The organism is Streptomyces sp. NPDC001843 (assembly GCF_042891955.1).
Taxonomy (GTDB): Bacteria; Actinomycetota; Actinomycetes; order Streptomycetales; family Streptomycetaceae; genus Streptomyces.
In genome coordinates this window covers 447,125-501,082 of the sequence record NZ_JBIATQ010000004.1, presented here as the reverse complement: position 1 = coordinate 501,082, position 53,958 = coordinate 447,125, and the positions used below count along the sequence as shown (strand labels likewise).

Below are 53,958 nucleotides of genomic sequence, written 5' to 3'. Positions count from 1 at the left end.
GATTGGGGATGCCGGGTCACCACCGACACGAAAAACAACCCTCTTACCGGTCTCCCCAACCAGCACATCGTGGGCTTAACTTATGTGCCATGACCTCCCCCCGCTCCACTTATGGTGGCGGCTACTACTCCGCCTCCTTCCCGGACACTCCGATCTACGACTCGCTCGTCGCCGAGCGGGGTACCCCGCAGATCGCGCCGATCCGGGTCCCCGCCGCGTACGACTCGGGCAGCCACCTGCCCGCGCTGCCGTCGGCACTCCCCGCGCTCCCCTCGGGCCAGTCCCAGCAGGTCCCCGCCTACGGGTATCCGCAGGCGCAGCAGCCCGCTCCGCTGCAGCAGGCACCCACGGCGTACATCCCGCAGCAGGCCACCGCGCCGCGCGGCTACCCCGGCGCGCAGCCGCAGCAGCCCCGGCCCATGGCCCAGGGCACCGGATACGAGGCGATGCGCCCGGCAGCCCCGCGGCCGGCCGCTCCGTACCAGGAGCCGTACAACAACCAGCAGTACCGCGGTTACTGACGGCGAACCCCGGTTGTCGGTGCCGCCTGGCACCATGGCGTCATGGGGAATGCCGCACTGAAGTCGATCCACGTCCATCCGGTCAAGGCGTTCCGGGGCTTCTCGCCCCGGGAGGCGCTGGTGGAGCCCTGGGGGCTGGCCGGAGACCGGCGCTGGACACTGGTCGACGACGGGGGAAAGGTCGTCACACAGCGCGAACAGCCGCGCCTCGCGCTTGCCGCCGCCGAACTCGCTCCCGGTGGCGGCGTTCGTCTGTCCGCACCCGGCAGGACTCCCCTCACGGTGCCCTTGCCACGGCCGGCGGACACGGTCACGGTGAACATCTTCGGCACCAAGGTGGAGGCCGTCCCGGCCGAGGAGGCCGCGGACGCCTGGTGCTCCGGGCTCCTCGGGACCTCCGTCCGCCTCGTCCACATGGACGCCCCGGCAACCCGCCGCCCGGTGGATCCGGACTACGCCCTCCCGGGTGAAACGGTGAGTTTCGCGGACGGCTATCCGCTGCTGGTCGCCACCACCGCCTCCCTGGACGCCCTCAACTCCCTGATTGCGCGGGGCGGGCATGCCCACGAGGGTCCGCTGCCCATGAACCGCTTCCGGCCGAACGTGGTGGTGGCCGGCACGGAAGCCTGGGCCGAGGACGGCTGGTCGCGCATCGCCATCGGCGAGGTGGTCTTCCGGGTCGTCAAACCCAGCGGGCGGTGCGTCGTGACCACGACCGACCAGGAGACCGCCGAGCGCGGCCGGGAACCCCTGCGCACCCTGGCACGTCACCGCCGGTTCGGCAGCGCGCTGGTCTTCGGTCAGAACCTGGTGCCCCGGTCCCCCGGCACCATCCGGGTCGGCGACCCGGTGCGGATCCTGGAGTGACGGACCCGGGTCCCGCGAGCTCGTGCATCCGGACGGGAACCTGAGGGCCGGGCCGGGTCGTTGGGGGACATGAGAAGTTCATGAACGGTCCCGGTCGCCGTCCGAGGTGATGTTGATCTCTCTTCGACCGGGTCCGCGGGTGCACGGCTCCGCGGGGGTTCATCACGGAGCGGGAAGGGGGTGCGTGACGGTGCGAGTCATCGGCGGACTCTGGCGCTGGCGGAAGAATCCGCTGCGTCGCACGACCGATCTGGTCGAGGCCTGGGTGGCCCTCGTCGCCCTGCTGCTGATCGTGGTGGCCGCGCCCGTGGTCGGCTCGCTCGTCGGCGCCGTGGCACAGGACTCACTGCAGCGGTCCGTCCGCGCCCAGCACGAGTCCCGTCACCTGGTGACGGCCACGGTGACGCGAAAGCTGGACCGTGCACCGCTGGACCCCGAACCCGACACCACGGCGCACGACATACGCACCCGGGTCGTGGCCGCCTGGACGGCCCCGGACGGCACCCGGCTGCACGACACGGTCCTGGCGCCCCTGAAGTCCCCGCACGCCGGCGAGCACTTCCGGCTCTGGACGGACAGCCGCGGGCACCTGGTGACGCGCCCCCTGGACTCGGCGACGGCGACCACGCACGCCGTGCTCGCCGGGCTGGGCGCGGCGATGCTGACCGCGGGAGTGGTCGAGAGCGGAAGACGGCTGGTCCTCTGGCGCATGGTCCGCCGCCGGTACGCGGGCTGGGACCAGGCCTGGGACCGGGCGGGTCCGGACTGGGGCAAGGCAGGCACCGGCAGCTGACGGCCTTCCGGCTGTGGTCAACCCACTGCCCGCCCGCACGCTACGGTGGACCGGCTGACGCATTCGGCATCGACCCGCGCGAGCGAGCTACAGGGGCAGCGCCCCGCAGGCGAACGAGCCATCAGTACGACGAGGTGGGGGCACAGCAACGCCATGGCACAGGGCACGGTCCAGGTGACGCACACCGGCACATCGAGGTGGCGGCGCCGCACGGGTGAGTACGCTTCGCTCGCCGCCGCCCTGGAGGCCGCGGCCGACGGCGACGTCCTCACCGTCGCCCCCGGCACCTACCGGGAGAACCTCGTCGTCCAGCGGTCGGTCACGCTGCGCGGCCCGGAGGGCTCGCCCGGCTCGGTGCGCATCGCGCCGCCGGACGGTGTGCCGTTGACCCTGCGCGCCTCGGCGGTGGTGCGGGACCTGCACGTCGAGGGGCAGGACGCGGCCTCCCCCGCGCTGCTCGTCGAGGAGGGCACCCCGGAGCTGATGGACGTACGGGTCGTCACACGGTCCGCCTCGGGGATCGAGGTGCGCGGTGGTGCCCGGCCGACCGTGCGCCGCTGCACTGTCGACAACCCGGCCGGCGTCGGCATCGCCGTACTGGACGGCGGGAGCGGGGTGTTCGAGGAGTGCGAGGTGGTCGCGGCCGGTCAGTCGGGCGTGGCGGTCCGCGGCGGCGGACACCCCCGGCTGGAGCGCTGCCGGGTGCACCACGCCTCGGGCCCGGGTCTGACCGTGACGGGCGACAACTCTTCGCTGGAGGCGGTCGGCTGCGAGGTGTACGAGGTCCGGGGCTCGGGCGTGCAGGTCACCGCACGGGCCACCGCGCATCTGAGCGACTGCGATGTGCACCGCACCACGGCGGACGGCGTCACGCTCGACACGGACGCCGTCGTGACCCTGGCTGACTGCCGTGTCCACGACATCCCGGAGAATGCGGTCGACCTGCGCTCCCGCTCGGTGCTGACGCTGACCCGGACGACGGTGCGTCAGTTCGGGCGCAACGGCCTGTCCGTGTGGGACCCGGGCACCCGCGTGGACGCCAACCAGTGCGAGATCTTCGACAGCACGGGCGACTATCCGGCGGTGTGGGTGAGCGACGGTGCCACCGTGGTGCTCGACTCCTGCCGGGTGCACGACGTTCCGGACGCGCTGTTCGTGCTGGACCGCGGCTCGCGTGCGGACGTGGTGGACAGCGACCTGTCCCAGGTGCGCAACACGGCCGTGTCGGTGAGCGACGGGGCGACCGCGCAGCTCGACGACTGCCGGATCCGGGAAGCGGCGACCGGTGCCTGGTTCCGCGATCACGGCAGCGGCGGCACGCTCAACAACTGCACCCTGGACGGCACCCAGACGGGCGTGATCGTCACCAAGGGCGCCGACCCCGTCATCGAGCGCTGCGCGGTCGACTCGCCCGCGGAGGCCGGCTTCTACGTGTCGGCCGGAGGCCGGGGCAGCTTCCTCGGCTGCCGGGTCACCGGCAGCGGCGGGTACGGCTTCCATGTCATCGACGGCTGCCGTACGACGCTGAGGAAGTGCCGCACCGAGCGGTGTGCGCGCGGCGGCTACGAGTTCGCGGACGGCGGGCCGGACGCCGCGCCCGGCAGCGGTCCGGTCGTGGAGGACTGCACCAGCGACGAGAGCACGGGGCTCAGACCGCCCCCGGCGGGGGAGTCGGCCGTGCAGACGGCGAGCCAGTCCCCCGGCCTGCTGGGCCTGCTGCCCGAGCAGCGGGCCGGCGACGCGCCGGTGCCGTCGGCCGCTCCCGTCGCGCCGGAGCAGCCGGCCCGCACCTCCAAGGCCGTGCTGGGTGAACTGGACGCGCTGGTCGGTCTGGACAGCGTCAAGCGCGAGGTCCGCGCACTGACCGACATGATCGAGGTGGGCCGGCGACGGCAGGAGGCCGGTCTGAAGGCGGCGTCCGTCAAGCGCCACCTGGTCTTCACCGGGTCCCCCGGCACCGGCAAGACCACGGTCGCCCGGCTCTACGGCGAGATCCTCGCCTCCCTCGGGGTGCTGGAGAAGGGCCATCTCGTCGAGGTGTCCCGGGTCGACCTGGTCGGCGAGCACATCGGCTCGACCGCGATCCGCACCCAGGAGGCCTTCCAACGGGCGCGCGGCGGTGTGCTGTTCATCGACGAGGCGTATGCCCTGTCACCTCAGGACGCCGGCCGGGACTTCGGCAAGGAGGCCATCGACACCCTGGTGAAGCTGATGGAGGACCACCGGGACGCGGTGGTGGTGATCGTCGCCGGTTACACCGCGGAGATGGAGCGCTTCCTTTCCGTCAACCCCGGTGTGGCCTCCCGCTTCTCACGGACGATCACCTTCGGCGACTACGGCCCGGACGAATTGCTGCGGATCGTGGAGCAGCAGGCCGACGAGCACGAGTACCGGCTGGGGCCGGGCGCGGCGGAGGCCCTGCTGAAGTACTTCACGGCCATTCCCAAGGGCCCCGCGTTCGGCAACGGCCGTACGGCGCGGCAGACCTTCGAGGCCATGGTGGAGCGGCACGCGAGCCGGGTGGCCCAGCTCGCCGAGCCGACCACCGACGATCTGACCCTGCTCTACGCCGAGGACCTGCCCGAATTGCCCTGAGGTTCGCCGTGCGTGGGCCGCGGGCCCGGTACCCCGAGGCTCAGCCGGGCCAGCAGGAGCGCCCGTTCCTCGGCGAACGCCGGGTCGGCCTGGTAGTCGGAGTGGCCGAGCAGGGGCGCGGGCAGTGGGTGCTCGGCGGTGCGGCCGTATGCCAGGGGGTCTTCGAGCGGGGCGCGGTCCACGGCCGGGCCGCAGTCGCCGGGCAGGCGGATCGGGCCGCCTATGGGGTCGGTGAGCCGGTAGAGGTTGCGCCAGCAGGCGACCTCCCGGTGCAGGGCGGCGAGGGCGTCCGGGCCGAAGTGGGCGGGGAACCAACGGCCGTACAGGCGCTCCAGCGGGGAGCCGTAGGTGAGCAGGGCGATCCGCGCCCGCGCGGCGGGGGGCAGTTGCCAGGCCGCGGCGGCCGCGAGCACGCTGCCCTGGGAGTGCCCGGACAGCACCAGACGTCCACCGGTGCGCCGGGTCCAGGTGGCCATCCGCCAGGTCAGGTCCGGGACGGCGCGCTCGGCGTAGCAGGGCGGGGCGAACGGATGGGCGGCCCGCGGCCAGAAGGTGCCGACGTCCCACAGGATGCCGATGGTGCGGCGGGCCGAGACGTCCTTGTAGGCACGCCGCCCCCAGGTGACGAACACCAGGAGGCCGAGGCCGGCCAGCCAGGAGCCCAGTGCCTGCGAGGTCTCGGCGGCGGCCCGGACCACGTCGGGAGCCCGCTGCGCGGCCTCACCGGGGGGCCGGTGGGTCGCCTGGGCTCCGGCCAGGGCCCCGGCGCCCAGTAACAGGGTGGCGGCGGAGAGGACGCCGACGGCCAGGGGCGCCCGGTCGGTGAGGGTGGCCGTCGCCAGAATCCGTGCGATACGCCGGGTGCGCGCCGGATCCTCGGGCTCTCCCCGGTGCTCGCTCTCGATCCGGCTCCGTTCGGCACGGGCGAACCGAACGGAGCGCAGGGCCGGCCGGACGGCCGACGCCGACAGCACCAGGAGCAGGGCCGGGACCGCGGACATCTGCCACGCCAGCAGCGCGGGCGGGCCGTCGACGGCGGCGCCGGTGTCGTCCAGCCAGTCGGCCACGCGCCCGGCGACACCGCCCGAGATGACGCCGCCCAGGGCGCAGGCGAGCAACGCGACCGCCGGTCCGCCGAGGCCGCGCAGCGCCGCGCGTGGATCGGGTGCCGTGCGGTGCAGCAGGTGCGCCACCCCGCCGAGTGCGACGACGAGCAGGCCCTGGGTCAGGGCGAGTCCCGCGAACACGGTGTCCCCGGGCAGCCGCCCGGCGGAGTCCCAGCCCGGCCTGGACCAGCCGGTGTACAGCAGGGTGAGGCCGAGCAGGAGCAGGGCCCCGAGCGGCAGGCGCCGTACGAGGTGCTCGTCCAACTCCTGGTCGAGGCGGTTCTCGCTGCGGCCCCGGCCGCAGACCACGGCGATCGATGCCACCGCCCAGGCGAGCAGCGCCACCGCCAGCGACCGTCCCAGCGTCTCCAGCGCGGCGGGCCCGCCGGGCCGGTGGTCGAAGCGGGCCGCCGGGAGCAGCACCGCCGCGGCGACCGTCAGCAGGCCCGCGGCGGTGTGCGCGGCGCACAGCCGTGCCACCAACCGGCGCCCGTACCAGAAGCCGGGCCGGTCCAGCGAGGTGGGGCCGGTCTCCTCGTCGGGCTCGGGCGAGCGGTCGAGTGGCCTCTGCGACTCGTACGCGCTCCAGGTGCGGTGCGAGAGGTACCAGAGCAGGGCGGTGAGGGCGGTGGGGACCAGGGCGGCAAGGGCGAGCCGTCGTCCGGGCCGGCTCCACCAGCCGTCGCCGGAGAGGGCCGGCGAGAGGAAGCCCAGCCAGGCGTGCCGCCGGGCGCAGGGGCCGGTGCCCGCGCACTGCCAGGCCGCCAGATCGAGGGCGACCTCGCAGGCCGCCGCCACCAGCAGCACGGTCAGGGTGAGCCCGACGAGCCGCACCAGCAGCCCGTGGAGGCGCACCGCGCGGGTCCGGCCGGGCGCGGCGGGACGCATCCAGTGGGCGAGGTTGACGATCATGAAGGGGAGCAGCAACAGCCACAGGGCCCGGGTGCCGTTCCCTGAGGTGAGGTTGCACCAGACGTACGCCTCCGGCACGGGGCCCTGCCGGGGGCCGCCGGGTCTCTCCGCGGCACCGGGGTCCTCGGCGTCGACGTCCTCGGCACGCCGGAAGACGGCCGCCGTGTCGTCGCCGGTGATCCGTACCGTGCGCGGGTCGCCGAGCATCTTCGCGGGTGTGGCGCCTCCGACTCCGTGGACCAGGAGTTCCAGGGCGGCAGCGCGTTCCTGTGCACGTTCCACTGTTCGTACTTCCCCCGTGACGCGCCGATGGCTTGTGTCCGTGCATGTAGCAGGATCACCGTTTGCACTGTGGTGTACACCACTTCTGCCGGAATCTCCCTCGATCCGTGGGGACGGCGGCGATGAGCATGATGTCCGAATGACATGTGCGCGTCGGTGCGGGGAGTGGCGCCACCGGGGTCCTCCCGTGACAAGATGGGACGCCCGCGCATCGGGGACGGACGGAACGTCCTGGTCGGAGCAGGTGCGAAGGCGTGACGGACGGCTGACGCGAAAGGACCGGAGCGTACGTGAGCGAGAATCAGAACCTCCTCGCGGAGCAGCGGCGCGCCCTGATCCTCGACGAGGTCCGGCGCCGTGGCGGCGTGCGGGTCAACGAACTGACCCGCAAGCTCGGCGTGTCGGACATGACGGTGCGCCGCGATCTGGACGCCCTGGCCCGCCAGGGGGTGCTGGAGAAGGTGCACGGCGGTGCGGTACCGGTGGTGGAGGCCAGCACCCATGAGCCCGGCTTCGAGGCGAAGTCGGGTCTGGAGCTGACCGCCAAGGAGGACATCGCACGGGCCGCCGCCCAGCTGGTCACCCCCGGCACGGCGATCGCGCTGTCGGGTGGCACGACCACCTATGCACTGGCCCACCACCTGGTCGAGGTGCCCGACCTGACCGTGGTGACGAACTCGGTACGGGTCGCGGACGTCTTCCACGCGGCGCAGCGCTCCTCGGGGCAGCGGCAGGGCGCGGCCACGGTGGTACTGACGGGCGGGGTGCGCACCCCGTCCGACTCGCTGGTGGGACCGGTCGCCGACCAGGCGATCGCGGCTCTCCACTTCGATCTCCTGTTCCTGGGCGTGCACGGCATATCGGTGGAGGCCGGGCTGTCGACGCCGAACCTTGCGGAGGCGGAGACCAACCGGCGGCTGGTCCAGTCCGCGCGGCGCGTGGTGGTGGTCGCCGACCACACCAAGTGGGGGACGGTGGGCCTGAGCTCCTTCGCCGCGCTGGAGCAGGTCGACACGCTGGTGACCGACGCCGGCCTGCCCGCCGGGGCGCGCGCGGAGATCGCCGAGCATCTGCGGCGGCTGGTGGTGGCGGGTGAGCCAGGTGAGGCTGCGGAGGACTTCTGACCGACGGGAGCACCGGAGGTACAGACAGCTGACTGCCCGTCAGCTAGGGTGACCTGCCAACAGATCGTGCACTTCGGGCACTTCCCGAGGGGGTCCGTCGTTCATGGCTCACCGTCTGCGCCCGGTGGGGACCGGCTTTCCCGAGACCGCCCCCGTGCGTCTGGTCTTCGCACGGGAGATCTCCACCTCCCCCGACCTGGTCTTCCGTGCGCTCGCCGAGGACCTGCCGGGCTGGGCGGAGTGGTTCTCCGCGGTGACGTCCGCCCGGCCGACCGAGGGCGGACGGGAGGTCCGGCTGCGGGGCGGCGCCCGCTTCGCGGAGACGGTGCTCGCGGCCCGGGCGCCGGAGCTGTACACCTACCGCGTCGACGTGACGAACGTCCCGGGCGCCCGGGCCTGGGTCGAGGAGTGGCGTCTCACCCCGGCCGGCGCCGGAACCCGGGTACGGATGACCTTCGCCCTCGACGGAACCGCCCCGTTCCGCCTCCTGTGGACCCTCGCCCGCCCAGGAGTGGGCCACGCCTTCCACGACGCGATCACCAAACTGGACCGGCGGCTGACCACCGCCGGGTGACTCAGCCCGTCCACACCCCCGTCAGCAGCAGCGACTCGATCGCCGAGGTGTACGGCGTGATGTCCAGGCCCTGCTCCGCGAGCCAGACGTCGGAGTAGTACTTGTCCAGGTAGCGGTCGCCCGGGTCGCACAGCAGGGTGACCACGCTGCCCGTGCGGCCCTCGGTCACCATCTCGGAGACGATCTTCAGGGCGCTCCACAGGCCGGTGCCCGTGGAACCGCCCGCCTTGCGGCCGATGACCCGCTCCAGGGCCCGCACGGCGGCGACGCCGGCGGCGTCCGGGACCTTCATCATCCGGTCGATGGCACCGGGCACGAAGCTCGGCTCCATGCGCGGCCGGCCGATGCCCTCGATGCGCGAGCCGCAGTCGCAGGTGACGTCCGGATCGCCGGTGGTCCACCCGTCGAAGAAACACGAGTTCTCTGGATCGGCGACACAAATGCGGGTGTCATATTGCATGTAGTGGACGTAGCGTGCGAGCGTCGCGGAGGTGCCGCCCGTGCCCGCGGTGGCGACGATCCAGGCCGGCTGCGGGTACCGCTCCAACTCCAGCTGCCGGAAGATGGATTCGGCGATGTTGTTGTTGCCGCGCCAGTCCGTGGCCCGTTCGGCGTAGGTGAACTGGTCCATGTAGTGACCGCCGGTCTCCACGGCGAGGCGGGCGGACTCCTCGTACATCTTCCGCGGGTCGTCCACGAAGTGACACCGTCCGCCGTGGAACTCGATGAGGCGGCACTTCTCGGCGCTCGTCGTGCGCGGCATCACCGCGATGAACGGCACGCCGATCAGCTTGGCGAAGTACGCCTCCGAGACGGCCGTCGAGCCGCTGGACGCCTCGATCACCGGGCGGTCCGGCCGGATCCAGCCATTGCACAGGCCGTAGAGGAACAGGGAGCGGGCCAGCCGGTGCTTGAGGCTGCCGGTCGGGTGGGTCGACTCGTCCTTCAGGTAGAGGTCGATGCCCCACTGCTCAGGCAGCGGGAAACGCAGCAGGTGCGTGTCGGCCGAACGGTTGGCGTCGGCCTGGACCTTGCGGACGGCTTCTTTCAGCCAGCCGCGATAGGCGGTGTCGCTGCGGTCGACGTCAAGGGTGGCGCCGGTTCGGGTCTGTGGGGTGGTGCTCACGGCGGGGCTCCTTACGCTTCGCGCCGACGGCGCCCAGCGCGGCCGACACGAGGATCATAGGCACCTTTCACACTGCTTCCCACCTGCATAAACGCATCTTTGAGCCACCCCAAGACACCCTGGGGCACGCGCGTACGAACCACCGGCGGACCACAGGGGGCGCATTCGCGCGAATGCTCCGGGCGCCGGTCGCACGCGCCCCCTCGCGCACTGGTGCTCGGCGCCGCACACGGGCAGACTGCACCGACGGGACGGGCCCTCTGCTCCGGTACCCGGTTGTCCCGGTGACACGGCCGAGGTCCCGTACGAGGCGCACAGTGGACGACACGGAAGCACACAGCATCAAGGGCCGGAGCGACCCGAAGGGGATCGGGTCCGGCGAGCGACGCGCAAGGGGGCGGCGAAGGATGGCGGAGCCGGAGTTCACGGCCACGGGTGTGCGGATCGGGAAGCGGATGCGATCACTGACCCGCGCCGGACAGGTCCGGATCAGCGACGGCAGGCTGGAGTTGCTCACCAGTTACGGCAGTGAGATCGACAGCGCGCCGGTCCAGGCGGTGCGCGCCTCCAAGCCCTGGTTCGCCCCGGACGACCGGGCCCTGGCCGACCTCGACGGCAAGCGGTACCTGCTCACCCTCGGCGAGCACGACCCCGCTCCGGGCGAGCCGGGGCCGCCCGCGGCACGCCGGTTCATCGAGGCCGTGCGCCGGGCCGCCCGCCACGGCGGCTGAACGGCCGCGTGAGTTGCGTTACCGCACCCCCTGCGTCACGCTGGTGGCACGTCACTCTGGGTTTACCGGCGATAACGCTGCGAACCAGCCCGCCGGCCACGACAGCAGGCGGACGTTTGGACGCAAGCACCCTGCTGGATCTGTTCTCCGTGTTCCTCCGGGTTCGACCGGACCTCACATCGGGGAGTCGCAGCCGTGATCAGTCATCCAAAGCACTGCACGGTGGAGCTCCAAGCCCTGCCGTCGCGGATCGGCCAGGTCCGCAGAATCGTATCTGCGCAGTTGCGCTACTGGCATCTGGACCAGTTGATAGACCGGGCCTCGCTCGGCGTGACGGAGCTGCTGAGCAACGTCCACCGGCACGCCCAGCCCGACAAGTCCTGCACGGTGGAGATGGAACTGGTCCTCGGCCGGCTCATGGTGTCGGTGCGCGACCACGATCCGCGCCTTCCCGTGGCCGGGGACATGCCCGTGGTGGGGGACATGGAGGACCTCGGACCGCTGGCCACGTGCGGGCGCGGGCTGGCCATGGTGGCGGCGGTGAGCGAGAGCTGGGGGGCGCGGCCGGACGGAGACAAGGGCAAGGTCGTGTGGTTCACGCTGCCCGCCCCCTCGATCACCGACCGGCAGCCGGCCCGCCCACCGCGGCGCGCTGCCGCGGAGGCGCCCGTGCGCCGTTTCGATCAGGTCGAAGTGGAGCCCGCGGCCTGCGCGCCCGCCCCGGTCCACGCCCCCGCCCGGCCCGTCGCCACGGGCTGACCGGGCGGCTGCTGTCAGGCCGGTCAGCGCTCGGCACAGCCGCCGGCCGGCGGGGCGGCCCGCGGCGCTCAGGCCGCACCGCCCTTGCCGATACGGCCGAACTGCTCCTCCAGGACGGACAGCCGGCGCCAGTACTCGTCCTCGTCGATCTCACCGGAGGCGAAGCGGCGGCCGAGGACGGCGATCGGCGAGTCGCCCGCCGGGCGTGTGCCGCCCATCGCCCGCCAGTGCCCGGCGCGCTCGCGCCACACGGTGCGGCGCAGGAAGGTCACGGCGCCGATGACGACGACCGCCCAGATCAGCGGGAAGAACAGGATCCACGGGCCGGGCCCGCCGTTCCAGTTCGCCAGGGTCTGCATCTCGGTTCCTCTCCAGGGTCGGGGGCGTGTGGTGCGGTGATGCTTCAAGACTGATCCCGGGGAGGGCCCGAGGCGTCGTACGACCGACGGCAGTGGGCGTACCCCGCGGGGAGTACACGGCGATCGCGCGTCTGCTCGGCGGAAGGACTGGCTACTGTAACTACTAGTATGTACAGTCACGGCATGAGCACCTCTGAGCGGCTGATCGAGTCCACCCGCGAGCTTCTGTGGGAGCGCGGGTACGTGGGGACGAGCCCCAAGGCGATCCTGGAGCGTGCCGGCGCCGGCCAGGGCAGCATGTACCACCACTTCAAGGGCAAGCCGGACCTGGCGCTGGCCGCGATCCGGCGGACGGCCGAGGAACTGCGGGCCACCGCCGAGCGGGTGCTCGACGGCCCCGGCACGCCGTACCAGCGCATCGAGGCGTATCTGCTGCGGGAGCGTGACGTGCTGCGCGGCTGTCCGGTCGGCCGGCTGACCATGGACCCGGACGTGATCGCCAGCGACGAGTTGCGCGCACCTGTCGAGGAGACGCTCGGCCGGATCCGCGAGCGGATCGCCGGGATCGTCGAAGAGGGCAAGCGGCAGGGACAGTTCGCGTCATCGCTGGACGGCGCGGAGATCGCCGCCGCCGTCATCGCGACCGTGCAGGGCGGTTACGTCCTCGCCCGCGCCTCCGGCTCCCCCGCCGCGTTCGACACCGCGGTCCGCGGGCTGCTCACCCTGCTGGCACCGCAGCACGTGGGTCCCGACGACCACCCCGCCTGAGGACGACCACCCCGTCTGAGAAAGGTTCGCATGTACGCGCTGCAGTACGAGCTGACATTCCCCGCCGACTACGACATGCACGTCATCCGCGGCCGGGTGGCCCGCATCGGGCACCTGCTCGACGACTGGGACGGCCTCGGCTTGAAGGCCTACCTGATGCGGGAACGCGGTGTGCACGGCTCGCCGGTCAACCAGTACGCGCCGTTCTACCTCTGGGACACCGTGCGGGGCATGAACCGCTTCCTGTGGGGCGGCGCCTTCCAGGGGCTCGTCGACGACTTCGGGCGGCCGGTGGCACGGCGGTGGTCGGGACTGGCGTACGAGGAGGGCGACGCCGCGGCTTCCCGGGCCGCCGTCGCCGTCCGCCGGCGCGAGCCGGTGCCGGACAGGGCCGAACTGTCCGGGCTGATGGAGGACGCGGTGCGCGAGACCGGACGGCTGGCCGCCGAGGACGGTGCCGTGCTGGCGGCCAGTGCCGTGGACACCCAGCACTGGGAGCTGGTGCACTTCTCCCTCTGGGAGCACGCTGCGCCCAAGGCGCGCGGGGACGTCTTCCAGGTGCTGCACCTGTCGGCACCGGGCAGGGCCCGACTGCCGCGCGGGCGGCAGTGGTGAGCGCCGCCGTCCGCACCGTCCTCGGGGACCTGCCTCCCGGGGAGCTGGGCGTGTGCGACGCGCACGACCACCTCTTCTTCGGCAGTCCCCAACTGGTCGGCCAGGAACTGAACGACGCCGCCGCGGCGCGCGCCGAACTCGAGGCGTTCCGGGCGGCGGGCGGGGCGAGCGTGGTGCAGTGGACGCCGTACGGCCTCGGGCGCCGGGCCGCTGACCTGCCGGCGCTGTCCCGGGCCGCCGGGGTGCATGTGGTCTGCGCGACGGGACTGCACCAAGCGGTGCACTACGCACCGGAGTTGCTCGACGAGCTGCGCGGCCGGCTCGCCGCCGTGTTCGTCGCCGAGCTGACCGAGGGGATCGGCACGTCCGGGGTCCGCGCCGGGCTGATCAAGGTGGCCGGCGGCTTCCACGCCCTCGACGCGCACGCCCGCTGGACGATGGCCGCCGCGGCGGAGGCGCACCACGCCACGGACGCGCCGATCGCCGTGCACCTGGAACTGGGCACCGGTGCGCTCGACGTACTGGACCTGCTGTGCGGCGAGTTGGAGGTGCCGCCGCACCGAGTGATTCTCGGGCACCTCAACCGCTCCCCCGACCCCGTGGTGCAGCGGCAGGCAGCCCGGAGCGGCTGCTGGCTCGCCTTCGACGGCCCGTCCCGCGCCCATCACGCCACCGACTGGCGGATGCCGGACGCCGTACTCGCCCTGGTGGAGGCCGGGTTCGGACACCGGCTGCTGCTCGGCGGGGACACCGTGGTCGCCGGGGCCCGTTCGGTGGACGGCGGGCCCGGGATGCCTTATCTGCTGCGCCGGGTACGGCCGCGACTGGAGGCGGTGCTGGGCGCGGAGCCGGTGCGGCGGATCCTCGCCGACAACCCGGGGCGGGCCTTCGCCGTCGACTGGCGGTGAGCCGCCCGCCCGCCGGGTCAGGCACCGTCCTTTGCGAAGTCGCGGACGACGGGCTCCAGGTAGTCCACGTGCGGGCCGCCCAGAGCCGCCAGTGCGTCCGGTGAGCCGACCAGCGCGATCCGGTCGAACTCGGGCTCGCGGCCCTGGGCCGTCTCCGCGTCGGCCAGTGCCGCGTAGCGTTCGTACAGCGACCACGCGGGACACGGCGGGGCCAGGAACAGGACGCCGACGGATCCGTTGCCGCCGCGGGTGGCGAGCCCCAGGGCCAGCGATTCCGGCCCGGTGTCCGCCCCGGTCTCCTCGGCCAGTTCACGGGCCGCGTGCCGGCGCAGGGCGGCCAGGTCCAGGTCCTCGCCCGGCCCCGGTGGTTCGACGGAGCCACCCGGCAGCTGCCAGCGGCCGGGCGCGGCGGTCCAGGGTGCCGCCCGGCCCACCAGCAGACGCCCGTCGTCGGTCGGCTGCAGGACGGAGACGAACAGGGACGGCAGCCAGGCGGTGGCGCCCGGGACCCGGCGCAGGGCTCTCAGCCGGTAGCTCGCGCGGGTCCAGGACAGGACGAGTCCGTGCCGTTCCTCCCAGGTCAGCCCCGTGAGGGCGGCCACGGGGCCGTCGAACAGGGCCGGGTTGGCCCGTACCGCCTCGTCCCACACGCGGTCCATCGCCGAACGTTCCTCGGGAGGCAGCTCGGGCGGGGGTGTCTCGATCAGCCGGACGCGGCGTGCCCGCAGGAGTTCGACGGCGCGCGCACCGGTCACCGCAGTGCCCCGAGGGGGTCGTCCAGCACCGGCTGCCACGCCAACTCGGCGGCTCCGACCAGGCTGTTGTGGTCGAGGGTGCAGGGCAGGACGGGGACGCCGCCGCTCTGGCCCCACAGACTGCGGTCGGCGACGACCGCGCGGAGCCGGTCGGGGTCCGCGTCGAGCAGGGTGCGGTGCAGGCCGCCGAGGATGATGCGGTCGGGGTTGAGGATGTTCACCAGGCCCGCCAGGCCGAGGCCGAGCCGGTCGATCAGCGCCTCGGCGGCGGTGCGCACCTCCGGGTCGGCGTAGTGGTGGCGGATCAGGTCGATGGCCTGCTGGAGCAGGGAGACCTCGGGTCCGGGATCGCGTCCCGCCTCGCTGAGCAGCGCCAGCGGGTCCGCCTCGACGTCGAGGCAGCCGCGGCTGCCGCAGTGGCAGGGGCGGCCCTCGGGGTTGACGGTGAGGTGCCCCACTTCGAGGGCGAGGCCGGAACTCCCGGTGTGCAGACGGCCGTCCAGCACCAGTGCGCCGCCCACGCCCCGGTGCCCGGTGGCCACGCACAGCAGGTCCCGGGCGCCCCGGCCCGCGCCGTGCCGGTGCTCGGCGAGCGCGGCGAGGTTGACGTCGTTGCCCGCGAAGGCGGGGCCGGTGATCCCGGCCGCGCGGACGCGCTCGGCGAAGATCCGGCGCACCGGCGCCCCCGCCGGCCAGGCCAGGTGCAGGGGGTTGAGGGCCAGTCCGTCCGGTTCGGCCACCGCCGAGGGCACGGCGAGGCCGGCACCGACGCAGCGGCGCCCGGTGCCGCGCAGCAGCTCGGCGCCCGCCTCGACCACGGAGCCGAGGACCTTCGCCGGGTCGGCGTCGACGGTCTCGCAGCCCGGCGAGGTCGCCACGATCCGGCCGCCGAGCCCGACCAGTGCCGCGCGGAAGCCGTCGGCGTGCACCTGTGCGGCCAGCACGACGGGCCCCTCCTCGGCGACCTCCAGCCGGTGCGAGGGGCGTCCCTGGGAACCGGCCGCCGCGCCGGGCCGGGCGTCGACCCTGATCAGGCCGAGCGCCTCCAGTTCGGCGGCGACCGCGCCGGCCGTCGCCCGGGTGACACCCAACTCGGCGGTGAGCACGGCCCGGGTCGGCGCCCGTCCGGTGTGCACGAGCTCCAACGCGGGCCCGAGCGCAGCGCGCCCCCGGTCCAGCCGCGTCCTCGAGGTGGTCCCATCCCCCGCCGCCCGGGGGTCCGCCTTCCCGCTCATGAGGGCGAGTCTCCCATGATCCGCATGCCGGCCGGTCCGTGTCGCGGGCAAACGACAGGGACTAGAAACCACTGGCCCTGAGAGTGATGTTCAGCCGCCCGGACAACCCCAGCTCGGGCGGCGCCGTGCCGGCGTGTACCCGGGGGACGCCGTGGTGGGCGAGCCGGGACGGCCCGCCGAAGACGAACAGGTCGCCGCTGCGCAGTTCGACGTCCGTGTACGGCCTGGCCCGGGTCTCGGTGTTGCCGAAGCGGAACACGCAGGTGTCGCCCAGGCTGAGGGAGACCACCGGCGCGTCGGACTTCTCGTCGCTGTCGCGGTGCATGCCCATGCGGGCGTCGCCGTCATAGAAGTTGATCAGCGCGATGTCGTACTCCCCCGTGGCCGCCTCCGCGTCGAGCGCGTCGGACACCGCGCGGCGGCCCAGCTCGCCCAGCCAGGGCGGGAAGGGCTTCACGGGGGCACCGTCGCCGTCGACGACCGTGCGGGCGTAGCCGTACGGGTACCAGTGCCATCCCAGACACACCTGCCGGGCGGTCATCGTGCCGCCGCCGGGCGTACGGACGGTGCGCAGGCCGGCCGGGGGGCGTGCCCACCCACGGCAGGCGGCCAGCAGCTCGCGCTGCGCGTCGGTGTGCAGCCAGTCCGGGACGTGCACGGCGCCCGACGCGACCCGGGTGCGCCCCCTGGGGAACAGCTCCGCCTCCATACCCCCATCCTGCCCGACGTGCCGCGGGCCGCCGCTCGGCCGTGCCTGACGGGCCGGATAGCCTGGACGCACGATGAACGACCGTATGACGACTCCATGGGGCGAGCTCGAGCTGTCCCGCTTCCCCGAGGATCCACACGAGAAGCTGCGTGCCTGGGACGCCTCCGACGCGTATCTGCTCCGGCACCTGGCCGAGGCGGAAATCCCCCTGTCCGGCACGGTCGTGGTCGTCGGGGATCGCTGGGGCGCCCTGGTCACGGCGCTGGCGGCGCACCGGCCGACACAGATCACCGACTCCTACCTCAGCCAGGAGGCGACCCGGGCGAACCTCGCGCGCGCCGGTGTGGAGCCCGGTGCCGTACGCCTGCTGACCACCCAGGACCCGCCACCGGGACGCGTCGACGTGCTGCTGGTCCGGGTGCCGAAGAGCCTGGCGCTCCTCGAGGACCAGTTGCTGCGGCTGGTGCCCGTCGTGCACCAGGGCACGGTCGTCGTCGGCACCGGCATGGTGAAGGAGATCCACACCTCGACACTGCGGTTGTTCGAGCGGATCCTCGGCCCGACCCGGACCTCACTGGCCCGGCAGAAGGCGCGGCTGATCCTCTGCTCCCCGGATCCCGCGGCGGAACGTCCCGCCAACCCGTGGCCGTACAGCTACGCCCTGCCCGACGGCATCGGCGCGGCCTCGGGGCGCACCGTCGTCAACCACGCGGGCGTGTTCTGCGCGGACCGGCTGGACGTCGGCACCCGGTTCTTCCTGCAGCACCTGCCGGGCGCGAACGGGGAGGGGCCGCGCCGGGTGGTGGACCTGGGGTGCGGCAACGGCGTCGTCGGTACGGCGGTCGCGCTGGCGGACCCGACCGCCGAGGTGCTGTTCGTGGACGAGTCGTTCCAGGCGGTGGCCTCGGCCGAGGCCACCTACAAGGCCAACGGGGTTCCGGGGCACGCCGAGTTCCGCGTCGGCGACGGGCTCGCCGGGGTGGCGCCCGGCAGCGTGGACCTCGTCCTCAACAACCCGCCGTTCCACTCACACCAGGCGACGACCGACGCGACGGCCTGGCGCATGTTCACCGGCGCCCGGCGCGCGCTGCGCCCCGGCGGCGAGCTGTGGGTGATCGGCAACCGGCATCTGGGCTACCACGTGAAGCTGCGACGCCTGTTCGGCAACAGTGAAACGGTCGCCGGCAACCCCAAGTTCGTGGTGCTCAGGGCCGTGAAACGGGGCTGATGCCGGAGGCTCTCGTGGGCGGGGAGAGGACACCGATGATGCGGGTGACCTCTCGGGCCATCGCCTCGCGGGCCGCGCCGAGGTACTCGCGTGCGTCGACGGCCTCCGGACGGGCGGCGAGGAACTCCCTGATCGCCCCGGTCATCGCGACGCTCAGGGCGGTCCCGACGTTGACCTTGGCGATGCCGCCCGCGACCGCCGCGCCCAGGCCCTCGTCCGGTACTCCGGAGGAGCCGTGCAGCACGAGCGGGACCGGCACGGCGCCGGCCAGCCGCTGGAGGAGAGCGTGGTCGAGGGCCGCGGTGCGGGTGGTCATGGCGTGCACGCTGCCGATGGCGACGGCCAGCGCGTCCACGCCGGAATCGGCGACGAAGGCCCGGGCCTCCTCGGGATCGGTACGGGCGCCGGGCGCGTGGGCGTCCAGCGGCGGACGGGCGGCCTTCTCCCGCCCACCCCGCGCATCCCTCTCCCGCCCGCCCCGCGCATCCCTCTCCCGCCCGCCCCGCCCAGCTTTGCCACCGATCTGACCCAACTCCGCCTCGATCCAAAGGCCTTGGGCGTGCGCCCAGGCGACGGCGGCGCGGGTGGCGGCCAGGTTCTCGGCGTACGGCAGGCGCGCGGCGTCGTACATCACGGAGCTGAAACCGGCGCCCGGTGCCTGCCGCAGCAGGTCGTCGCTCTGTACGTGGTCGAGGTGCAGGGCGACCGGGACCCGGGCCCGCTCGGCGGCGACGACGGCGGCCCGGGCCAGCGGGTGCAGCCGTCCGTGGCGGAACCGGACCGCGTTCTCGCTGACCTGGAGGACCACGGGAGCGTCCGCCGCCTCGGCGCCGGCGATGACGGCCTCGACGTGTTCCAGGGTGATGATGTTGAACGCGGCGACGGCGGAGTGCGCGGCGGCGGCTCGGGTCACCAGCTCGCCGGTGGCTGCGAGAGGCACGGCCTGTCCCTTCCTTTCCGGGGTCCTGTCAGGGTGCGAGGATCACCGAGCGGGTGAGGTGGCGCGGCCGGTCGGGATCGAGGCCGCGCGCCGCGGCGACGGCGACGGCCAGGCGCTGGGCCCGGACCAGTTCGGCGAGCGGGTCGAGACGTCCCTCGATCCACAGCCCGCCGGTGGCGCTGACCTGTCGGTCCAGCCCGTCGGGCGCCGTCCCGAGCATCCAGGTGACCGTGCCCCGGCCGGTGATGCTGATGGGACCGTGCCGGTACTCCATCGCCGGATAGGCCTCGGCCCAGGACAGTGACGCCTCGCGCATCTTCAGTCCGGCCTCGTTCGCCAGTCCGACCGTCCAGCCGCGGCCCAGGAAGGTGAACTGCCTGCACGCGACGAGCTCCGGGGACAAGGGAGTCGACAGGGCGGTACGGGCGTCGGTGACGGCCGTGTCGGTGTGCAGGCCGAGGTGGGCGCGGAGCAGGGTGAGCGCGCTGGTCGCGAACCGGGTCTGGACGACGGACCGTTCGTCCGCGAAGTCCAGTACGGCGACGTCGTCGGCGGCCGACATCACGGGAGTGTCCGGATCGGCGGTGATCGCGGTCGTGCGGACACTCCCCCGCAGCCGCTCGAGCAGTTGGAGCACTTCGGTGGTGGTACCGGACCGGGTGAGGGCGATGACACGGTCGTAGCGGCGTCCGTGCGGGAATTCGGACACGGCGAAGGCGTCCGTCTCGCCCGCGTCCACCCCCTCGCGCAGGGCGGCCGCGGCCTGCGCCATGAAGTACGAGGTGCCGCAGCCGACGATCGCGACCCGCTCCCCCGGCGCCGGAAGCACCGCGCCGTACCGTCCCGCTTCCTCGGCTGCCCGTGTCCAGCACTCGGGCTGGCTGCTCAGCTCGTCCTCGACATGGGTCATGCGCGCCCCTCCCGAAGATTTTTGCTTTTTCCTGCAAGATAGAAGCATCTTTCGAGCAGAATCAAGCATGGTGACCGAATCGGACCGCCTCAGGGTCGCGGAGTCACCGAGGAACGGAGACCGCCGATGTCGCGCGACGCCCGCTGGCGGACACTGCTGGAACTGCTCGTCGAACGCGGTCGCCTGGAGGTCGAGGAGGCGGCGGTCGAGCTGGCCGTGTCGCCCGCCACGATCCGCCGGGACCTCGACCGGCTCGCGGAGCAGCAGATGCTGGTGCGCACACGGGGCGGTGCGGTGGTGCACGGGGTGTCGTACGAACTGCCGTTGCGCTACAAGACGGCCCGCCGCGCATCCGAGAAGCAGCGCATCGCCAAAGCGGTGGCGGACCTCGTCGCGCCGGGTGAGGCGGTGGGACTGACCGGTGGTACGACCACCACGGAGGTGGCCCGCGCCCTCGCCGTGCGCGGCGACCTGACCTCCGCCTCCCCGGCGCTGACCGTCGTGACCAACGCGCTCAACATCGCGGGCGAGCTCGCCGTACGGCCCCAGTTCAAGATCGTGGTGACCGGCGGGGTGGCCCGCCCGCAGTCGTACGAACTCGTCGGCCCGCTCGCCGACGGCGTGCTGGGCCAGATCACCCTGGACCTGGCGGTCCTGGGGGTGGTGGCCTTCGACGTCACGCACGGTGCGGCGGCGCACGACGAGGCGGAGGCCGCGATCAACCGGCTGCTGTGCGAACGCGCGCAGCGGGTGGTCGTCGCCGCCGACTCCAGCAAGCTGGGCCGGCGGGCGTTCGCCCGTATCTGCGCGGCGGAGGCGGTGGACACGCTGGTCACGGACACGGCGGTGGAGCCGGGCACGGTGCGCCGGTTCGAGGAGGCGGGGGTACGGGTCGTCGCCGTGTGACCCGGGATCCCGCGGGCGGCCCCGCCCGGGCCGTCAGATCCCGCTGTGGTCCGCGCTGACGAACCCGGCGCCCCGCTGGTCGTTGCAGCCGACCGCCGGCCGGTAAGTGCCCGGGTCCGGCCAGGTCTGCTGGGCCTGCAGGGCGACGCTCACCAGCGTCAGCAAAAGGTCGACGTCGCTCGCGGCGTCGAGGCGGATGGTCACCCACTGCGAACCCGGGACGATACGGATCGCCCCCGAGCCCTTGAGGTTCTTGGAGAAGTGCCGGATGGCGCGGGCCGTCAGGCGCAGGTCGACATCCCTGTCGGAGTGGAAGTGGGCGATCTCGCCCCCGGCCGAACTCACCGCCTGTCCCAGGCCGCAGCTCGGCGCCGCCTGTCTCAGGTCCGGCCAGGTCGCCAGTTGCGCGAGTGCGCGCGAGGCCAACGTCATGGGCCCATCATGACGCGCTTACTCTCCCGCAACCAGCTCGTGAGCAAGCATTAACCGGACTGTATCGGCCACTTGTCCGAGCTCAGGTCTTCCGTCCAGCGCAAAGAAGTGACGACTGATAGGACAAATCGCCCCCGTTCCGCGCACGCGGCTCGGCACCGCCCGAGGGGAATCGGTGCCCCCGGACGGTGCCGACGCGTACGCGGCGCGGCCGGGGAGCCGTGAGTCCCCGGCCTGCCGGGCCGGGTCAGGGCTTCACGGGCTTGCCGTGTCCCCATCCCCAGGCGAGGCGGTCGGCGCCGGACTGGTTGGTGGTCTCCAGCCAGGGCCGGGAGGCAGGGCCGACCAGCTTCTGCATCGAGTAGGTGTCGTCGGTGCGCAGACCCGGCCAGTAGACGGAGCCCATGCCGAGCTTGCGGAACGTGTCGGTGTCGGCCTGGATGAAGTTGATGAAGTTGTTGTCCGGAGCCGGGTGGTCGTAGTCGAGGCCCGTGGTCATCGGGGCACCGAACTCGTCGGCCACGGTCCGGCCCGCGCAGTCGCCGAGGCGCTCCTTGAGGTCGGACACCCACTGGTCGTAGGTGGCGTAGTCCTTCCAGAACCCGTAGTGGTGCAGTGACAGGTAGGTCCCCTTCAGGCGCGGGTCGGCGCAGACGGAGGTGACGTGGTCGTTGTAGCCGGCGCCGCTGACGAAGACCCGGTTGCGCGGGACGGCGGGGTAGGTGGCCAGCCACTTCGCGGCTATGTCGGCCCACTGGGCGTCGGTGTAGCCGTGCGGCTCGTTCATCGGCTCGAAGTAGACCCGCGAGTTGCCCTTGTAGGCCTTGACCACCGTGTCCCACATCGGCCAGTAGGTGGCGGTGTCGTCGATGAAGCCGTCCTTGTTGGCGCCCGTGCCCTCCCAGTAGGAGACGATGACCTTGAACCCCTTGGCCGTCGCCGCGTCGATGACCCCGCGGTAGGACTTCCAGTACGCGCCGTTGACGGTGTACGGGTTGATGGGCAGCCGGACGGTGTTGGCGTCGAGGTTGGCGCGGAACGCCGAGATGATCCGGCTCGCCTTGGCGTACGTCTGGGCGTAGGTGTCGGAGGTCGACAGGCCGGACAGCTGCAGGTAGTCGTCGGCGTAGTTGTCGCGCGGGTCCGCCCAGTTGACGCCCCGGAACTGGCTGGTGCCGGTCGGCGCGGCGGAGGCGGGGCTGCCGGTCAGGGTCGCACCGCTGACCGCGGCGATCGCCAGCGCCACGCAGGCGGCACGCAGTCGGGGGGTGAGGCGGTTGCTGGTGGGGGTCTTGCTCATCGACGTGCCCTTTCCGGAGATGGCGGCTCAGCGCCTCGCATGTTTACGTAAACATGACCTGCCGGGGTGCGGGATGTTTACGTAAACTCGACGGCGCCGGAATCGTGGCATCCGCCTCACCGGCCGTCAAGATTTCTCACGCGTAACATCCGGTGCATTGCGCAACAGACCCCGGGGGCGGGGGGACGGGTCGAGGAGGCACGAGTGGTCGAGCGGGGCGGCTCCGGTGTTCCGGGCGGGCGTCGGAAGCAGCGAGTGTCCATGGCCGACGTCGCCAAGCTCGCGGGGGTCTCCTCCCAGACGGTCTCCCGGGTGTCGAACGGCCATCCCGGCGTGATCGGCTCGACCCGGGAGCAGGTGCTCGCGGCGATGCGGGAACTGGGCTACCGGCCCAACAGCGCGGCCCGCGCCCTCAGGTACGGGCAGTTCAACACCATCGGTGTGATCCTCTTCAGCCTGTCCTCGACGGGCAACAGCCGCACGGTGGAGGCGATCGCCACGCAGGCGGCGGCCGAGGGGTACGCGATCACGCTGATCCCCATCGACGTCCCCACCCAGGACAACGTGCTCGGGGCCTTCACCCGGATGGGAGAACTGGCCGTCGACGCCGTCATCGTCATCATGGAGATCCATCTCCTCGACACCGGCACGGTGCAACTGCCGCCGGGCGTGCACGTCGTCGTCGTGGACTCCGATGCCGGCGACCGTTACGGCGTGGTCGACACCGACCAGGCCGACGGCGCCCGGAAGGCCGTCCGGCACCTGCTCGACCTGGGCCACCGGACCGTGTGGCACCTCACGGGGCCCCAGACGTCCTTCGCCGCCCAGCGCCGCACCCAGGCCTGGCGCGCGGCACTGGAGGAGGCCGGACGCCCCGTGCCGCCGCCGCTGCACGGCGACTGGTCGGCCGAGTCGGGCTACGCGGCCGGCCTCGCACTCGCCCAGCAACCGGAGTGCACCGCCGTGTTCGCCTCCAACGACCAGATGGCCCTCGGCCTGCTCCGCGCCTTCCACGAACGCGGCCGCTCCGTGCCCGGGGACATCAGCGTCGTCGGCTTCGACGACATCCCCGACGCCGCGTTCTTCGTGCCTCCCCTCACCACCGTGCACCAGGACTTCGCCGAGGTGGGCCGCCGCTGTGTCCGCAAGGCGCTGGAGCAGATACGCACCGGTGGGGGTTCGCGGCCCGGGACGGACCTGGTGCCGACGACTCTGGTGGTCCGGCGGAGCACGGGGACGGCGCCGACGGGGTGACGGGAGGGGCCGTCACAGGACGTCGGCGAGGCGGTCCACCTGGTCCGGGTCGAGGCCGTAGCAGTAGAGCACGACCTCGTCGGCGCCGAGGTCGGCGAAGGCGGCGACGGCGTCGCGGATCTCGGCCGGTGTGGTGAGCATGCCGGCCACCATCCGGTCGGACATGCCGGTGAACGTGTAGTACGCGTGCATGTTGGCCCGGGCTTCGCGGACCACGTCCTCGGAGCCCAGCGCGACGTTGACCTGCGCGACGATACGCGGTTCGCCGTCGCGGCCGTACTCCTGCCAGAATCTGCGGGCGGTGTCGAACAGGCCGCCTGCCCAGGAGGGTGCCGCGGCGGCGAGGAAGCCGTCACCCCATCGCGCGACGCGTTCGATCGCGGCGGGCTTGAAGCCACCGAAGAGCACCTCGGGACCGCCGGGCCGGGCGGGCGCGGGGCCGATCGGGCCGATGCCGTCGCCGTACGGTTCGCCGGACCACAGGCGGCGCATCACCGCCATCTGCTCGTCGAGGCGTCGGCCCCGGGTGCGTATGTCGGTGCCCGTGACCTGGTGGTCGTCGTCGCGGCCGCCGACGCCCAGGCCGAGGACCAGACGGCCACCGGCCATCCGGTCGAGGGTCGCGGCCTGCTTGGCGAGGAGGGCGGTGTCACGCAGCGGTGCGAGCAGCACCTCGGTCTGGACCCGGATGCGGGAGGTGGCACCCGCGAGGACGGCGAGCGCGACCAGGGGTTCGGGGTTGTCGTAGACCATCCGGTCCAGCAGACCGAGCGTGCTGAAGGGCCCGGCGTCGGCGCGCTGGGCCCAGGTGATCAGGGTGGCGGGGTCGCCGATGGGCAGGCCGATACCAACGTTCATGGGGAAACCTCCGAAAGGAAGGGTCGACGAAGACTGCTGCCGCCCCTCCGGCACCTCAGCGAGGTGGGACGCTCCGCCCTGCGGCGTGCTTCTGGGAAACGTCTCTTCGAAGTGACCTCACCCTAAGGTGAGTTGATTCGGCGCGACAAGCCGATTTCGGCAGACCCGCGAGGGCAGCCGGGCGCGCGCCGCGGCCCTCCATGGAACACCTTGCCCGGCTGCGGCAGACCCCCCGTCACCGTGGTGTGCGCCGCGCTGCTCTCCCTCAGCGTCGCGCCGCAAGGAGATCTTCTGGCTGCCGGTCATCCAGAGCCCGTACGGGCCCGTCCTCCACTCCCACGTGGTGCCGAGGTCGGGGCACCCGTCACGCGGCCATTGGGAGCCTCCCGCGAAGCGGCACGCGCCGGGCGCGCCGACGGCACCTCCGGCGACAAAGGCCGCGGCTCACAAGGTGCACCGTGCCCACCGCCGCCCGGGCGGGCAGTAACCGTGGTCCCTGCCCGCCCGACGCGTCCATGGTTCACGACTTCCGGATCAGAGGTGCATCGGTGTGGGCGGCGATGTCCTCGGCGGTGACATCCGGCGCGCATTCCACGAGAGCGAGGCCCTCGGGTGTGACGTCGAGGACGCCGAGGTCGGTGATGATGCGGTGGACGCACTGTTCGCCGGTGAGCGGCAGGGTGCATTCGGTGAGGATCTTCGGACTGCCGTCCTTGGCGGTGTGTTCCATCAGGACGATGACGCGGCGGGCGCCGTGGACGAGGTCCATCGCGCCGCCCATGCCCTTGACCATCTTGCCCGGGATCATCCAGTTGGCCAGGTCGCCTGCGTCGGAGACCTGCATCGCGCCGAGCACGGCAGTGTCGATGTGGCCGCCCCGGATCATGCCGAAGGACAGGGCCGAGTCGAAGAAGGAGGCCCCGGGCAGCACCGTGACGGTCTCCTTGCCCGCGTTGATCAGGTCGGGGTCGACCTCGGCCTCGGTCGGGTACGGGCCTGTGCCCAGGATGCCGTTCTCGGAGTGCAGGACCACATGGACGTCCGGGGGCAGGTGGCCGGGGATGAGGGTGGGCAGGCCGATGCCGAGGTTGGCGTAGGAGCCGTCTGTGAGTTCGGCGGCGGCGCGGGCGGCCATCTGGTCCCGGGTCCAGCCCAGCTGCGTTTTGAGGGTGGTGCTCATGCGCGTACGGCCCCTCGTGTCGAAGACGCGGAAAGGGAAAGGTGCTCGATCTGCTTGTCGGCGGCCTCGGTCGGGGTGAGGACCACGATCCGCTGGACGAAGATGCCCGGCAGGTGGATTTCGTCCGGGCTCAGCGCGCCCGGCTCGACGAGCTCCTCCACCTCGGCGACGGTGATGCGGCCCGCCATCGCGGCCAGCGGGTTGAAGTTGGCGGCGGACTTACGGAAGACCAGGTTCCCGTGGCGGTCGCCGCGCCAGGCCCGTACGAGGGCGAAGTCGGTGGTGATGCCGTGCTCCAGAACGTGACGGCGGCCCGCGAAGTCGCGGGTCTCCTTGGGCGGGGAGGCCACCGCGACCGTGCCGTCGGGCCGGTAACGCCAGGGCAGCCCTCCCCTGGCCACCTGGGTGCCCACCCCTGCCGGGGTGTAGAAGGCGGGGATGCCCGCTCCCCCGGCGCGCAGCCGTTCGGCCAGCGTGCCCTGCGGCACCAGCTCCACCTCCAGCTCGCCCGACAGGTACTGACGGGCGAACTCCTTGTTCTCGCCAACGTAGCTGCCCGTGACACGGGCGATCCGGCCGTCGGCCAGCAGGACTCCCAGTCCGCGCCCGTCCACACCGCAGTTGTTCGACACGACCTGCAGGCCGGTGGTGCCCTGGGCGTGGAGTGCCTGGATGAGCACGGCGGGGATGCCGCTGAGGCCGAAGCCGCCGACGGCCAGCGACGCGCCGTCCGGGATGTCGACGACCGCCTCGGCGGCGCTCGCGCGGACCTTGTCCATGGGAGAGAGGGCCTTTCTGTCGTGGCTGTCCTGCGTGGTCGCCGGTTCAGGCGTCCGCGCGCAGGGCGTCAGAGATCGACTTGGCGCCGCCGTGCGCGGTGAGTCCGCCGTCGACCGGTATCTCGGCCCCCGTGATGAAGGACGCCTCGTCGGAGAGAAGGAAGACGACGAGCGGGGTGATCTCGTCGACGGTCCCGGTGCGGCCGAGCGGTGTCTCGCGGACGTTCGCCTCTCGGAAGCCGGGCGCCGCGGAGGCGGTCATGTCCGTTTCGATGAAGCCGGGGTGGACGATGTTCACGCGGATGCCGACGGGCCCCAGTTCCATGGCGGCGGTCCGCGACAGGCCGCGCAGCGCCCACTTACTGGCCGTGTAGGCGACCGGGTAGTGGCCGGTGAGCGCCGCGGACGAGCCGACGTTCACGATCGAGGAGCCGGGTGGCATCAGCGGGGCAAGGTGCTGGATGCCCAGCAGCGGGCCGGTGACGTTGACCGCGTGGACCCGGGCCATGTTTTCGGGGCGTACGTCGTCGATCCGGGCCCGCCAGGTGACGCCCGCGTTGTTGACCAAGCCGTGCACCTGCCCGTACGCCTCACGCAGCTCGGCGGCGAGTTCCGCCCAGTCCTTCTCGTTCGTGACGTCGAGACGGCGGCAGCCGGGTGCCTCCGAGACGTCGGTGGCGATCACCCGGGCGCCCTCGCGGGTCAGCGCCTCGGCCTCCGCGGCGCCCTGGCCACCGGCCGCGCCTGTGACCACGACGACCTTGCCGAGGAGCCTCTTGCGGTGGAGGTCGGTCACGGCCGCTCCCGGGAGCGGCGTCGGCCGGTCGGCAGCGGTACCGGGGCGGCCCCGGCGACGACCGTGTTGGAAACGCTGCCGATGCCCTCGACGGTGAGCGTGACCGTGTCCCCCGGCTTCAACGGCGGCGGATTCTGCCTGCCGCGTACGCCCCACAGTTCCGCGAGGCAGCCGCCGTTTCCGCAGGTCCCGGAGCCGAGGACGTCGCCGGGGCGGACGACGGTGCCGCGTGAGGCGTAGGCGGCCATCTCCTCGAAGGTCCAGCTCATGTTGGACAGCAGATCCGTGCCCACGACCTCGCCGTTGATCTCGGCGGTGAGCGCCAGGCGCAGGAAGCCGTCCGCGTCGCGGTACTTCCCCAGCTCGTCGGCGGTGACCAGGTAAGGACCCAGCGTGGTGGCGGTGTCCTTGCCCTTGCAGGGGCCGAGGCCGACCTTCATCTCGGCGGACTGCAGGTCCCGTGCCGACCAGTCGTTGAAGACGGTGTAGCCGACGATGTGGTCGCGGGCCTGCTCGGGCGTGAGGTCGCGGCCCTCCTTTCCGATCACGGCGGCGACCTCCAGCTCGAAGTCGAGCACGCTCGACCCCGGCGGCATGGGGATGTCGTCGTGCGGCCCGTACATCGCGTAGGGGTTGCCGAAGTAGAACGTCGGGGCCGCGTACCACCGCTCCGGTACCCCGGCAGCCCCGTCCACGGACCGCCGTACGCCCTCGACGTGTTCCTCGAAGGTGACGAAGTCCCGCACGGTGGGCGGCTGGAGCGGCGCCAGCAGCCGTACGTCGGAGATGTGGGGGCCGACCGGGACGTCGAGGGTCGCGGAGCCCGCGTCGACCAGTTCGGGCAGGCCGCCGCCCTCGGCGAGCAGGCCGGTCAGTGAGCTGACGCCGGGCAGGGGGTGGAGCGTGCCGTCCTCTGAGACGACGGCCACGTGGCGTCGGTTGCGGTACTCGTACGCGGCGAAACGCATGGCAGTTTCCTGTCGGCGTGAAGGGTGGCACGAAGGCCGGGGGTGCGGCATGGGAGTCAGGGCAGTTGACAGGGCAACCGCACCCCCGGGGGACCGAAGGCTCCGCCGATCAGACCGGCGGAGCGACGAAGACGCCGCGGTCGACGTCGTTGAAGGACTCCTTGGTGACCAGTTCGTTCATGGGGTTGGCGGTGCCCCACTGGTCGGTGACCTCGGGCTTCGAGAAGTCGTAGACGTGCGGGTGCCAGGTGTCCTCGTCCAGCAGCTCCAACTCCGTCGTGTACTCCACCGTGTTGCCGTGCGGGTCGAGGAAGTAGGTGAACGTGTTGTCGCCCGCCATGTGCCGGCCCGGCCCCCAAATCTTCCGGAAGCCGGCGCGCATCACACGGCCGGAGCCGCGCATGTACTCGTCGATTCCGCGCATCTCGAAGGAGATGTGATGCAGCGAGGTGTGCGGGCCCTTGGCGATGGCCATGGAGTGGTGCTGGTTGCTGATCCGCATGAAGTGCATGACGTCGCCGATGTGCGGATGGCCGAGCGTGTCGGACAGCCGGAAGCCGAGGTGCTCCTCGTACCACGCCTTGGTCTTGTCCAGGTCCGGCGAGTTGAGGACGACGTGCGACAACTTGACCGGGATCGACTCCTTCTCCTCGATCTTGCGGTGCTGCCGCACCTCGACGTCGGCCGAGACCTCGATGGTGCGCCCGTCGACGTCGAAGAAGCGGAAGCCATAACCGCCGCCGGGTGTTTCCACCTTGCCCGGCTGGGAGATCAACTGCACGCCTCCGGCGAGGAGTTGCTCGGCGAGCGTATCCACGTCGGCCGGGCTCGCGGCACCGTAGGACACGAGGTCGAGCCGCTTCTCCTCGGCCTTGCGCAGCCGGACGACGTACTGCTCCGGGCTGCCCTCGGCGGCCAGGAAGGCGATGCCGGAGTCCTCGGCGACCTTGGTCAGGCCCCAGACGCCGGCGTAGAAGTCGAGTTGCTTGTCGTAGTCCGGCACGGCGAGGTCGACGTGGCGGAGGTGGGTGAGCAGGCGGTTGCTCATGGGGCGTCCTCCTCAGACGAGGTTGAGCACAGCCGCGGCGTTTCCGCCGCGGACGGAGCGGAAGTCGGTGTCGGACAGGTCCGCGGCGCGCAGCGCACCGAGCGGGTCGTCGGTGCCCATGTCGAAGGGGAAGTCGGAGCCGAGCAGGACCCGTTCCGGGCCGACCGCTCGCAGCAGCTCCCGCAGCACCTGGGGGTCGTGGACGAGGGAGTCGAAGTACAGCTGCCGCAGATAGCTGCTCGGTTCCCGCTCACAGCCCCGGGCGTCGGGACGGGCCCGCCAGGCATGGTCGGAGCGGCCGATGTGGGTGGGCAGGTAGCCGCCGCCGTGCGCCGCGATCAGCTTCAGGCCCGGATGACGGTCCAGGACGCCGGAGAAGATCAGGTGGGAAAGAGCGACCGCGTTCTCGGTGGGCTGGCCGACGGTGTTGGACAGGTACCACCGGTCCAGGCGCTCGTCGAGGGAGCAGCCGAACGGGTGCAGGAAGACCAGGGCGCCTGTCTCCTCCGCACGGGACCAGAAGGCTTCGTACGCCGGGTCCGACAGTTCGTGGCCGGGCGCGTGCGAGGAGATCTCCACCCCACTCAGCCCTTGGTCCAGGGCGTGGTCGAGCAGGCCGACCGCGAGGTCGGGGTGCTGGAGCGGGACGAGGCCCAGGCCGTGCAGACGGTCGGGAGCCTTCGCACAGTGTGCGGCGGTGCCCTCGTTGGCCAGTCGACAGACCCTCTCGGCCAGCGGGGGCTCGGCCCAGTAGTGGTAGTGGGACGGCGAGGGGCTGACCAGCTGGATGTCCACGCCCTGCGCGTCCATGGCCGTCAGGCGCACCGCGGCGTCCGTCAGCTTCGGCACGCGCGCGCCGACCATCGGACCGTTCACTGCCAGAGCCGCCGGGCCGTTGCGGCGCGCGTCGAGGGCGCGGGCGTCGGCGAGACCGGGATGACCGGCGACGGCCTCCTCGACCTCCGGGAGAAGGAGGTGGGCGTGGACGTCGATGGTCGGCACGAAGGATGCGGTGGTGGTCACGGGCGCTCCTTGAGGAGGTTCATGGTGCGGCCGACCAGCCCGGCCATGTCGGCGTCGCGCACACCGTCCAGCTGCCACTGGCCGATCTGCATGGACGCCTCGACGACGGTGCGCACCCGGGGAATGCGGCGGTCGTGGTAGGCCTGGAGCAGCTCGTCGTCCCAGTCCCGGCCGTCGGCCACGGCCCCGCTGAGCAGCTCGGCGAGGACGAGGGCGTCCTCCAGGGACATGGCCGCACCCTGGGCCATGGTGGGCGGGCAGCAGTGGGCGGCGTCGCCGATGAGCACGACCCGGCCCCGGTGCCAGGAGTCCTCGACCAGCAGGCGGTCGAACCAGGTGTAGTTGACCTTCTTCGGGTCGGTGATGTGCTCGGTGATCTCCGGCCAGACCCCGCCGTAGTTCTGCGCCAGGCGGCGCATCTCGTCGGCGTAGGTGGCCGGGTCGATGGAGGCGCGGTCGCGGCACCCTTCGACGACGTACGCGTAGATGGTGTTCTCGCTGGTGGGGCAGTAGCCGGCGATGTAGGCGGGGCCGCCGTAGGCGAGGTCGGTGCGCGTCACGCTCTCGGGCCGCGGGGCGGCGATGCGCCAGATGGCCATGCCGGTCGGCTCGGGTTTGTCCGTGATGCCGATCGCGGCGCGGGTGGCGGAGTTGACTCCGTCGGCGCCGATCACCAGGTCGTAGCGGCCCTCGCTGCCGTCGCTGAAGCGCACCGACACGCCGTCGGCGTCCTGCTCCATCGCTTCGGCGGTGATGCCGAGGCGAACGTCGGCGCCGCAGGTGCGGACCGTGTCGATGAGGATCTGCTGCAGCTGGGGGCGCTGCATGCCGAGGGTGGCGGGCAGGTCCTCGCCGCCGGTCTGGATGTCCTCGGCGACGAACAGGACGGTGCCGTCGGGGGTGGTCACGCCCAGCGAGCCGAAAGCGTATCCGGAGGCTTTCACCTGCTCCCACACGCCCAGTGCGCGTAGGACCCGCAGGGCGTTGCCCTGGAGGGTGATGCCGGAGCCGGTGGTGGCGTTCCAGTCCGGCCTGGCCTCGATCAGGTCGACGGCGATGCCGGCGCGGCGCAGAAGGATGGTGACGGCGTTGCCTGAGGCGCCCCCGCCGATGACCAGGACGGTGGGTGTGCCCCCGGCCGGAGGCTGGGAGAGAGTGCGGCTGTCAGCCATGTCGGGGATTCCTCCCGGGGTTGGCCGCGCGACTTCGGGCGGCGGGGGCTGCGGCTCGCCCGCTGCGAGTGCGGGCCAGAGGTGGGGACGGGTCACCCGGCGAAGCGGGTGGAGCGGTGGGGGCCGGTGCGCCGCTGCTGTCCGGGGAACGGCGCATCCGGCAGTGGTGCGGGTTACTTGACGGCGATCGGGTTGACCGGGGAGCCGACGGCTCCGGTGATGGGGAGGGGAGCGGCGGTGAGCCAGAACTCGTACACGCCGTCGTCGGCGCAGTCGGCGGCGAGTGCGTCGAGGTCCCACATCTCGCCGATCAGCAGGCCCATGTTGGGGATGACGACCTGGTGCAGCGGCTGGAAGGCGTTGTCGAACTCGTTGGGGCGGACCTCGAAACCCCAGGTGTCGGTGGCGATGGCGGCGATCTCGGTGCCGTGCAGCCAGCCGGCGGTGGTGAACGACAGGCCGGGCGCGGGGCCGCCCGCGTAGTCGCCCCAGCCGTCGCGGCGGGCGCGGGCGAGGCGTCCGGTACGGACGAGGACGATGTCGCCGCGGCCGACGGTCACCCCATGGGCCCCAGCGGTCTGCTCGAGGTGCTCCTCGGTGATGGCGAACCCGTCGGGCAGCTCTCCCCCACTCTCGGCTCCGCTCGAGCGGGAGGTGCCCCCACCCGTGCCGACGACCAGGCCCACGTCGAGCAGCACGCCGCGTCCCGCGACGTACGGCGCCATGTGCTCGATGCCGGTGACAAGGTCTCCGTCGGAGGTGACCACCTGCTCGGCGGCCCGTCCGTTCCACGCCTTGCCGTGGTCGAAGATGTGCCCGAGGCCGTCCCACTGGGTGGAGCACTGCAGCGGCATGGCGATCACGTCGTCGGCACCGCCGATGCCGTGCGGGAAGCCCTGGTTGCCGAGGGCCGCGTCGGTCCCCGTGTCGAGCATCGTGTGCACCGGGTTGGTGCGGCGCCGCCAGCCCTTCTGCGGGCCGTTCATGTCGAACCGCTGCGACAGCGAGAAGCTCACGCCGCGGCGCACGAGCGCCGCGCCCTCGCGCCGCTTGGCCTCGTCGAGGAAGTTCAGCGTGCCGAGCACGTCGTCCTCACCCCAACGCCCCCAGTTGGAGTACGCCTTGGCGGCCTTGGCTATCGCGCCCTCCGGGTCGCGGCGGTCCAGGCTCATGCCGTTCCCTCCGCGACACAGCGGGTGCGCTGCACGCCCAGACCGGTGATGGAACCCTCCATGACGTCGCCGTCGCGCAGCAGGCGTCCCCAGTGGATGCCGTTGCCGGCCGGGCTGCCGGTCAACACCAGGTCACCGGGCAGGAGTTGAGCCGTCTGCGAGGCGTACGACACCAACCGGGCGACTCCGAAGAGCATGTCCTTGGTGGACTCGTCCTGCATGGTCTCGCCGTTCAGCTTGAGCGTGACCCGCAGGTCACCGGTGTCCGCGATCGAGTCCGCGGGTACGAGCCACGGGCCGAGCGGTGTGAAACCGGGAGCGTTCTTGCAGCGCAGCCAGTCGGTGCCGATGGCCTTCATGTCCCGGCGGAACACGGTGGCGCGGTCGGTGAGGTCGTTGGCGATGGTGTACCCGGCGACGTACTCCAGGGCCTCCTCGACCGTCACCCGGTAGGCGGGCTTGGCGACGACGGCCGCCAGCTCCAGCTCCCAGTCCGGCTTTTCGGCCCAGGCGGGCAGGACCACGTCGTCGTAGGGGCCCGTGATCGCGCTGGGCAGGCCGATGAACACGTAGGGCAGGTCCTCGGCGGCCCGGCGGTCCATGACCGCGGCGATCTCCGCTCGTGCCTCCTCGACGGTGCGGGGGTCGTCGGGGGAACGGTGGGCGACCTCCAGATCGATCACGTGCTGCCGGTAGTTGGCGCCGGACTGGAAGATCTGCCGCGGCTCGATGGGGGCGTGCACGCGCAGGCCCTCCAGTGGCAACCGGCCGACGGAGTCGTCGTCCGCCAGGGTGCGCAGGACGGGGAGGGTCTCCTCCCACCGCTCCAGGACTGCGCGCAGATCCGACGGCGCCCAGTCCAGGGCGCTGCGCAGATCGAGTACCCGGTCATCGGCCAGGAGGCCGGGAAACGACTCCCCGTCCTGAGCGGAGAACGTGCCGAGCGCGAACGGGCCGGCTGGTTGCGCGGGCATTGCCATCAGATTTCCTCCAGCGGGGTCGGGGTCTACTCTGACCCCGATCAGCCGATCACGGAAATCAATCCTGTGGATGTGCCGAATCCACGTCATGGATGACTCTCGCTGCTAGGTGGTTGCCGGTGAACCTGTCCCGACTCGACCTCAATCTGGTCCTCGCCCTTCGCGCGCTGCTGGAGGAGCGCAATGTCACCCGGGCCGGCGAGCGCATCGGCCTCAGCCAGCCGGCCATGAGCGCCGCGCTGTCCCGGCTGCGCCGCCATTTCGACGACGAATTGCTCGCCCGCACCGGCAACGCCTACGAGCTGACTCCGCTCGGCGCCGCCCTGCGCGACCGCAGCGCCACCGCGTGCGACCTGCTGGAGCGGGTCTTCTCCAGCCAGGCCGACTTCGACCCGGCTGCGGAGTCACGTGAGTTCACCCTGCTCGCCTCCGACTACGGGGCGGCCGTGTTCGGTGCCGCACTCGCCCGCACCTTGCACGAGGAAGCGCCCGGCATCCGGCTCACCTTCCAGCACCCGGCACCGTCCGTCGTGGAGAACACCGCCGCGGTGCTGAGCACCGTCGACGGACTGCTGATGCCGCACGGCGTCATCGACGGCTTGCCCGCCGTCGACCTCCACCAGGACCGCTGGCTGTTCCTGGCCGCCGACGATCACCCCGAGATCGGTGACGCACTCTCCCTGGACCAGCTGGGGCGTTTGCCCTGGGCCGTCTACCAGCGTCCCTACGACGCCCCGGCCGCCCGCCAGCTCAGCATGATAGGGATCAGTCCCCAGGTGGAGGTGTCCGTGCAGACCTTTCAGCTACTGCCCCTCATGGTCGAGGGCACGCGCCGGATCGCGATGATCCAGGAGCGCCTGGCACGCAAGGCGGTCCGATCGGCCGCGGTGCGCGTCCTGCCCTGCCCCTTCGAGGCGGTACCGGTGCGGGAGGCGATGTGGTGGCACCCGGTGCACGCTCAGGACGCGGGCCACATCTGGCTGCGGCAGAAGGCCGCGGAAGTGGGCGCGACGCTGGCGGGCAACGGCTACAGCCATGGCAAGGGCCCAGGGAAGGCCGTGCCCGTCGACCAGAGCGCGGGGCTGCCGCCGGGCCGGCTCTGACCGGGCCCGGCGGCAGCCCGTGATCGACGCGCTCTCGGTGGCCTTCCCGCACGCCCTCAGGCCAGCTGTTCCGGCAACGGCCGGGGATCGACGGCGCCCACCCGGCGGCGGGCCGCCCACAGCCCCGCCGCGACGAGGGCGGCGGCCAGCCCCAGCACGCCCACCGCACCGGCGAGACTGCCGACCGCGGACTCCCCGGCGAGCAGCACCAGCGGGCAGATGAACTCACCGCCGAAGAAGGCCGTCATCCACAGCCCCGTCCCACGGCCGCGGTCCTCGAACGCCAGGCGGGACATGGCACTGGTGAGAAGGGCGGGCAGCAGCATGCCGGTGCCCACACAGTTGACGACCGCCCCGATGACCAGCAGCGGGGCATTGCCCGCGAGGAACATCACCCCGAAGCCGACCGCGCAGACCGCGAAGACGGCGGGCAGCATCGGGTCGGGAGAACGCTTGAGCCGGGCGAAGGTGACCGCTCCGCCCACGGTCGCGGCACTGGCGATCGCGGTGGCCAGTCCGATCACGCCGGTGTTCTCCACCCCGAGGTCGTCGAGCAGGTACGACATCTCCACCGGGACGGTGTAGAAGACCACCGCCCCGAAGAAGGTGAGGGCACAGATACCGCCCAACTGCCGCCACGAGAACGAGCGGCGGGCCTCCGTCTCGGCCGAAGTCTCCTTGTCGTCCGCACGGGCCGCCGGGTTGGGCAGGGTGGTTGCCATCAGCGGGGCGAGCGCCAGGCTCACGGCGTAGACCCAGAAGGGCACGCGCCAGCCCGCCGATCCGGCGGCGCCGCCGAGCACGAAGAAGACGGTGGCCGACGCGGAGGCGCACATGGTCTGCAGGGCGAGGTACTTCACCCGTCGGTGACCGCTGTAGTAGTCGCCGATCAGAGTCGTGCAGCAGGTCATGATCGCGGCCTCGGCGACTCCGACCAGGGCGCGGCTGGCGATGATGCCGCCCAGCGAGTCCAGCCACAGCGGTGCCGTGCCGAACAGCGCGTACAGGACGGTCGCCACGACCAGCAGGCGCTTTCGGCCCACCCGGTCCACGATCACCCCGGCGAACGGGGCCAGCAGCGCCAGCGCCAGCGCCGGGACGGTCAGCGCGAGGGGCACCAGCGCCTTCGCCCCCGGGACCGACGCGAAGTGGTCCTGCATCTTCGGCAGTACCGGGGCGATCAGCACCGCCCCCAGGATCGGCAGACAGCTGCCCGCCATCAGAAGGGTCACCCGCAGCAGATGGGCCGGACCCGAGACGGCTACGGCTGGCGGAGTGGTGGCATCGACCACCGCGTGAGGCGGCGGGGGCACGGAACCGGGCATGGCGACTCCAGGGGGCGGTGTGAGGGAGTGGGCATGCCTCACGGGCGCCGACGGCGCACGGCATGCTGGGGAAGCTCGCACGTCGGCGGCATCCGGACAGCGGCGTGCGGTAGCGACGACTATGGGGGCGCCGAAGCGCCGGTGCCATCCTCTGAGCGATCCGAATCCCTTATCTGTCCCATCCACGCTGTGGATGGGATGGGCAACCGTCACGCGGACGGAAGACGTGCACGATGGTTCCTGCGCGCGCGAACAGCGGTGTCCCGGAGCTCGGTCGCCCGGCCTCCGGGACACCGTCGGCTGCCGGCAGCCGACATGTCGCGCGCGCCGGGCAGCGTCAGCGGACAGGCAGCGGCAGGACGCGCCGATAGGCGGCGACGGCGACGACCGCGACCACCACATGCATCACCATCAGCGCGGCGACGGCCAGCGGCCCACTGCCGGGCGTACCGCCACCGAGCAGGGACAGGTCGGGCCCGAACGACACGACCACGAGCACGGGCACCAGCCACCGCAGCAGCCCCGCCGGGTTCTTGGCGACACGACGGACGACCGCCCAGCCTATGGCGCCGAGGACGACGCCGAACACCGTCAGCGGCCCGTACGCGGAGGGGTGCAGCGGAGCGAAATCGCCCGACGCCCCCGCCGCGCGGGCGAGCAACGCGACCACCACGTTTCCGAGGACGGCCACGACAGCCGCCGCGAGAAGCCCCGCGACCGCGGTCAGGCCGCGGGAGCGCGGCGCGGGCGGGGCGGACGATACGGCTTCGGGGACGGAACCGGACATGGGGACCTCCTGCGGAGAGCTCAAGAACGACAGGTGCAGCGCCGGAAAGGCAGGCGTTTGATTCCTCAAACATGTAGGACGCTACTCCGTAGTGTTTGATCAGGCAAACACCTCGGTTAGAGTGGCCACCATGACATCCCCCCGGTGGCTCGCTCCCGAAGAGCTGCGAGCCTGGATCAGCTTCCTCGACTGCTCGACGCTGCTGAACGACTACCTCGATCAGCAGTTGCGGCGCGACGCGGCCATGACGCACCCGGACTACAGCCTCCTGGCCCGCCTGTCCGTGGCACCCGACCGCGCCCTGGGGATGTCCTTGCTCGCCGAGCAGTTGAAGTTCACCCGCAGCCGCCTCACGCGCGCGGTGATCCGCCTGGAGGAGTCGGGCTACGTGCGGCGCCGGGAGGATCCGGCCGACGGACGCGGACAGCTGGCCGAACTCACCGACGCCGGCATGGAGTTGCTGACCAAGGCCGCCCCCGGCCATGTTGCTGCCGTACGCCGCGTGGTGTTCGACGCCCTCAGCCCCGAACAGGTGGAGCAACTCGCCACCATCACCGCCACCGTGGTCGCCTCCCTCAAGCAGGCCGGCGAGGAGGACGCCTACCCGGCGGCCCTGCCGTGGCATCGCCGCTGACTCCGAGAACCTGCCCAGTTCGCCGGACTGAGCCTGCGTCAGTTCGGCAAGCCGTTCACCGCGGTGCCGCGCGAGGGTGCGGATCCGGTGCGCAAGGGCCACCCGTGGAGCCTGCCGCTCGAGGGCCGCGTGCTGCTGGTCGCCGCGTGCAGGAGGACTGACGTGACCCTGCGCCAGCCGGCGCCGCTGTTCAGGGTGTCCAAGTCCGCTGTCGACCGCATCATCGACCACCTCGGACCTGTGCTCGCCGTCCAGCGACGCAAGCGGTTCCGCCAGGACACCGTGCTGGTCGTGGACTGCACCCTGGCCCCCCGGTGTCGATCACAGCGTTGCCGAGCAGCCGGAGAATTACCGGTACTCGAGCAACCACCAGGTCGTGATCGATGCCGACACCCGGCTCGCCTGGGCGGCCGGACGCCGCGGCTGAAGTCGGGCGCCCTCAAGGGGGCCCGGTGGGGCATCGCCCGACCTGCGGCATGCAGAGGGACCGCGAACCGCCTCGATCGCTCTCCCGTAGGCAACTGCGCGTCGTCAGCCTGGTCGCCGTCTCCCCGGCCGAGGAGCGGACGCTCGTCGAACAGAGCTTCCCGGGCCGCTGTCCAGATGGAGTTCCATGGGCTGGTTGCGACCGAGTCCATGCGACCGGATGGCGTCTCAGATGACGCCGAGATCAATGCCGGTCAGGTGACGGCTGACGTCCCAGAGCCGGGCCGCGACCGACAGGTCGGAGAGATGGCTCCACGGCGGTTCGCAGCGGGGCTTGCCGCGCAAGGAGAACATCCGCGGGCCCCAGAGCTGACCTCCGTGCACAGCCGGGTCGAGCACCGCTCGCACCACCGGCCACGCCCCGGCGTCCTTGCCCTGGACGACGAGAGCGGCGGGTGCCGCCCGCAGGCCCTCGCCGACGGTGCGCACATGTACCGGAGGCCGCGACGGGGTGAGGGAGTCCAGGGCGCCGCCCGGGTGCGCCACGACGCTCGTCACCGTGCTGTCGACGGCCCGCAGGCGGCGGTCGAGTTCGAGGCCGAAGTACATCTGCGCCAGCTTGGAACGCCCGTAGGTGCGCCCCGGCCGGTAGTCCCGCCGGGACTGGAGGTCGTCGAGGTCGAGCCGTTCCGACTTCGCCGCGAAACTGCCCACGGTCACGACGCGGGCCGCCGGCGCGGCCGAGAGCAGGGGCATCAGACGGTGGGTGAGCGCGAAGTGCCCGAGGTGGTTCGTGCCGAACATGAGCTCGTGGCCGTCGGCGGTCTCCCTGCGCGGCGGGGCGTCGAGCGCCACGCCGGCATTGTGGACCACGGCGTCCAGGCGGTCCGTGTCCAGGGATGCCACCGCCGCTCCGAGTGACGACAGGTCGGCGAGGTCCAGCCGTACGGCACGCACCCGTGCGCCGGGCACACGCGCGCGGATCGCGGCCATGGCGACTTCGGCCCGCTCGGGATCGCGGCTGCCCAGCACCACGGTGGCCCCGGTCGCCGACAACTGCTCGGCGGTGAAGTACCCGATGCCGGCGTTGCCGCCGGTGACCAGGACGACCCTGCCGTCGGCGCGGGGCGGACGCCGTACGTCCCAGGGGGCGGCGGAGGATTCGGACGGCATGGCGCAGGCTCCCTTGCTGTTGGGGGACGGGTCGAGGACGCTCCCGGGGAGCGCGCTCGCCGCCCACGCTCCCAGCGCCCACCGACACATCGCCTACGGATCACCGACAGCCCGGGCGGACGGCGGGCCGAGGGTGGCGGGCGGCGGGAAATGCGGTGCCGTTCCGCCCGGCCGTCCGGCACACTCGCCCCATGGACATAGCCGACCACCTCCACGTCCTGGACCACGAGGGCCGTCTGCTCGCCGCGGCCGCCGAGGCGGCGGGAGCCGATGCCAAGGTGCCGACCTGCCCTGGGTGGCAGGTGCGGGACCTGCTGCGGCACACGGGTGCGGTGCACCGCTGGGCGGCGGGGTTCGTCGCCGACGGACTCACCGAGCCGGGCCCGCTGGGAGACGGCCCCGATCTCGACGGGGACGAGCTGGTGAGCTGGTACCGGGACAGTCACCGGCGGCTCGTGGACACCCTGGCCGCCGCGCCGCCCGATGTGGCGTGCTGGACCTTTCATCCGGCGCCGTGCGCCTCGCCGTTGGCCTTCTGGACGCGGCGGCAGGCGCACGAGACGACGGTGCACCGGTACGACGCGGAGTCGGCGGCCGGGGGCACGGCGTCCCGGATCGCCACCGACTTCGCCGTGGACGGCATCGACGAGCTGCTGCGCGGATTCCACGCCCGGCCGAAGAGCGGGGTCCGGACCGACCGGCCGCGTGTTCTGCGGGTGCGACCCCTGGACGCTGACGCCGTGTGGACCGTACGGCTGTCCGACCGGCCGCCCGTCGCCGGCCTCGGCGAGTCGGGGGACGCGGAAGCCGAACTGGCCGGTCCGGCCGATCAGTTGTACCTGGCGCTGTGGAACCGGCTGTCCGTGCCCCGGGTGACCGGCGACGCCGAGCTCGCCACCCTCTGGCGCGAGACCTCAGCGATCGGCTGAGTCGGTCAGCATCCGGGTCAGCACCGCGCGTTGCACCGGCCGTACCTCGCCGTGCAGCGCGCGCCCCTTGTCGGTGAGGGTCACGCGGACGCCTCGCCGGTCCTCGGCGCACATGGCCCGCTGCAGCAGCCCGTCCTTCTCCAGGCGGGCGATCAGGCGGGACAGAGCGCTCTGGCTGAGGTGGATGCGGTCCGCGATCTCCTGCACGCGGTAGGTGCAGCCGCCGTCCGCCGCGGAGCCCTCGGAGAGCAGGTCGAGCACCTCGAAGTCGCTGGCGCACAGGCCGTGTCCGTGCAGGGCACGGTCGAGTTCGCACTGGGTGCGGGCGTGCAGCGCCAGGATGTCCCGCCACTGGTTCACGAGCTCCTGCTCGGCCTTCTTCGCCGCCATGAGCGCACGTTAGCAGAGAAACCAGTTTGTTGCATCGTAATTAAATGCGTTTGCATCTCATGCATACGCATGTAGTGTCTCCGGCATGACCTCTCCGCTCACCACCCCCGCGGTCCCGTCCCCGGCGGTCCGCTGGACCCCTCGACTGTGGGGCACCCTGCTGGTGCTCTGCGCCGCGATGTTCCTGGACGCGCTCGATGTGTCGATGGTCGGCGTGGCCCTGCCCTCCATCGGCTCCGACCTCCATCTGTCCACGTCGACGCTGCAATGGATCGTCAGCGGCTACATCCTGGGATACGGCGGGCTGCTCCTGCTCGGCGGCCGGACCGCCGACCTCCTCGGCCGGCGCCAGGTCTTCCTGGTCGCCCTGGGCGTGTTCGCGATCGCCTCGCTGCTCGGCGGACTCGTCGACTCGGGGCCGCTGCTGATCGCCAGCCGCTTCGTCAAGGGGCTGAGTGCCGCGTTCACCGCACCGGCGGGCCTGTCCATCATCACCACGACCTTCGCAGAGGGACCGCTGCGCAACCGCGCCCTGTCGATCTACACCACCTGCGCGGCCACCGGCTTCTCCATGGGCCTGGTGCTCTCCGGCCTGCTCACCGAGGCCAGTTGGCGTCTGACGATGCTGCTGCCCGCGCCCATCGCACTGCTCGCGCTGCTCGCCGGGCTGAAACTGCTGCCGCGCAGCACTCGCGAGAAGGATCACAACGGGTACGACATCCCCGGCGCCGTCCTCGGCACCGCCTCGATGCTCCTGCTGGTCTTCACCGTGGTGCAGGCGCCGGAGGCCGGCTGGGCCTCGGCCCGTACCCTGCTGTCCTTCCTGGCGGTCGCCGCGCTGCTGACCGTGTTCGTGATCGTCGAGCGGCGCTCGCCCGGCCCGCTGATCCGGCTGGGTGTGCTGCGCTCGGGGCAGCAAGTGCGGGCCCAGCTCGGGGCGATGGCGTTCTTCGGCAGCTACGTCGGCTTCCAGTTCCTGGTCACCCTGTACATGCAGTCCCTGCTCGGCTGGTCGGCGCTGCACACGGCGCTCGCCTTCCTGCCCGCCGGTGCGCTGGTGGCGGCGTCCTCGACCAAGGTCGGCTCGATCGTCGACAGGTTCGGCACCACGCGGCTGATCGCGGCGGGCTTCGCCCTGATGGTCGCCGGGTACGCCCTGTTCCTGCGCGTCGACCTCGACCCGGTGTACGCGGCGGCGATCCTGCCGTCGATGCTGCTGATCGGAGCGGCCTGCGCGCTGGTCTTCCCCTCGCTCAACATCCAGGCCACCAACGGGGTCGAGGACCACGAGCAGGGCATGGTCTCCGGGCTGCTCAACACCTCGGTCCAGGTGGGCGGCGCGATCTTCCTCGCCGTCGTCACGGCGGTGGTCACCGCACACGCCCCCACCCACGCGACCCCGCAGGCCGTGCTCGACAGCTACCGTCCGGGGCTGCTGGTGGTGACGGGCATCGCCCTCGCCGGGCTCCTGATCACCCTCACGGGACTGCGTGGCCGTCGTGCCCCGCAGCGGACCGTCGTGGTCGCCGGGTCCACCGTGGAGGTCGCCGGGTCCACCGTGGAGAAGGAGGCGGACGCGGAGCGCGTGGCGGTCCGCGACTGACGGGGAACGCCTCCGCACGTGCGCCCGGCCGGAGTTGGTTGCTCCGCCGGGCGCACGCCTGTGAAACTGGGCGGATGGACGGGTACGGGGGACGACGGAACAAGGCCGAGCAGGACGCCTGGACAGTCGAGATCGGGTACGCGCTGCTCAGCGCGGTGTTAGTGGCGGGAGTCGCGTTCGGGGCCGTCGGGGGGCCGGCCCTGCTCTTCGATCTGCCGCCCATGCTCTCGACGGTGCTGCTGCGCGTCGGCGGCACGCTGGCGGCCGTCGCCTTCGTCGCCCGGGTGGTGGGTGTCCTGGTGAGCTTCCGGCAGGGGGCTCAGCCCAGCCAGCCCGGTCGCACCAGCCCGGACTCGTAGGCCAGCACCACCAGTTGGGCCCGGTCCCGGGCTCCCAGCTTGACCATCGTGCGGCTCACATGGGTCTTCGCGGTGAGCGGGCTGACCACCAGACGGCGGGCGATCTCCTCGTTGGACAGGCCGATGCCGACCAGCGCCATCACCTCCCGTTCCCGCTCGGTGAGCGCGGCGAGTGCGTCCGCTGCCGCGGGCTCCTTGGAGCGGGCCGCGAACTCCGCGATCAGCCGGCGGGTCACGCCGGGCGACAGCAACGCGTCGCCGTCGACCACGGCCCTTATGGCACGTAGGAGTTCGTCCGGCTCGGTGTCCTTGACCAGGAACCCGGAGGCACCGGAGCGGATCGCCTCGAAGACGTACTCGTCGAGTTCGAAGGTGGTGAGCATGACCACCTTGACCTCCTTCAGGCCCGCGTCGCCGGTGATACGGCGGGTCGCGGCCAGACCGTCCAGCAGCGGCATCCGGATGTCCATGAGGACGACGTCCGGGCTCAGTTCGCGGACCTTGCCGAGGGCCTCCTCGCCGTCCGCCGCCTCTCCGGCCACCTCGATGTCCGGCTGCGCGTCGAGCAGTGCCCTGAAACCCGCCCGTACCAGCGACTGGTCGTCGGCGAGCAGTACCCGGATCACTGGTCCTCCCTGGGGTGCGAAGGCAGTACGGCGAGGACCCGGAAGCCGCCGTCGGGGCGCGGGCCCGCCTCGATCGTGCCACCCAGTGCGGCGGCCCGCTCGCGCATTCCGGCGAGCCCGTTGCCGCTGCCGCCCGCCTGCGCACCGGTCGCGGGGCCGTCGTCGTCGATCTCGAGCCGCACCACGCCTCCGCCGTGGTCGAGGCGCACGCGCGCGTGCCGCGAGACGGAGTGGCGTACGACGTTGGTGAGCGCCTCCTGGACGATACGGAAGGCGGCGAGGTCGGCGCCGGGCGGCAGGCGCGGCGGCTCGCCCTCGACCTCGACGGTGAGGCCCGCGCTCGCCGCCTGTTCCACCAGTTCCGGCAGCCGGTCCAGGCCGGGCGCGGGGGCGCGAGGGGCGTCTCCGGGCGCGCGCAGGGTGGCGAGGACCTGGCGCACCTCGCCGAGCGCCTCCTTGCTGGCGTCCTTGATGGTGGTGAGTGCCGCCCGCGCCTGCTCCGGGTCGCTGTCCAGGAGTGCGAGGCCCACGCCGGCCTGCACGTTGATCACGGAGATGCTGTGCGCCAGGACGTCGTGCAGTTCCCGGGCGATGCGCAGCCGCTCCTCGTCCGCGCGTCTCCGGGCCGCCTGGGCCCGGTCGGCGCGCTCCCGGGCCCACTGCTCGCGCCGTACCCGGGCCAGTTCCGACAGTGCGAGGACGGCCAGCACCCAGGCGGCGACGACGACCTCCGGGCCGATGCCCGTTCCCTTGTCGTGCGGCGGTGGAAGCAGGCGGTACAGCCAGAGCGCGACCAGGACGTGCCCGGCCCACAGCAGCCCCAGGGACGCCCAGGCGGCACGGCGGTGCCCGGTGACGACCGCGCCGAAGCAGCTCACGACGACCGCCAGGTACACCGGTCCGTTGGGGTAACCGGCGGCCAGGTAGACCAGTGCGGCCGTGGCGGTGCCGAACGCCACGGACACCGGGTGCCGCTGCCGCCACAGCAGCAGGCCCGAGGCCACGAGCAGCAGCACACGCCCGGGGACGCCCAGCGGCTCGCGGCCCGGCTGCTGGTGCTCGGCGAAGGTGGAGCCGACCAGCACGAAGACGGTGAACAGCACGGTGGAGCGCCACGGCCAGTGCGCGCCCGCGGCTTCTGTGCCGTCCGGTCCGTGCCGCCGGCCGGGCCACGGTCCCGGTCCGTGCCACCGGCCGGGCCACCGTCCCGGCCGGTCCCGTCGGCCGGGCCGGAACCGGCGCCCGCGCTGCTCTTCCATGACCGCCACGCTAGACGCCGGCCGGACGGGCGGGCGTCCGCCGGGCGTGGTGATCACACGTACTCCCCGGGAAGTACGACACCCCGCCGTGCGGGGACCTACCTCAGCCCCACTCCGTGCGCCAGCCCGGTCACCGCGTGCCGGAAGAAGGTCTCCCGGTCCTCGACCACCCGGTGGAACTGCCCGAACAGTTCGAACCCGACCAGGCCGAACAACTGCGCCCAGGCCGCCACCAGCGCGGTCGCCGCCTCCGGGGGCAGGTCGGGGGCGAAGTCGGCGACCATGCGTTCGGCTTCGGGGCGCAGTTCCGCGGGGAGCGACAGGCCGGCGAGGCCGGGCCCCTGGTGGGCGTCCCGGACGATGCCGATGAGGACGAGGCCCACGCGGGCGGCGGCCCGGACGGTGGTCTGGGGGGCGGAGTAGCCGGGGACGGGCGAGCCGTAGATCAGCGCGTACTCGTGCGGGTGGGCCAGCGCCCAGCCGCGCACCGCTTCGCAGACCGCCGTCCAGCGAGCCACGGGAGCGGCGTCGGAGGCGGTGTCGTGGGCCTGCTCGGCGGCCTCGCCGAGGGAGTCGTAGGCGTCGATGATGAGCGCGGTCAGCAGGTCGTCGCGGCTGGGGAAGTACCGGTAGAGCGCGGAGGAGACCATGCCGAGTTCACGGGCCACCGCGCGCAGGGAGAGCTTGGCGGCGCCCTCGGCGGCGAGTTGTCTGCGCGCCTCGTCCTTGATGGCCGCGGTGACTTCGATCCTGGCCCGCGCGCGGGCGCCCTTTGCGGTGCTCATGAGGAACAGTCTGCCATGGAACGAGAGCACCGCACACAAGAGAGAGCGGTGCTCTTGCCAAGGTGACCGGTCTCGTGCAGACTCTCCTTGAAGCGAGAGCACCGCTCTCCCGAATGCAGGGGGTCTCATGTCCACACACGTCAAGAAGCCCGGTTGGTTCACCGTCAACGTCTTCAACCGCTTCGTCGCATGGCTGACCCGTCGCGGCATCAGCGTGTGGGGCTCCCGGGTCCTGGCGGTCCGCGGCCGCAAGAGCGGCGAGTGGCGGACCACCCCGGTGAACCTGCTGACCGTGGACGGGCGACAGTACCTGCTCGCCCCGCGCGGCCACGTCCAGTGGACACACAACATGCGTGCGGCCGGCGGCGGCGAACTGCACCTGGGCAAGAACGTGGACGTGTTCACCGCGGAAGAGGTCGCCGACGAGGAGAAGGTCCCGCTCCTGCGCGCCTACCTCAAGCGCTGGAAGGCCGAGGTCGGAGTCTTCTTCGATGGAGTCGGCCCCGACTCCCCCGATGACGACATGCGCCGCATAGCCCCCGACCACCCGGTGTTCAGGATCACCGTCAAGAGCTGACGGTGTCACCGGGCGCCGGGTTCCGCCGTTCCAGCGCGGTCAGGGCGCGCTGGGCCATCGGATGCGTGCGGACGAGCTCACCCAGCGACGTGGAGCCCTGCGTGATGTCCTTGAAGGCCTTCCACGCGGGCCGGATGCTGGTGAGGGCCACGTGGAACAGACCCGGCCGACGCTCGAACGCCGCCAGCATCCGCTTGCCGACGCTCATCTCGACGCCGAGCCCCGCCTTGATCGCGAACGCGTAGTTCAGGGCCTGCCGACGGGTGTCCACGGCGTCGTGGCCCTCGGCGATCCGGACCGCCCACTCCCCCGCGAGCCGCCCCGACCGCAGGGCGAAGGAGATGCCCTCGCGGGTCCACGGCTCGAGCAGCCCGGCCGCGTCCCCGCACACCAGGACCCGGCCGCGCGAGAGCGGGGAGTCGTCGGCGCGGCAGCGCGTCAGGTGCCCGGAGGAGATGCTCGGCTCGAAGCCGGCGAGCCCGAGGCGGGCGACGAAGTCCTCCAGGTACCGCTTGGTTGCGGCGCCTTCGCCGCGGGCCGAGATCACGCCGACCGTCAGTGTGCCGCCCTTGGGGAAGACCCACCCGTAACTGCCGGGCATCGGCCCCCAGTCGATGAGGACCCGCCCCTTCCAGTCCTCGGCCACCGTCTCCGGCACCGGGATCTCCGCCTCCAGGCCGAGGTCTACCTGGTCGAGCTTCACCCCGACGTGCGCGCCTATGCGGCTGGCGCTGCCGTCGGCGCCGACCACCGCGCGGGCGAGCAGTGTCTCGCCGCCCTGCAGGACGACGGCGACCGTACGGCGGTCCGGCACCGCCGAGCCGTGCTGCTCGACCCGTGTCACGGTGACGCCCGTGCGCAGCTCGGCGCCCGCCTTCTGGGCGTGCTCGACCAGCTGCTGGTCGAACTCGGGCCGGTTGATCAGCCCGAACAGCATCTGCTTGGAGCGGCGGGTACGGGTGAACCGCCCGTTGTTCGAAAAGGTGACCGCGTGCACCCGGTCCAGCAGCGGCAGCTCGAAGCCGGGCGGCAGGGCGTCGCGCGACGGGCCGATGATGCCGCCGCCGCAGGTCTTGTAGCGGGGCAGTTCCGCCTTCTCCAGCAGCAGCACGCGTCGTCCCGCGACCGCCGCCGCGTAGGCGGCCGAGGCCCCCGCGGGTCCCGCGCCCACCACGACGACGTCCCACACCCGCTGCACGTCGTCCGCCGAAGAGTTCTCGCCGCTCACGATGGTCCGCTGCTCCGATCAAGCCGTCTGCCGCACCTGTCCCCCGCATCCTACGGCGCACGTCGCCGCAGGCCACTGTGGGAGGATCGGTGCACTCGCAGGTACAACGTCGCACCCACAAGGAGCGTGCCCATGTCGTCGAATCCGCTCGCCGAGACCGTCGCCGCCCTGATGCCCAGGGCGAGGGCGGAGCTCACCGAGCTGGTGGCCTTCAGGTCGGTCGCGGACTTCGACCAGTTCCCCCGCAGCGAGAGCGAGGGCGCCGCGAACTGGGTCGCCGACGCCTTGCGCGCCGAGGGCTTCGAGGACGTGGCCCTGCTCGACACCCCGGACGGCACCCAGTCGGTGTACGGGTACCTGCCGGGCCCGGAAGGCGCCAAAACGGTTCTGCTCTACGCGCACTACGACGTGCAGCCGCCGCTGGACGAGGCCGCCTGGGTCACCCCGCCCTTCGAGCTGACCGAGCGCGACGGCCGCTGGTACGGCCGCGGGGCCGCCGACTGCAAGGGCGGTGTGATCATGCACCTGCTCGCACTGCGCGCCCTGAAGGCGAACGGCGGTGTGCCCGTGCATGTCAAGGTGATCGCCGAGGGCTCGGAGGAGCAGGGCACCGGCGGCCTGGAGCGGTACGCCGAGCAGCACCCCGAGCTGCTGGCGGCCGACACCATCGTGATCGGTGACGCCGGCAACTTCCGCGTCGGTCTGCCGACGGTCACCACGACCCTGCGCGGAATGACGATGGTCCGTGTGCAGATCGACACCCTCGAGGGCAATCTGCACTCCGGCCAGTTCGGCGGCGCCGCCCCCGACGCGTTGGCCGCGCTCATCCGGGTCCTGGACTCGCTGCGCGCCGAGGACGGCTCGACCACCGTCGACGGGCTGGCGCCCGAGACCCCCTGGGAAGGCCTCCAGTACGACGAGGAGCAGTTCCGTGCCGACGCCAAGGTGCTCGACGGGGTCGGCCTGATCGGTGACGGCACGGTCGCCGACCGCATCTGGGCCAAGCCGGCCGTGACCGTGATCGGCATCGACTGCCCGCCGGTCGTCGGCGCCACCCCGTCCGTGCAGGCCCGCGCCCGCGCCCTGATCAGCCTGCGGGTGCCGCCGGGCGTGGACGCCGCCGAGGCGACCAAGCTGCTCCAGGCCCACGTGGAGGCGCACACCCCGTGGGGCGCGCGGGTGAGCTTCGAGCAGATCGGCCAGGGCCAGGCCTTCCGCGCCGACACCACCAGCCCCGTGTACCGGGCGATGGCCGACGCGATGGCGGTCGCCTACCCGGGCCAGGAGATGCAGTACGCCGGCCAGGGCGGTTCCATCCCGCTGTGCAACACCCTCGCGGCCCTCTACCCGCGGGCCGAGATCCTGCTCATCGGCCTCAGCGAACCGGAGGCCCAGATCCACGCGGTCAACGAGAGTGTCTCCCCTGAGGAGTTGGAGCGCCTGGCGGTGGCGGAGGCGCACTTCCTCACGCTGTACGCGGCGGGCTGAACCGCTCTGCCCACGGCAGAGGACCCTCGTCCCCGGGCGGGGGCCCTGCCTACGGTCGGCGCATGGACGTCATCGAGCTCTCCCCCCGCCTGCACCTGCTGCGCTTCCCGGTCGGCCAGGCCTATCTCTGGTGCGACCGGGACGAGTTGACACTGATCGACGCCGGCGTGGCCGGCTCCGGACGGGCGATCGCCGACGCGGTCACCGCGCTCGGGCGGAAACCGTCGGCCTTACGGCGGATCGTGCTGACCCACTTCCACTGGGACCACGCGGGCGCGGCAGGCGAGTTGGCCGCCCTGACCGGCGCCGAGGTGCTGGCGCACCGCCTGGACGCACCGGTCGTCCAAGGGCAAGTCGAAGGCCTCCCACCGGTGTTCGAGGACTGGGAGCGGCCGATCCACGCCGAAGCCCTGAAACACCTGCCACCGGATGAGCCGGTCGTCCCGGAACACGTCACCGAACTCGCCGACAGCGACGTCCTCGACTTCGGCGGCGGCGCCCGGATCGTCCACGCCCCCGGTCACACCCACGGCAGCATCGCCGTCCATCTTCCCCGGCACCGCGTGCTGTTCACGGGGGACGCGGTGGCGGCGGCGCCGGGCACCGGGGCGGTGATGCTCGGCGTCCTCAACCTCGACCGGGCGCAGACAGTCGCCTCGTTCCACCGGCTGGCGGACCTCGACGCGGACGTGGCCTGCTTCGGTCACGGTGATCCGGTCCTCGGTCGGGCATCGGCGGTCCTTCGCAAAGCGGCGGACACCTACGGGGTGCCTGGCTGACCATGGCGTTATGCCGCTCCCCGCACGCCTCGCCGCCCACACCGGCATCGCCGCCTCCCCGGACCTACTCGGCGACCGGGAACTGGCCGAGCGGGTGGCGTCGCCGTGCTGATCAGGGCCGATGGCAGAGCTTCCCGCTGCTGCACACGTGGCGGTTCCTGCCCGAGCGGCCGTCAACGGCCCGGTGGTCGCAGAGTCATAGGGGCTGGCCGCACTGCACCACCTTCAACGCCCCGAAGGCCAGCAGTCCTTGCACGCCGCCTTCGTAGCCGTACCCGCTCGCACCCCGCCCGCCCAGCGGAGCGTCGGGTGCGGCTCCCGGCGAACAGTTGATCCCTACGTTTCCGGCGTCGAGCCGTCGCGCAAGGTCACGCGCGTGCGCCGTCTCCCCATAGACGTAAGCGGACAGTCCGTACGCGGTGCTGTTGGCCAGCGCGACCGCCTCCGCGTCGTCGCCGTAGCGCACGACCGGGGCGACCGGACCGAACGGTTCCTCGTGCAGGATCCGCGCGTCCGGCGGCACGTCGACGATCACCGTGGCCGGATAGTGGAAACCCGGCGACCGGGGCATGCGCCCACCGATGACCACGCGCCCGCCTCGGTGCACGGCGTCCTCGACCAGAGCGTGTACCTCGTCCCGGCGGCGGGCGTTGTTCAGCGGCCCCATGGTTCCACCCGGTTCGTCGTCCGGTGCGGGCGCGCGTTCGGCGAGTTTTCGTACGAAGGCCTCGACGACGCGCTCATGCACGAGGAAACGACTCGGGGCGCCGCAACTCTGGCCGCCGGAGCCGAACTTCGCGGCGCACAGAGCGTCCGCTGCACCGTCGAGATCCGCGTCGGCGGTCACGATCACCGGGGCGTGGCCCCCGAGTTCGAGAACGCAGGGAGTGAGCCGCTCGGCCGCGGCCGCGGCCACCATACGGCCGACCCGCGTCGAGCCGGTGAAGGTGACCCGACGGAATTCCATGCAGCGCACCAGGCCCTCGGCCTCGGCCGGGGCGGCGTGCACCATCTGGACGACGCCTTCGGGCAGTCCCGCCTCGGCTGCCGCGTCCACCACCGCGGCCGGGACGCACGGGACCTCCTCCGGGCCCTTGACCACGACCGAGCAGCCCATGGCGAGTGCCGGGCCGAGCTTGCGGGCGAGTACCACGGCCGGGAAGTTCCACGGCACGATCGCCAGGACCGGACCGGCGGGATCCGCCCATAGCTCGCGGGTGAGCCCGGCGCGCTCGGGCAGCGGGGTCGGGCGCGTGGCGTCGAGGACGGCGTCGGCGCTCCACCGCAGGGTCTCCACCGAACGCTCCAGCTCCACCGTCGCCTCGGCCGGTGTCTTGCCGTGCTCCTGGCTGAACCGGCGGGCCAGGTCGGGCAGCCGCCGTTCCAGGGCGCGGGCAAGATCCCGCACCTTGGCGGCCCGGTGCTCCATGGGCGTCCCAGCCCAGCCCGGCAGCGCGTCCGCGGCCGTGCGCGCGATCCGGCGGACGTCCGCAGCGGGGAGCAGCGGGACCTCGCCGATCTGCTTCCCGGTCCGGGGGTCGACCACCGGTGCGACCGCGCCGCGCGGAGTCTGACCGGGCGGGCGGTCTCGGTGCGCCGTGCCCGTGCGGGGCGTCTCGGTGGCCATCAGATCGCCGGCCGGTAGAAATAGGTGCGCCGACCGACGATCCTGCCGTCGCGGACGGTGTACGTGTCCGCGAACTGCTCGTCGAGACAGTCGCCGGTTCTGCTGGTGCCGGTGAACCTGCCCCAGCAGGCCGCGGCCTCCAGGTCGCTCACGATGTGCAGCACCTGATGGCGCCCCGCGGCGACGACGCGTTCCATGCGGTAGAACCGCTCGATCCTCCGCAGGCCGCGCAGGGGCTCGTAGCCGGGACGGTCGTACACACAGTCCTCGGCGAAGACGCGGCCGAGGTCGTCCCAGCGTGCCGCGTCGATGATGGAGAAGAGCTGGGTCACCAGGCTCTCCGCGGAGCGAATGACCGTCGTCGGTGTAGCCATGCCGTCCTCTTCGCGTCGGGGGTTCCGCGAACCCGGGTCAGGCCAGGAGCAACGCGGCGGGCACCTCACGGATGCCGTCCGCGTCCTCGAATTCGTAGGAGAGGGTCGCGAGGGCCTTGGCGATCACGGCGGTCATCGCATCGTGGTCGTCGCAGGCGCCCCAGAGGATGTCCATCTCATGGGTCATCACACCGCCGGGCAGCTGGTCCCCCGGCCGCGCGAAAAGGCGGTAACCGGAGATACCCTCCAGCCGCCGCACCTCGCGCCGGCCGTGGACGGCGACGAGCCGACAGGGGGTGACCGGTGCAAGCCCGTGATGCTGGAAGTGGACTCCGGCGGGGCGGAGTTCACGGGCCTCGATGGGCTCGCCGAGCGCCTGCAGCCCCGCGAGCCGCACCAGGTCGACCCCGCACGCGCGACGGGCCAGCTCGTTGATGTGCCCGCCGACGCGCCCGTTGACCTCGATGATCCGCGGTCCCGCCGGGGTGAGCTTGATCTCGGTGTGGGTCAGGCCGGTACGGACTCCCAGTGCTGTGAGGGCCCGTGTCGTCAGATCGAGGATCTCGCCCCGTTCGGCGTCGGACACCTGGGCCGGCCAGTACTGGCCCGGCTCCCGGAACGGCCGTACCAACGGGAACTTCCCGGTCAGCGCCAGGTGGGTGACCCCGTCCGGACGGCACAGGCTCTCGACGGACACATAGTCGCCGGACGGCAGGCCGGCCCTGCCCGGCAGCAGTTCCTCCGCGACGAAGGGCGCTCCCTCGTCGGCAGACGTGCGCACCGCGGTGAAGAGCTCCGCCAGCAGGTCCGGCGCCCGCGCCGCGTCGTGCACCGCGTAGGTGTCGCGGCTGCCCTCGCCCCGTACTGGTTTGACGATCGCCGGGAGCCCGACCGCGGCGACCGCGGCCGGCCAGTCGCCGGGACTGTGCAGCGGGTGGCTGCGCACCTCGTCCACCTCTGCCTCGCGCAGTCGCCGACGCTGGCGCGCCTTGTCGGTGAGCAGCCGGGCCGTCCCGACGTCGTGGAAGGGCAGCCCGACGTCCGCGGCGAGCCGGGCTGCCGTGCGCAGCATCGGCTCGCTGAACGTGACGAGCGCTGACGGCGCGCGCGCACGCAGCGCGGCCGCGTCGGCCCCCCGGTCGCCCGTGAGCGGAAGTACGGCGCCCAGCGTGTCCAGCACCCCGCGCAACCGGTCCACGTGTTCGGTGGGCTCGACGACGAACACGATGTCCGCGAGGTCGCTCAGGCCTACGGCGATGTCCCCGGCGGCGACCGCGCCCTTGTCGTACACGACGGCGATGACCGGCCGGCTCCGGGTCATGCGCGCACCGCCCGGGACGCGGAGGGAAGTTCGGCCTGCGCCTCGGGCTCCCGCGCCGCGACAGCCAGTGCCAGCCGGTAGAGCTCGGCGTAACGCGCCGCGTGCTCGGGGGCCACCAGGGCGGGGTCGAAGTCGACGACAACCCGGCTGCCGCCCTCCAGGCCCTCGACTTCGAAGTCGACGCGGAAGGGGAAGCTGGGCTTGCCCGCCACCCACCAGTCGTCGGTCCGCAGGGTGGCGAGGCCTGCGAGACCGTCGTAGACGTGGAAGTCGGTGTAGTTGAACGTGACGTCGAAGGCCGGGCGGCCGAGCCGAGCCTCTGTCTCGGCCAGTGGGTAGGCCCGGTACGGCACGGACCGGCGCTCGGCCGCCATGGCGTCCGCGGCGAGCTCGGCCCAGGACCGCGCGGTCCGGGCGAACCGCAGGGGGAGCGTGTTGAGGTGCAGGCCGACGACGAGGTCGGCGTCCGGTGTCTCCGGGCGTGTGCTGACCACCACTCCGGTGACGACATCATGGTCGCGTCCGACCCAGGCGGCGAGCGTCCGGACGTGCGCACCCAGTACGAAGGCCTTCAGCGACGTCCCCGCCCTGCGTGCACCGGCCCGCAACGCCGTCAGCAGTTCCGGTTCCAGATCGAAGGCGTGCTGCGCCACCGCGTCGGCCGCGGTCGGCCTGCGGTCCGGATCGATCAGCAGGGCAGGTGCGTCGGCCTCGGCCAGCCAGAAGGCCGCGGCCTCGGCAGAGGCGAGCGCCGCTGCCTCGGCTGCGGCGAAGTCCCTGTGGGCGGTCGCGGGCGGCTCGGGCAGGTTCAGGGCGGCACCGCGCAGCAGAGCGTCGTACGCCGTGAGAAGGTCCATGACCAGACGGCCCAGACCCCACCCGTCGGCAATGGCGTGATGGCAGGAGAGCGCCACCTGGAAGGAGCCGGGTGAGGTCACGACGTGGCAGCGCAGCAGGGGCGCGGTGCTCCAGTCGAGGGGGCGGCTCGCCTGCTTCACGCTCCACGCCCGGACGAGTTCGGCCGCCCTGTGCGGGTCGTCACCGGGCGCCGCTTCGACGGTGAACCGCGCTTCGGCCTTTTCCCAGACCAACTGGGTGGGCACGGAGAAGGTGCCGAGGTCGAAGGAGCTGCGCAGAGCGGGGTGGCGACGGCAGACCTCTGCCCATGCCTGTCGGAACAGCGTCTCCTCGAAGGGGCCGTGGGTCCGCCAGCCGATCCGGGAGTGGTACAACTCGGGATCCTCGCTGGTCTCGCACAGGTAGATCATGCCGACCTGGAGCGCCGAGGCCGGGATCGCCTCCAGTACGCCGTCGGGAACCAGTGCCCGGTCACCCGGGGCGAGCAGTTCGGCGGGGTCCGGCGCCACGGGGGCGGGAGCGGTCACCGCAGGGTTCTGCGCAGCTGTGGACCGCTCCAGGTGGGACGCCAGTTCGCGGGCCGTGGGGTGGTGGAGCAGGTCTCGCAGTGAAACCGGTACGC

General features: G+C 72.2%; 54 protein-coding genes and 1 pseudogene (1 of these 55 running past the window's edge). 23 read left to right on the top strand and 32 right to left on the bottom strand.

Annotation, left to right across the window (positions count from 1 at the left end; translation table 11 throughout):
- Positions 1-89 precede the first annotated feature (89 nt).
- The 4 genes from ACFYZQ_RS13720 (at position 90) to ACFYZQ_RS13705 (ending at position 4,776) form a co-directional block, all read left to right on the top strand.
- Positions 90-521: a DUF6643 family protein gene (locus ACFYZQ_RS13720; protein ID WP_389145970.1), complete on the top strand. Its 432-nt coding sequence runs from the start codon at positions 90-92 to the stop codon at positions 519-521.
- A 42-nt stretch (positions 522-563) separates the two neighbouring features.
- Entirely contained in the window at positions 564-1,388 is an 825-nt protein-coding gene (locus tag ACFYZQ_RS13715; protein WP_389145967.1) for an MOSC domain-containing protein, read from the top strand.
- Positions 1,389-1,578: 190 nt separating this feature from the next.
- The gene (locus ACFYZQ_RS13710; protein ID WP_389146247.1) at positions 1,579-2,181 is read left to right on the top strand and encodes a hypothetical protein; all 603 of its coding nucleotides are present in this window, start codon (positions 1,579-1,581) and stop codon (positions 2,179-2,181) included.
- Positions 2,182-2,334: 153 nt separating this feature from the next.
- Positions 2,335-4,776, top strand: a complete 2,442-nt coding sequence (locus ACFYZQ_RS13705) for a right-handed parallel beta-helix repeat-containing protein (protein ID WP_389145964.1) — start codon at positions 2,335-2,337, stop codon at positions 4,774-4,776.
- On the opposite strand, the gene ACFYZQ_RS13700 is transcribed toward ACFYZQ_RS13705, so the two are convergent.
- A complete protein-coding gene (locus tag ACFYZQ_RS13700; protein ID WP_389145962.1) occupies positions 4,746-7,076 on the bottom strand; it encodes a hypothetical protein in 2,331 nt (776 codons plus the stop codon). The genes ACFYZQ_RS13705 and ACFYZQ_RS13700 overlap by 31 nt on opposite strands.
- 290 nt (positions 7,077-7,366) lie before the next feature.
- Between ACFYZQ_RS13700 and ACFYZQ_RS13695 the strand changes: the two genes are divergently transcribed.
- Both ACFYZQ_RS13695 and ACFYZQ_RS13690 read left to right on the top strand, forming a co-directional pair.
- Positions 7,367-8,200 (top strand): DeoR/GlpR family DNA-binding transcription regulator, encoded by an 834-nt coding sequence (locus ACFYZQ_RS13695; RefSeq protein ID WP_389145959.1) that lies wholly within the window; start codon positions 7,367-7,369, stop codon positions 8,198-8,200.
- 103 nt (positions 8,201-8,303) lie between these two features.
- Positions 8,304-8,774: an SRPBCC family protein gene (locus ACFYZQ_RS13690; RefSeq protein WP_389145956.1), complete on the top strand. Its 471-nt coding sequence runs from the start codon at positions 8,304-8,306 to the stop codon at positions 8,772-8,774.
- Position 8,775: 1 nt separating this feature from the next.
- Here the strand turns inward: ACFYZQ_RS13690 and ACFYZQ_RS13685 are convergent, their stop codons facing one another.
- Positions 8,776-9,900 (bottom strand): PLP-dependent cysteine synthase family protein, encoded by a 1,125-nt coding sequence (locus ACFYZQ_RS13685; RefSeq protein WP_389145953.1) that lies wholly within the window; start codon positions 9,898-9,900, stop codon positions 8,776-8,778.
- A 407-nt stretch (positions 9,901-10,307) separates the two neighbouring features.
- On the opposite strand from ACFYZQ_RS13685, the gene ACFYZQ_RS13680 reads away from it, so the two are divergent.
- Both ACFYZQ_RS13680 and ACFYZQ_RS13675 read left to right on the top strand, forming a co-directional pair.
- Positions 10,308-10,631, top strand: coding sequence for a hypothetical protein (locus ACFYZQ_RS13680; RefSeq protein WP_389145950.1), 324 nt, complete (start codon positions 10,308-10,310; stop codon positions 10,629-10,631).
- 195 nt (positions 10,632-10,826) lie between these two features.
- A complete protein-coding gene (locus tag ACFYZQ_RS13675; protein ID WP_389145947.1) occupies positions 10,827-11,390 on the top strand; it encodes an ATP-binding protein in 564 nt (187 codons plus the stop codon).
- 68 nt (positions 11,391-11,458) lie between these two features.
- On the opposite strand, the gene ACFYZQ_RS13670 is transcribed toward ACFYZQ_RS13675, so the two are convergent.
- On the bottom strand, positions 11,459-11,749 hold the full coding sequence (locus ACFYZQ_RS13670) for an SHOCT domain-containing protein (RefSeq protein WP_389145945.1): 291 nt from the start codon (positions 11,747-11,749) through the stop codon (positions 11,459-11,461).
- Positions 11,750-11,917: 168 nt separating this feature from the next.
- On the opposite strand from ACFYZQ_RS13670, the gene ACFYZQ_RS13665 reads away from it, so the two are divergent.
- The 3 genes from ACFYZQ_RS13665 to ACFYZQ_RS13655 are packed head-to-tail and all read left to right on the top strand — an operon-like array spanning position 11,918 to position 14,040.
- Positions 11,918-12,517 carry a TetR/AcrR family transcriptional regulator gene (locus ACFYZQ_RS13665; protein WP_389145943.1) on the top strand — a complete coding sequence of 200 codons (600 nt, stop codon included), beginning with the start codon at positions 11,918-11,920 and terminating at the stop codon, positions 12,515-12,517.
- A gap of 30 nt (positions 12,518-12,547) precedes the next feature.
- Positions 12,548-13,132, top strand: coding sequence for a DUF4865 family protein (locus ACFYZQ_RS13660; protein ID WP_389145941.1), 585 nt, complete (start codon positions 12,548-12,550; stop codon positions 13,130-13,132).
- Positions 13,129-14,040, top strand: a complete 912-nt coding sequence (locus ACFYZQ_RS13655; RefSeq protein WP_389145938.1) for a phosphotriesterase — start codon at positions 13,129-13,131, stop codon at positions 14,038-14,040. Before ACFYZQ_RS13660 ends, ACFYZQ_RS13655 begins: the two co-directional genes overlap by 4 nt.
- 17 nt (positions 14,041-14,057) lie before the next feature.
- Here the strand turns inward: ACFYZQ_RS13655 and ACFYZQ_RS13650 are convergent, their stop codons facing one another.
- From ACFYZQ_RS13650 to ACFYZQ_RS13640, 3 genes are all read right to left on the bottom strand, one after another.
- Entirely contained in the window at positions 14,058-14,795 is a 738-nt protein-coding gene (locus ACFYZQ_RS13650; protein WP_389145935.1) for an NUDIX hydrolase, read from the bottom strand.
- Positions 14,792-16,030, bottom strand: a complete 1,239-nt coding sequence (locus ACFYZQ_RS13645) for an ROK family protein (protein ID WP_389145932.1) — start codon at positions 16,028-16,030, stop codon at positions 14,792-14,794. The genes ACFYZQ_RS13650 and ACFYZQ_RS13645 overlap by 4 nt, the downstream gene beginning before the upstream one ends.
- Before the next feature lie 61 nt (positions 16,031-16,091).
- Positions 16,092-16,739 (bottom strand): alpha-ketoglutarate-dependent dioxygenase AlkB family protein, encoded by a 648-nt coding sequence (locus ACFYZQ_RS13640; RefSeq protein WP_389145929.1) that lies wholly within the window; start codon positions 16,737-16,739, stop codon positions 16,092-16,094.
- A gap of 85 nt (positions 16,740-16,824) precedes the next feature.
- Between ACFYZQ_RS13640 and ACFYZQ_RS13635 the strand changes: the two genes are divergently transcribed.
- Positions 16,825-17,967, top strand: coding sequence for a methyltransferase (locus ACFYZQ_RS13635; RefSeq protein WP_389145926.1), 1,143 nt, complete (start codon positions 16,825-16,827; stop codon positions 17,965-17,967).
- Here ACFYZQ_RS13635 and ACFYZQ_RS13630 read toward each other — a convergent pair.
- Positions 17,945-18,907 carry a ketose-bisphosphate aldolase gene (locus ACFYZQ_RS13630; RefSeq protein ID WP_389145923.1) on the bottom strand — a complete coding sequence of 321 codons (963 nt, stop codon included), beginning with the start codon at positions 18,905-18,907 and terminating at the stop codon, positions 17,945-17,947. The genes ACFYZQ_RS13635 and ACFYZQ_RS13630 overlap by 23 nt on opposite strands.
- 28 nt (positions 18,908-18,935) lie before the next feature.
- Complete coding sequence (locus tag ACFYZQ_RS13625; protein ID WP_389145920.1) at positions 18,936-19,817, bottom strand: SIS domain-containing protein; 882 nt, start codon at positions 19,815-19,817, stop codon at positions 18,936-18,938.
- Between the two features lie 126 nt (positions 19,818-19,943).
- On the opposite strand from ACFYZQ_RS13625, the gene ACFYZQ_RS13620 reads away from it, so the two are divergent.
- Positions 19,944-20,723: a DeoR/GlpR family DNA-binding transcription regulator gene (locus tag ACFYZQ_RS13620; RefSeq protein WP_389145917.1), complete on the top strand. Its 780-nt coding sequence runs from the start codon at positions 19,944-19,946 to the stop codon at positions 20,721-20,723.
- Between the two features lie 33 nt (positions 20,724-20,756).
- Here ACFYZQ_RS13620 and ACFYZQ_RS13615 read toward each other — a convergent pair whose 3' ends face one another.
- Both ACFYZQ_RS13615 and ACFYZQ_RS13610 read right to left on the bottom strand, forming a co-directional pair.
- Positions 20,757-21,155: a luciferase family protein gene (locus ACFYZQ_RS13615; RefSeq protein ID WP_389145914.1), complete on the bottom strand. Its 399-nt coding sequence runs from the start codon at positions 21,153-21,155 to the stop codon at positions 20,757-20,759.
- 247 nt (positions 21,156-21,402) lie between these two features.
- The gene (locus tag ACFYZQ_RS13610; protein WP_389145911.1) at positions 21,403-22,455 is read right to left on the bottom strand and encodes a glycoside hydrolase family 5 protein; all 1,053 of its coding nucleotides are present in this window, start codon (positions 22,453-22,455) and stop codon (positions 21,403-21,405) included.
- A gap of 261 nt (positions 22,456-22,716) precedes the next feature.
- Here ACFYZQ_RS13610 and ACFYZQ_RS13605 point away from each other — a divergent pair, with 261 nt between their 5' ends.
- Positions 22,717-23,709, top strand: a complete 993-nt coding sequence (locus tag ACFYZQ_RS13605) for a LacI family DNA-binding transcriptional regulator (protein WP_389145908.1) — start codon at positions 22,717-22,719, stop codon at positions 23,707-23,709.
- A 12-nt stretch (positions 23,710-23,721) separates the two neighbouring features.
- Here the strand turns inward: ACFYZQ_RS13605 and ACFYZQ_RS13600 are convergent, their stop codons facing one another.
- The 10 genes from ACFYZQ_RS13600 to ACFYZQ_RS13555 form a co-directional block, all read right to left on the bottom strand.
- Complete coding sequence (locus ACFYZQ_RS13600; RefSeq protein WP_389145906.1) at positions 23,722-24,567, bottom strand: LLM class flavin-dependent oxidoreductase; 846 nt, start codon at positions 24,565-24,567, stop codon at positions 23,722-23,724.
- Positions 24,568-25,087: 520 nt separating this feature from the next.
- Entirely contained in the window at positions 25,088-25,723 is a 636-nt protein-coding gene (locus ACFYZQ_RS13595; protein WP_389146244.1) for a CoA transferase subunit B, read from the bottom strand.
- A gap of 20 nt (positions 25,724-25,743) precedes the next feature.
- A complete protein-coding gene (locus ACFYZQ_RS13590) occupies positions 25,744-26,526 on the bottom strand; it encodes a CoA transferase subunit A (protein ID WP_389145903.1) in 783 nt (260 codons plus the stop codon).
- A 46-nt stretch (positions 26,527-26,572) separates the two neighbouring features.
- The gene (locus tag ACFYZQ_RS13585) at positions 26,573-27,322 is read right to left on the bottom strand and encodes an SDR family oxidoreductase (RefSeq protein ID WP_389145901.1); all 750 of its coding nucleotides are present in this window, start codon (positions 27,320-27,322) and stop codon (positions 26,573-26,575) included.
- The gene (locus ACFYZQ_RS13580; protein WP_389145898.1) at positions 27,319-28,290 is read right to left on the bottom strand and encodes a fumarylacetoacetate hydrolase family protein; all 972 of its coding nucleotides are present in this window, start codon (positions 28,288-28,290) and stop codon (positions 27,319-27,321) included. Before ACFYZQ_RS13580 ends, ACFYZQ_RS13585 begins: the two co-directional genes overlap by 4 nt.
- Before the next feature lie 109 nt (positions 28,291-28,399).
- Positions 28,400-29,338 carry a VOC family protein gene (locus tag ACFYZQ_RS13575; RefSeq protein ID WP_389145895.1) on the bottom strand — a complete coding sequence of 313 codons (939 nt, stop codon included), beginning with the start codon at positions 29,336-29,338 and terminating at the stop codon, positions 28,400-28,402.
- 12 nt (positions 29,339-29,350) lie between these two features.
- Positions 29,351-30,361 (bottom strand): amidohydrolase family protein, encoded by a 1,011-nt coding sequence (locus ACFYZQ_RS13570; protein ID WP_389145892.1) that lies wholly within the window; start codon positions 30,359-30,361, stop codon positions 29,351-29,353.
- Entirely contained in the window at positions 30,358-31,533 is a 1,176-nt protein-coding gene (locus ACFYZQ_RS13565) for an FAD-dependent oxidoreductase (RefSeq protein ID WP_389145890.1), read from the bottom strand. The genes ACFYZQ_RS13570 and ACFYZQ_RS13565 overlap by 4 nt, the downstream gene beginning before the upstream one ends.
- A 173-nt stretch (positions 31,534-31,706) precedes the next feature.
- Positions 31,707-32,705: a cyclase family protein gene (locus tag ACFYZQ_RS13560; RefSeq protein WP_389145887.1), complete on the bottom strand. Its 999-nt coding sequence runs from the start codon at positions 32,703-32,705 to the stop codon at positions 31,707-31,709.
- Positions 32,702-33,685, bottom strand: a complete 984-nt coding sequence (locus tag ACFYZQ_RS13555; RefSeq protein ID WP_389145884.1) for a fumarylacetoacetate hydrolase family protein — start codon at positions 33,683-33,685, stop codon at positions 32,702-32,704. Before ACFYZQ_RS13555 ends, ACFYZQ_RS13560 begins: the two co-directional genes overlap by 4 nt.
- A 119-nt stretch (positions 33,686-33,804) precedes the next feature.
- On the opposite strand from ACFYZQ_RS13555, the gene ACFYZQ_RS13550 reads away from it, so the two are divergent.
- Positions 33,805-34,788, top strand: coding sequence for a LysR family transcriptional regulator (locus tag ACFYZQ_RS13550; protein ID WP_389145881.1), 984 nt, complete (start codon positions 33,805-33,807; stop codon positions 34,786-34,788).
- Between the two features lie 56 nt (positions 34,789-34,844).
- Here ACFYZQ_RS13550 and ACFYZQ_RS13545 read toward each other — a convergent pair whose 3' ends face one another.
- Entirely contained in the window at positions 34,845-36,113 is a 1,269-nt protein-coding gene (locus tag ACFYZQ_RS13545) for an MFS transporter (protein WP_389145878.1), read from the bottom strand.
- Positions 36,114-36,450: 337 nt separating this feature from the next.
- Entirely contained in the window at positions 36,451-36,900 is a 450-nt protein-coding gene (locus tag ACFYZQ_RS13540; protein WP_389145876.1) for a DUF6069 family protein, read from the bottom strand.
- A gap of 130 nt (positions 36,901-37,030) precedes the next feature.
- Here ACFYZQ_RS13540 and ACFYZQ_RS13535 point away from each other — a divergent pair, with 130 nt between their 5' ends.
- Together ACFYZQ_RS13535 and ACFYZQ_RS13530 are read left to right on the top strand one after the other, a co-directional pair.
- Positions 37,031-37,534 carry a MarR family winged helix-turn-helix transcriptional regulator gene (locus ACFYZQ_RS13535; protein WP_389145873.1) on the top strand — a complete coding sequence of 168 codons (504 nt, stop codon included), beginning with the start codon at positions 37,031-37,033 and terminating at the stop codon, positions 37,532-37,534.
- 27 nt (positions 37,535-37,561) lie between these two features.
- A pseudogene (locus ACFYZQ_RS13530) lies at positions 37,562-37,952 on the top strand (transposase family protein); the annotation flags it as partial.
- Positions 37,953-38,188: 236 nt separating this feature from the next.
- Here the strand turns inward: ACFYZQ_RS13530 and ACFYZQ_RS13525 are convergent.
- Complete coding sequence (locus ACFYZQ_RS13525) at positions 38,189-39,133, bottom strand: SDR family NAD(P)-dependent oxidoreductase (RefSeq protein WP_389145870.1); 945 nt, start codon at positions 39,131-39,133, stop codon at positions 38,189-38,191.
- Positions 39,134-39,324: 191 nt separating this feature from the next.
- Here ACFYZQ_RS13525 and ACFYZQ_RS13520 point away from each other — a divergent pair, with 191 nt between their 5' ends.
- Entirely contained in the window at positions 39,325-40,062 is a 738-nt protein-coding gene (locus tag ACFYZQ_RS13520) for a maleylpyruvate isomerase family mycothiol-dependent enzyme (RefSeq protein WP_389145867.1), read from the top strand.
- Here ACFYZQ_RS13520 and ACFYZQ_RS13515 read toward each other — a convergent pair.
- Complete coding sequence (locus ACFYZQ_RS13515; protein ID WP_389145864.1) at positions 40,048-40,452, bottom strand: MarR family winged helix-turn-helix transcriptional regulator; 405 nt, start codon at positions 40,450-40,452, stop codon at positions 40,048-40,050. The genes ACFYZQ_RS13520 and ACFYZQ_RS13515 overlap by 15 nt on opposite strands.
- A gap of 85 nt (positions 40,453-40,537) precedes the next feature.
- Between ACFYZQ_RS13515 and ACFYZQ_RS13510 the strand changes: the two genes are divergently transcribed.
- Positions 40,538-42,055, top strand: a complete 1,518-nt coding sequence (locus ACFYZQ_RS13510; protein ID WP_389145861.1) for an MFS transporter — start codon at positions 40,538-40,540, stop codon at positions 42,053-42,055.
- Between the two features lie 74 nt (positions 42,056-42,129).
- Complete coding sequence (locus ACFYZQ_RS13505) at positions 42,130-42,414, top strand: DUF6332 family protein (protein WP_389145858.1); 285 nt, start codon at positions 42,130-42,132, stop codon at positions 42,412-42,414.
- Here the strand turns inward: ACFYZQ_RS13505 and ACFYZQ_RS13500 are convergent.
- The 3 genes from ACFYZQ_RS13500 to ACFYZQ_RS13490 form a co-directional block, all read right to left on the bottom strand.
- The gene (locus tag ACFYZQ_RS13500) at positions 42,375-43,040 is read right to left on the bottom strand and encodes a response regulator (RefSeq protein WP_389145855.1); all 666 of its coding nucleotides are present in this window, start codon (positions 43,038-43,040) and stop codon (positions 42,375-42,377) included. The genes ACFYZQ_RS13505 and ACFYZQ_RS13500 overlap by 40 nt on opposite strands.
- Positions 43,037-44,299, bottom strand: a complete 1,263-nt coding sequence (locus ACFYZQ_RS13495) for a sensor histidine kinase (protein ID WP_389145852.1) — start codon at positions 44,297-44,299, stop codon at positions 43,037-43,039. The genes ACFYZQ_RS13500 and ACFYZQ_RS13495 overlap by 4 nt, the downstream gene beginning before the upstream one ends.
- A gap of 98 nt (positions 44,300-44,397) precedes the next feature.
- Positions 44,398-45,084: a TetR/AcrR family transcriptional regulator gene (locus ACFYZQ_RS13490; protein WP_389145849.1), complete on the bottom strand. Its 687-nt coding sequence runs from the start codon at positions 45,082-45,084 to the stop codon at positions 44,398-44,400.
- A 127-nt stretch (positions 45,085-45,211) separates the two neighbouring features.
- Here ACFYZQ_RS13490 and ACFYZQ_RS13485 point away from each other — a divergent pair, with 127 nt between their 5' ends.
- Positions 45,212-45,661 carry a nitroreductase family deazaflavin-dependent oxidoreductase gene (locus ACFYZQ_RS13485; RefSeq protein WP_388790730.1) on the top strand — a complete coding sequence of 150 codons (450 nt, stop codon included), beginning with the start codon at positions 45,212-45,214 and terminating at the stop codon, positions 45,659-45,661.
- On the opposite strand, the gene ACFYZQ_RS13480 is transcribed toward ACFYZQ_RS13485, so the two are convergent.
- Positions 45,651-46,889 (bottom strand): geranylgeranyl reductase family protein, encoded by a 1,239-nt coding sequence (locus ACFYZQ_RS13480; protein ID WP_389145846.1) that lies wholly within the window; start codon positions 46,887-46,889, stop codon positions 45,651-45,653. The genes ACFYZQ_RS13485 and ACFYZQ_RS13480 overlap by 11 nt on opposite strands.
- A gap of 132 nt (positions 46,890-47,021) precedes the next feature.
- Between ACFYZQ_RS13480 and ACFYZQ_RS13475 the strand changes: the two genes are divergently transcribed.
- Both ACFYZQ_RS13475 and ACFYZQ_RS13470 read left to right on the top strand, forming a co-directional pair.
- A complete protein-coding gene (locus ACFYZQ_RS13475) occupies positions 47,022-48,377 on the top strand; it encodes a dipeptidase (protein ID WP_389145843.1) in 1,356 nt (451 codons plus the stop codon).
- 62 nt (positions 48,378-48,439) lie between these two features.
- On the top strand, positions 48,440-49,156 hold the full coding sequence (locus ACFYZQ_RS13470; protein WP_389145841.1) for an MBL fold metallo-hydrolase: 717 nt from the start codon (positions 48,440-48,442) through the stop codon (positions 49,154-49,156).
- A 196-nt stretch (positions 49,157-49,352) separates the two neighbouring features.
- On the opposite strand, the gene ACFYZQ_RS13465 is transcribed toward ACFYZQ_RS13470, so the two are convergent.
- The 4 genes in view from ACFYZQ_RS13465 to ACFYZQ_RS13450 are tightly spaced (at most 37 nt apart) and all read right to left on the bottom strand, a layout consistent with a single transcriptional unit that may run on beyond the window.
- Positions 49,353-50,783 (bottom strand): aldehyde dehydrogenase family protein, encoded by a 1,431-nt coding sequence (locus tag ACFYZQ_RS13465; RefSeq protein ID WP_389145838.1) that lies wholly within the window; start codon positions 50,781-50,783, stop codon positions 49,353-49,355.
- A complete protein-coding gene (locus tag ACFYZQ_RS13460) occupies positions 50,783-51,157 on the bottom strand; it encodes a nuclear transport factor 2 family protein (protein WP_389145836.1) in 375 nt (124 codons plus the stop codon). Before ACFYZQ_RS13460 ends, ACFYZQ_RS13465 begins: the two co-directional genes overlap by 1 nt.
- 37 nt (positions 51,158-51,194) lie before the next feature.
- Entirely contained in the window at positions 51,195-52,478 is a 1,284-nt protein-coding gene (locus ACFYZQ_RS13455) for an acetyl-CoA carboxylase biotin carboxylase subunit family protein (RefSeq protein ID WP_389145833.1), read from the bottom strand.
- A protein-coding gene (locus tag ACFYZQ_RS13450) for a condensation domain-containing protein (protein ID WP_389145830.1) crosses the window boundary here: on the bottom strand, positions 52,475-53,958 show its 3' portion. 145 nt of this gene lie beyond the right edge of the window; 1,484 of the gene's 1,629 nt are visible here — the last part of the coding sequence; its start codon lies off the right edge, out of view — the gene reads right to left on this strand; the stop codon is at positions 52,475-52,477. Before ACFYZQ_RS13450 ends, ACFYZQ_RS13455 begins: the two co-directional genes overlap by 4 nt.

Excerpts from the sequence above, each read along its gene's own strand:
- ACFYZQ_RS13720 (WP_389145970.1), top strand. The coding sequence starts at position 90 with ATGACCTCCCCCCGCTCCACTTATGGTGGCGGCTACTACTCCGCCTCC.
- ACFYZQ_RS13715 (WP_389145967.1), top strand. The coding sequence starts at position 564 with ATGGGGAATGCCGCACTGAAGTCGATCCACGTCCATCCGGTCAAGGCG.
- ACFYZQ_RS13705 (WP_389145964.1), top strand. The coding sequence starts at position 2,335 with ATGGCACAGGGCACGGTCCAGGTGACGCACACCGGCACATCGAGGTGG.
- ACFYZQ_RS13690 (WP_389145956.1), top strand. The coding sequence starts at position 8,304 with ATGGCTCACCGTCTGCGCCCGGTGGGGACCGGCTTTCCCGAGACCGCC.
- ACFYZQ_RS13680 (WP_389145950.1), top strand. The coding sequence starts at position 10,308 with ATGGCGGAGCCGGAGTTCACGGCCACGGGTGTGCGGATCGGGAAGCGG.
- ACFYZQ_RS13670 (WP_389145945.1), bottom strand. The coding sequence starts at position 11,749 with ATGCAGACCCTGGCGAACTGGAACGGCGGGCCCGGCCCGTGGATCCTG.
- ACFYZQ_RS13665 (WP_389145943.1), top strand. The coding sequence starts at position 11,918 with ATGTACAGTCACGGCATGAGCACCTCTGAGCGGCTGATCGAGTCCACC.
- ACFYZQ_RS13660 (WP_389145941.1), top strand. The coding sequence starts at position 12,548 with ATGTACGCGCTGCAGTACGAGCTGACATTCCCCGCCGACTACGACATG.
- ACFYZQ_RS13645 (WP_389145932.1), bottom strand. The coding sequence starts at position 16,030 with ATGAGCGGGAAGGCGGACCCCCGGGCGGCGGGGGATGGGACCACCTCG.
- ACFYZQ_RS13640 (WP_389145929.1), bottom strand. The coding sequence starts at position 16,739 with ATGGAGGCGGAGCTGTTCCCCAGGGGGCGCACCCGGGTCGCGTCGGGC.
- ACFYZQ_RS13635 (WP_389145926.1), top strand. The coding sequence starts at position 16,825 with ATGACGACTCCATGGGGCGAGCTCGAGCTGTCCCGCTTCCCCGAGGAT.
- ACFYZQ_RS13625 (WP_389145920.1), bottom strand. The coding sequence starts at position 19,817 with ATGACCCATGTCGAGGACGAGCTGAGCAGCCAGCCCGAGTGCTGGACA.
- ACFYZQ_RS13620 (WP_389145917.1), top strand. The coding sequence starts at position 19,944 with ATGTCGCGCGACGCCCGCTGGCGGACACTGCTGGAACTGCTCGTCGAA.
- ACFYZQ_RS13615 (WP_389145914.1), bottom strand. The coding sequence starts at position 21,155 with ATGACGTTGGCCTCGCGCGCACTCGCGCAACTGGCGACCTGGCCGGAC.
- ACFYZQ_RS13610 (WP_389145911.1), bottom strand. The coding sequence starts at position 22,455 with ATGAGCAAGACCCCCACCAGCAACCGCCTCACCCCCCGACTGCGTGCC.
- ACFYZQ_RS13605 (WP_389145908.1), top strand. The coding sequence starts at position 22,717 with ATGGCCGACGTCGCCAAGCTCGCGGGGGTCTCCTCCCAGACGGTCTCC.
- ACFYZQ_RS13600 (WP_389145906.1), bottom strand. The coding sequence starts at position 24,567 with ATGAACGTTGGTATCGGCCTGCCCATCGGCGACCCCGCCACCCTGATC.
- ACFYZQ_RS13590 (WP_389145903.1), bottom strand. The coding sequence starts at position 26,526 with ATGGACAAGGTCCGCGCGAGCGCCGCCGAGGCGGTCGTCGACATCCCG.
- ACFYZQ_RS13580 (WP_389145898.1), bottom strand. The coding sequence starts at position 28,290 with ATGCGTTTCGCCGCGTACGAGTACCGCAACCGACGCCACGTGGCCGTC.
- ACFYZQ_RS13575 (WP_389145895.1), bottom strand. The coding sequence starts at position 29,338 with ATGAGCAACCGCCTGCTCACCCACCTCCGCCACGTCGACCTCGCCGTG.
- ACFYZQ_RS13565 (WP_389145890.1), bottom strand. The coding sequence starts at position 31,533 with ATGGCTGACAGCCGCACTCTCTCCCAGCCTCCGGCCGGGGGCACACCC.
- ACFYZQ_RS13560 (WP_389145887.1), bottom strand. The coding sequence starts at position 32,705 with ATGAGCCTGGACCGCCGCGACCCGGAGGGCGCGATAGCCAAGGCCGCC.
- ACFYZQ_RS13555 (WP_389145884.1), bottom strand. The coding sequence starts at position 33,685 with ATGGCAATGCCCGCGCAACCAGCCGGCCCGTTCGCGCTCGGCACGTTC.
- ACFYZQ_RS13545 (WP_389145878.1), bottom strand. The coding sequence starts at position 36,113 with ATGCCCGGTTCCGTGCCCCCGCCGCCTCACGCGGTGGTCGATGCCACC.
- ACFYZQ_RS13540 (WP_389145876.1), bottom strand. The coding sequence starts at position 36,900 with ATGTCCGGTTCCGTCCCCGAAGCCGTATCGTCCGCCCCGCCCGCGCCG.
- ACFYZQ_RS13535 (WP_389145873.1), top strand. The coding sequence starts at position 37,031 with ATGACATCCCCCCGGTGGCTCGCTCCCGAAGAGCTGCGAGCCTGGATC.
- ACFYZQ_RS13525 (WP_389145870.1), bottom strand. The coding sequence starts at position 39,133 with ATGCCGTCCGAATCCTCCGCCGCCCCCTGGGACGTACGGCGTCCGCCC.
- ACFYZQ_RS13520 (WP_389145867.1), top strand. The coding sequence starts at position 39,325 with ATGGACATAGCCGACCACCTCCACGTCCTGGACCACGAGGGCCGTCTG.
- ACFYZQ_RS13515 (WP_389145864.1), bottom strand. The coding sequence starts at position 40,452 with ATGGCGGCGAAGAAGGCCGAGCAGGAGCTCGTGAACCAGTGGCGGGAC.
- ACFYZQ_RS13510 (WP_389145861.1), top strand. The coding sequence starts at position 40,538 with ATGACCTCTCCGCTCACCACCCCCGCGGTCCCGTCCCCGGCGGTCCGC.
- ACFYZQ_RS13505 (WP_389145858.1), top strand. The coding sequence starts at position 42,130 with ATGGACGGGTACGGGGGACGACGGAACAAGGCCGAGCAGGACGCCTGG.
- ACFYZQ_RS13495 (WP_389145852.1), bottom strand. The coding sequence starts at position 44,299 with ATGGAAGAGCAGCGCGGGCGCCGGTTCCGGCCCGGCCGACGGGACCGG.
- ACFYZQ_RS13490 (WP_389145849.1), bottom strand. The coding sequence starts at position 45,084 with ATGAGCACCGCAAAGGGCGCCCGCGCGCGGGCCAGGATCGAAGTCACC.
- ACFYZQ_RS13485 (WP_388790730.1), top strand. The coding sequence starts at position 45,212 with ATGTCCACACACGTCAAGAAGCCCGGTTGGTTCACCGTCAACGTCTTC.
- ACFYZQ_RS13475 (WP_389145843.1), top strand. The coding sequence starts at position 47,022 with ATGTCGTCGAATCCGCTCGCCGAGACCGTCGCCGCCCTGATGCCCAGG.
- ACFYZQ_RS13470 (WP_389145841.1), top strand. The coding sequence starts at position 48,440 with ATGGACGTCATCGAGCTCTCCCCCCGCCTGCACCTGCTGCGCTTCCCG.
- ACFYZQ_RS13465 (WP_389145838.1), bottom strand. The coding sequence starts at position 50,783 with ATGGCCACCGAGACGCCCCGCACGGGCACGGCGCACCGAGACCGCCCG.
- ACFYZQ_RS13460 (WP_389145836.1), bottom strand. The coding sequence starts at position 51,157 with ATGGCTACACCGACGACGGTCATTCGCTCCGCGGAGAGCCTGGTGACC.
- ACFYZQ_RS13455 (WP_389145833.1), bottom strand. The coding sequence starts at position 52,478 with ATGACCCGGAGCCGGCCGGTCATCGCCGTCGTGTACGACAAGGGCGCG.